General features: G+C 73.6%; 52 protein-coding genes (2 of these 52 only partly in view). 24 read left to right on the top strand and 28 right to left on the bottom strand.

All coding sequences use genetic code 11. The annotated features are described in order from the left end of the window. From HJC40_RS06960 to HJC40_RS06950, 3 genes are all read left to right on the top strand, one after another. Positions 1 to 1563, top strand: partial view of an AAA family ATPase gene (locus tag HJC40_RS06960; protein WP_249999440.1) — the 3' portion only. It extends 1215 nt beyond the left edge of the window; only the last 1563 of its 2778 coding nucleotides appear in the window; the start codon falls outside the window, past its left edge; its stop codon occupies positions 1561 to 1563. Between the two features lie 78 nt (positions 1564 to 1641). Then, positions 1642 to 2487: an alpha/beta fold hydrolase gene (locus tag HJC40_RS06955; RefSeq protein WP_249999244.1), complete on the top strand. Its 846-nt coding sequence runs from the start codon at positions 1642 to 1644 to the stop codon at positions 2485 to 2487. Then, a complete protein-coding gene (locus HJC40_RS06950) occupies positions 2484 to 3278 on the top strand; it encodes an alpha/beta hydrolase (protein ID WP_249999241.1) in 795 nt (264 codons plus the stop codon). Before HJC40_RS06955 ends, HJC40_RS06950 begins: the two co-directional genes overlap by 4 nt. Here HJC40_RS06950 and HJC40_RS06945 read toward each other — a convergent pair. From HJC40_RS06945 to HJC40_RS06915, 7 genes are all read right to left on the bottom strand, one after another. After that, entirely contained in the window at positions 3275 to 4933 is a 1659-nt protein-coding gene (locus HJC40_RS06945) for an ATP-binding protein (RefSeq protein WP_249999239.1), read from the bottom strand. The genes HJC40_RS06950 and HJC40_RS06945 overlap by 4 nt on opposite strands. Positions 4934 to 5029: 96 nt before the next feature. Then, on the bottom strand, positions 5030 to 5971 hold the full coding sequence (locus HJC40_RS06940; protein WP_249999237.1) for a hypothetical protein: 942 nt from the start codon (positions 5969 to 5971) through the stop codon (positions 5030 to 5032). Beyond that, complete coding sequence (locus tag HJC40_RS06935; RefSeq protein ID WP_249999235.1) at positions 5968 to 6459, bottom strand: hypothetical protein; 492 nt, start codon at positions 6457 to 6459, stop codon at positions 5968 to 5970. Before HJC40_RS06935 ends, HJC40_RS06940 begins: the two co-directional genes overlap by 4 nt. A gap of 3 nt (positions 6460 to 6462) precedes the next feature. Then, on the bottom strand, positions 6463 to 7683 hold the full coding sequence (locus HJC40_RS06930; RefSeq protein WP_249999232.1) for a macrolide family glycosyltransferase: 1221 nt from the start codon (positions 7681 to 7683) through the stop codon (positions 6463 to 6465). Next, positions 7680 to 8543, bottom strand: a complete 864-nt coding sequence (locus tag HJC40_RS06925; protein ID WP_249999230.1) for a patatin-like phospholipase family protein — start codon at positions 8541 to 8543, stop codon at positions 7680 to 7682. The genes HJC40_RS06930 and HJC40_RS06925 overlap by 4 nt, the downstream gene beginning before the upstream one ends. A gap of 39 nt (positions 8544 to 8582) precedes the next feature. Further along, positions 8583 to 11327 carry a helix-turn-helix transcriptional regulator gene (locus tag HJC40_RS06920; protein WP_249999228.1) on the bottom strand — a complete coding sequence of 915 codons (2745 nt, stop codon included), beginning with the start codon at positions 11325 to 11327 and terminating at the stop codon, positions 8583 to 8585. A gap of 70 nt (positions 11328 to 11397) precedes the next feature. Continuing rightward, on the bottom strand, positions 11398 to 12030 hold the full coding sequence (locus HJC40_RS06915) for a sigma factor (RefSeq protein WP_249999226.1): 633 nt from the start codon (positions 12028 to 12030) through the stop codon (positions 11398 to 11400). 248 nt (positions 12031 to 12278) lie between these two features. Here HJC40_RS06915 and HJC40_RS06910 point away from each other — a divergent pair, with 248 nt between their 5' ends. The 4 genes from HJC40_RS06910 to HJC40_RS06895 all read left to right on the top strand — a co-directional run bounded on the left by HJC40_RS06910 (position 12279) and on the right by HJC40_RS06895 (position 17324). Further along, complete coding sequence (locus HJC40_RS06910; RefSeq protein WP_249999223.1) at positions 12279 to 13163, top strand: helix-turn-helix transcriptional regulator; 885 nt, start codon at positions 12279 to 12281, stop codon at positions 13161 to 13163. Positions 13164 to 13438: 275 nt separating this feature from the next. Next, the gene (locus HJC40_RS06905; protein WP_249999221.1) at positions 13439 to 14731 is read left to right on the top strand and encodes a cytochrome P450; all 1293 of its coding nucleotides are present in this window, start codon (positions 13439 to 13441) and stop codon (positions 14729 to 14731) included. Continuing rightward, complete coding sequence (locus HJC40_RS06900) at positions 14728 to 16077, top strand: carotenoid oxygenase family protein (protein ID WP_249999219.1); 1350 nt, start codon at positions 14728 to 14730, stop codon at positions 16075 to 16077. The genes HJC40_RS06905 and HJC40_RS06900 overlap by 4 nt, the downstream gene beginning before the upstream one ends. After that, a complete protein-coding gene (locus tag HJC40_RS06895) occupies positions 16074 to 17324 on the top strand; it encodes a cytochrome P450 (RefSeq protein ID WP_249999216.1) in 1251 nt (416 codons plus the stop codon). Before HJC40_RS06900 ends, HJC40_RS06895 begins: the two co-directional genes overlap by 4 nt. Before the next feature lie 27 nt (positions 17325 to 17351). Here HJC40_RS06895 and HJC40_RS06890 read toward each other — a convergent pair whose 3' ends face one another. The 8 genes from HJC40_RS06890 to HJC40_RS06855 form a co-directional block, all read right to left on the bottom strand. After that, entirely contained in the window at positions 17352 to 18395 is a 1044-nt protein-coding gene (locus tag HJC40_RS06890; RefSeq protein ID WP_249999438.1) for an NAD(P)-dependent alcohol dehydrogenase, read from the bottom strand. A 62-nt stretch (positions 18396 to 18457) separates the two neighbouring features. Next, positions 18458 to 19120, bottom strand: coding sequence for an SDR family oxidoreductase (locus tag HJC40_RS06885; protein ID WP_249999214.1), 663 nt, complete (start codon positions 19118 to 19120; stop codon positions 18458 to 18460). Positions 19121 to 19633: 513 nt separating this feature from the next. Further along, the gene (locus HJC40_RS06880) at positions 19634 to 20899 is read right to left on the bottom strand and encodes a prolyl oligopeptidase family serine peptidase (RefSeq protein WP_249999212.1); all 1266 of its coding nucleotides are present in this window, start codon (positions 20897 to 20899) and stop codon (positions 19634 to 19636) included. Positions 20900 to 20994: 95 nt separating this feature from the next. Beyond that, positions 20995 to 24279 (bottom strand): bifunctional lysylphosphatidylglycerol synthetase/lysine--tRNA ligase LysX, encoded by a 3285-nt coding sequence (gene lysX / locus HJC40_RS06875; RefSeq protein WP_249999209.1) that lies wholly within the window; start codon positions 24277 to 24279, stop codon positions 20995 to 20997. Next, positions 24276 to 25133, bottom strand: coding sequence for a hypothetical protein (locus HJC40_RS06870; RefSeq protein WP_249999207.1), 858 nt, complete (start codon positions 25131 to 25133; stop codon positions 24276 to 24278). The genes lysX and HJC40_RS06870 overlap by 4 nt, the downstream gene beginning before the upstream one ends. A gap of 10 nt (positions 25134 to 25143) precedes the next feature. Beyond that, the gene (locus HJC40_RS06865) at positions 25144 to 25656 is read right to left on the bottom strand and encodes a hypothetical protein (protein ID WP_249999205.1); all 513 of its coding nucleotides are present in this window, start codon (positions 25654 to 25656) and stop codon (positions 25144 to 25146) included. Then, a complete protein-coding gene (locus HJC40_RS06860) occupies positions 25653 to 26306 on the bottom strand; it encodes a response regulator transcription factor (protein ID WP_249999203.1) in 654 nt (217 codons plus the stop codon). The genes HJC40_RS06865 and HJC40_RS06860 overlap by 4 nt, the downstream gene beginning before the upstream one ends. Next, positions 26303 to 27388: a sensor histidine kinase gene (locus HJC40_RS06855; protein ID WP_249999200.1), complete on the bottom strand. Its 1086-nt coding sequence runs from the start codon at positions 27386 to 27388 to the stop codon at positions 26303 to 26305. The genes HJC40_RS06860 and HJC40_RS06855 overlap by 4 nt, the downstream gene beginning before the upstream one ends. An 81-nt stretch (positions 27389 to 27469) precedes the next feature. Here HJC40_RS06855 and HJC40_RS06850 point away from each other — a divergent pair, with 81 nt between their 5' ends. The 4 genes from HJC40_RS06850 to HJC40_RS06835 all read left to right on the top strand — a co-directional run bounded on the left by HJC40_RS06850 (position 27470) and on the right by HJC40_RS06835 (position 33146). Beyond that, on the top strand, positions 27470 to 28447 hold the full coding sequence (locus HJC40_RS06850; RefSeq protein ID WP_249999198.1) for a DUF418 domain-containing protein: 978 nt from the start codon (positions 27470 to 27472) through the stop codon (positions 28445 to 28447). A 30-nt stretch (positions 28448 to 28477) separates the two neighbouring features. Continuing rightward, positions 28478 to 30052 carry a sensor domain-containing diguanylate cyclase gene (locus HJC40_RS06845; RefSeq protein ID WP_249999196.1) on the top strand — a complete coding sequence of 525 codons (1575 nt, stop codon included), beginning with the start codon at positions 28478 to 28480 and terminating at the stop codon, positions 30050 to 30052. Between the two features lie 34 nt (positions 30053 to 30086). Next, positions 30087 to 30278, top strand: coding sequence for a hypothetical protein (locus tag HJC40_RS06840; protein WP_249999194.1), 192 nt, complete (start codon positions 30087 to 30089; stop codon positions 30276 to 30278). Positions 30279 to 30398: 120 nt separating this feature from the next. Beyond that, entirely contained in the window at positions 30399 to 33146 is a 2748-nt protein-coding gene (locus tag HJC40_RS06835; protein ID WP_249999192.1) for an AAA family ATPase, read from the top strand. 12 nt (positions 33147 to 33158) lie between these two features. Here HJC40_RS06835 and HJC40_RS06830 read toward each other — a convergent pair whose 3' ends face one another. Beyond that, positions 33159 to 34745 carry a cyclic nucleotide-binding domain-containing thioredoxin-disulfide reductase gene (locus HJC40_RS06830; protein WP_249999190.1) on the bottom strand — a complete coding sequence of 529 codons (1587 nt, stop codon included), beginning with the start codon at positions 34743 to 34745 and terminating at the stop codon, positions 33159 to 33161. A 151-nt stretch (positions 34746 to 34896) separates the two neighbouring features. Here HJC40_RS06830 and HJC40_RS06825 point away from each other — a divergent pair, with 151 nt between their 5' ends. The 6 genes from HJC40_RS06825 to HJC40_RS06800 all read left to right on the top strand — a co-directional run bounded on the left by HJC40_RS06825 (position 34897) and on the right by HJC40_RS06800 (position 41497). Beyond that, positions 34897 to 35871 (top strand): LacI family DNA-binding transcriptional regulator, encoded by a 975-nt coding sequence (locus HJC40_RS06825; RefSeq protein ID WP_249999187.1) that lies wholly within the window; start codon positions 34897 to 34899, stop codon positions 35869 to 35871. A gap of 14 nt (positions 35872 to 35885) precedes the next feature. Further along, positions 35886 to 37091 carry an extracellular solute-binding protein gene (locus tag HJC40_RS06820; RefSeq protein ID WP_249999185.1) on the top strand — a complete coding sequence of 402 codons (1206 nt, stop codon included), beginning with the start codon at positions 35886 to 35888 and terminating at the stop codon, positions 37089 to 37091. After that, positions 37088 to 38143 carry an ABC transporter ATP-binding protein gene (locus HJC40_RS06815; RefSeq protein WP_249999182.1) on the top strand — a complete coding sequence of 352 codons (1056 nt, stop codon included), beginning with the start codon at positions 37088 to 37090 and terminating at the stop codon, positions 38141 to 38143. The genes HJC40_RS06820 and HJC40_RS06815 overlap by 4 nt, the downstream gene beginning before the upstream one ends. Beyond that, positions 38140 to 39018 carry a carbohydrate ABC transporter permease gene (locus HJC40_RS06810; protein ID WP_249999180.1) on the top strand — a complete coding sequence of 293 codons (879 nt, stop codon included), beginning with the start codon at positions 38140 to 38142 and terminating at the stop codon, positions 39016 to 39018. Before HJC40_RS06815 ends, HJC40_RS06810 begins: the two co-directional genes overlap by 4 nt. Beyond that, a complete protein-coding gene (locus HJC40_RS06805; RefSeq protein WP_249999178.1) occupies positions 39015 to 39851 on the top strand; it encodes an ABC transporter permease in 837 nt (278 codons plus the stop codon). The genes HJC40_RS06810 and HJC40_RS06805 overlap by 4 nt, the downstream gene beginning before the upstream one ends. A 170-nt stretch (positions 39852 to 40021) precedes the next feature. Beyond that, a complete protein-coding gene (locus HJC40_RS06800) occupies positions 40022 to 41497 on the top strand; it encodes an amidohydrolase family protein (protein WP_249999175.1) in 1476 nt (491 codons plus the stop codon). Positions 41498 to 41658: 161 nt separating this feature from the next. Here HJC40_RS06800 and HJC40_RS06795 read toward each other — a convergent pair whose 3' ends face one another. Then, a complete protein-coding gene (locus HJC40_RS06795; RefSeq protein WP_249999173.1) occupies positions 41659 to 42090 on the bottom strand; it encodes a hypothetical protein in 432 nt (143 codons plus the stop codon). Positions 42091 to 42320: 230 nt separating this feature from the next. Here HJC40_RS06795 and HJC40_RS06790 point away from each other — a divergent pair, with 230 nt between their 5' ends. The 3 genes from HJC40_RS06790 to HJC40_RS06780 all read left to right on the top strand — a co-directional run bounded on the left by HJC40_RS06790 (position 42321) and on the right by HJC40_RS06780 (position 44726). After that, positions 42321 to 43322: a M48 family metallopeptidase gene (locus HJC40_RS06790; protein ID WP_249999171.1), complete on the top strand. Its 1002-nt coding sequence runs from the start codon at positions 42321 to 42323 to the stop codon at positions 43320 to 43322. Between the two features lie 14 nt (positions 43323 to 43336). Next, positions 43337 to 44212, top strand: coding sequence for an arylamine N-acetyltransferase (locus HJC40_RS06785; RefSeq protein WP_249999168.1), 876 nt, complete (start codon positions 43337 to 43339; stop codon positions 44210 to 44212). Positions 44213 to 44342: 130 nt separating this feature from the next. Next, entirely contained in the window at positions 44343 to 44726 is a 384-nt protein-coding gene (locus tag HJC40_RS06780) for a nuclear transport factor 2 family protein (protein ID WP_249999166.1), read from the top strand. Positions 44727 to 44845: 119 nt separating this feature from the next. On the opposite strand, the gene HJC40_RS06775 is transcribed toward HJC40_RS06780, so the two are convergent. The 9 genes from HJC40_RS06775 to HJC40_RS06735 form a co-directional block, all read right to left on the bottom strand. Further along, the gene (locus tag HJC40_RS06775; RefSeq protein WP_249999164.1) at positions 44846 to 45280 is read right to left on the bottom strand and encodes an integrase; all 435 of its coding nucleotides are present in this window, start codon (positions 45278 to 45280) and stop codon (positions 44846 to 44848) included. Positions 45281 to 45451: 171 nt separating this feature from the next. Further along, positions 45452 to 46717, bottom strand: coding sequence for a sodium:proton antiporter (locus tag HJC40_RS06770; RefSeq protein ID WP_249999161.1), 1266 nt, complete (start codon positions 46715 to 46717; stop codon positions 45452 to 45454). Between the two features lie 123 nt (positions 46718 to 46840). Continuing rightward, positions 46841 to 47848, bottom strand: a complete 1008-nt coding sequence (locus HJC40_RS06765) for a sensor histidine kinase KdpD (protein WP_249999158.1) — start codon at positions 47846 to 47848, stop codon at positions 46841 to 46843. Continuing rightward, positions 47845 to 48570: a response regulator transcription factor gene (locus tag HJC40_RS06760; protein ID WP_374271179.1), complete on the bottom strand. Its 726-nt coding sequence runs from the start codon at positions 48568 to 48570 to the stop codon at positions 47845 to 47847. Before HJC40_RS06760 ends, HJC40_RS06765 begins: the two co-directional genes overlap by 4 nt. Beyond that, a complete protein-coding gene (locus HJC40_RS06755; protein ID WP_249999154.1) occupies positions 48560 to 48997 on the bottom strand; it encodes a hypothetical protein in 438 nt (145 codons plus the stop codon). The genes HJC40_RS06760 and HJC40_RS06755 overlap by 11 nt, the downstream gene beginning before the upstream one ends. Next, a complete protein-coding gene (locus HJC40_RS06750; RefSeq protein ID WP_249999152.1) occupies positions 48994 to 50217 on the bottom strand; it encodes a molybdopterin-dependent oxidoreductase in 1224 nt (407 codons plus the stop codon). Before HJC40_RS06750 ends, HJC40_RS06755 begins: the two co-directional genes overlap by 4 nt. Beyond that, the gene (locus HJC40_RS45145; protein ID WP_308200850.1) at positions 50190 to 50828 is read right to left on the bottom strand and encodes a class I SAM-dependent methyltransferase; all 639 of its coding nucleotides are present in this window, start codon (positions 50826 to 50828) and stop codon (positions 50190 to 50192) included. Before HJC40_RS45145 ends, HJC40_RS06750 begins: the two co-directional genes overlap by 28 nt. Then, positions 50825 to 51487: a DUF2064 domain-containing protein gene (locus tag HJC40_RS06740; RefSeq protein ID WP_249999150.1), complete on the bottom strand. Its 663-nt coding sequence runs from the start codon at positions 51485 to 51487 to the stop codon at positions 50825 to 50827. Before HJC40_RS06740 ends, HJC40_RS45145 begins: the two co-directional genes overlap by 4 nt. Then, positions 51484 to 52140, bottom strand: a complete 657-nt coding sequence (locus HJC40_RS06735) for a glycosyltransferase family 2 protein (protein ID WP_249999148.1) — start codon at positions 52138 to 52140, stop codon at positions 51484 to 51486. The genes HJC40_RS06740 and HJC40_RS06735 overlap by 4 nt, the downstream gene beginning before the upstream one ends. A gap of 154 nt (positions 52141 to 52294) precedes the next feature. Here HJC40_RS06735 and HJC40_RS06730 point away from each other — a divergent pair, with 154 nt between their 5' ends. Both HJC40_RS06730 and HJC40_RS06725 read left to right on the top strand, forming a co-directional pair. After that, positions 52295 to 53344 (top strand): NAD-dependent epimerase/dehydratase family protein, encoded by a 1050-nt coding sequence (locus HJC40_RS06730; protein ID WP_249999146.1) that lies wholly within the window; start codon positions 52295 to 52297, stop codon positions 53342 to 53344. Next, the gene (locus tag HJC40_RS06725) at positions 53341 to 54663 is read left to right on the top strand and encodes a hypothetical protein (protein ID WP_249999145.1); all 1323 of its coding nucleotides are present in this window, start codon (positions 53341 to 53343) and stop codon (positions 54661 to 54663) included. The genes HJC40_RS06730 and HJC40_RS06725 overlap by 4 nt, the downstream gene beginning before the upstream one ends. Before the next feature lie 12 nt (positions 54664 to 54675). On the opposite strand, the gene HJC40_RS06720 is transcribed toward HJC40_RS06725, so the two are convergent. Next, complete coding sequence (locus HJC40_RS06720) at positions 54676 to 55056, bottom strand: nuclear transport factor 2 family protein (RefSeq protein WP_249999143.1); 381 nt, start codon at positions 55054 to 55056, stop codon at positions 54676 to 54678. A gap of 85 nt (positions 55057 to 55141) precedes the next feature. Here HJC40_RS06720 and HJC40_RS06715 point away from each other — a divergent pair, with 85 nt between their 5' ends. Beyond that, positions 55142 to 55909 carry a helix-turn-helix transcriptional regulator gene (locus HJC40_RS06715; protein WP_249999141.1) on the top strand — a complete coding sequence of 256 codons (768 nt, stop codon included), beginning with the start codon at positions 55142 to 55144 and terminating at the stop codon, positions 55907 to 55909. Position 55910: 1 nt separating this feature from the next. Next, positions 55911 to 56666: a hypothetical protein gene (locus tag HJC40_RS06710; protein WP_249999138.1), complete on the top strand. Its 756-nt coding sequence runs from the start codon at positions 55911 to 55913 to the stop codon at positions 56664 to 56666. Between the two features lie 19 nt (positions 56667 to 56685). On the opposite strand, the gene HJC40_RS06705 is transcribed toward HJC40_RS06710, so the two are convergent. After that, positions 56686 to 57079, bottom strand: partial view of a hypothetical protein gene (locus HJC40_RS06705; RefSeq protein WP_249999136.1) — the final stretch only. The gene runs 515 nt beyond the window's last position; only the last 394 of its 909 coding nucleotides appear in the window; its start codon lies beyond the right edge, outside the window — the gene reads right to left on this strand; its stop codon occupies positions 56686 to 56688.

Here is a 57079-nt window from a genome sequence, read left to right as displayed (position 1 = left end):
CTGGCATCGCAGGCGCACGACCGGAAGGCCGCCGTGCGGCTGATCGCGCGGGTCGACCCGCGGCAGGGGGACGTGCTCGACCGCGGGCGGCTGGCCGTCGTCCGCGACCTCGTCGAGCCGGGCGACGTCCGGGACGTCGCGCGCATCGACGAGCTGTGCGGCCACGCGCTGGACGCCCAGGCGGCCGGCGACACCGGCCTGGCCGCGATGCTGTGCTGGCGGGCCGCCTCGCGGTGCTGGTGGGCCGGTCTGCCGGCCGAGGTGGGGGCGCGGATCACGACCGTGACCGACAAGCTCGGTTTGGCCGTGGACGACCCGCGCGCGCTGGCGATCGCGGCCTACGCCCAGCCGGACGCGTTCGGCCCGGACGTGCTGCGCCGGCTGCCCGCGGTGGCTCCCGGTCCCGGCGATGTGGACGGGCTGCACTACCTCGGTGGGGCGGCGCTGATCCTGGGCGACTTCGTGCAGGCCTCCGCGATCATGACGACCGTGGCCGCCGGCTATCGCGCCCAGGGACGGGCCGCGCTTCTCGCCCGTACGCTGTCGTCCGCCGGTTTCATCCGGCTGTGGCTGGGCCGGTGGCCGGCCGTCCGCGCCGACACCGAGGAGGCCGAGGCGCTCGCCGAGGAGACCGGTGAGCAGTTCTGGGTGGTGGCCGCCCGGGCCAGCCGGGCGCTGCACGAGGCCATGGCCGGGAACAGCGCCGAGGCCACGCGGCTGGCCGACGCCGTGCTGGCCGGCCCGCTGGTGACCGGCGTGCGGTTCGCCGCCGAGGCTGCCCAGCACGCGCGGGGCGTCGCCGCCAACGCCGAGGGACGCCACGAGGAGGCGCTCGCGATCCTCCTGCGCGTCTTCGACCCGGCCGACTCCACGCACCACCTCGACATGTCGGGCTGGGCCCTGCCCGATCTGGCCGACGCGGCCGTCCGCTCGGGCCGCCGGCCGGACGTCCGCGCCATCATCGGGCAGGCCGCGGAACGCGCGGCGCGGTTGCCGTCGCCGATGCTGCACCGGTCGCTCGCGTACGCGAAAGCCGTGCTCGCCTCCGACGACGAGGCCGGACCGGCCTTCGAGGCGGCCTTCGCGCTCGACCACACCGACTGGCCGGTCCACCGGGCCCGGCTGTCCCTCGCCTACGGGACCTGGCTGCGCCGCCGCAAGCGGATCCTCGAGTCGCGGCCGCCCCTGCGCGCCGCCCGGGACGGTTTCGACGAGCTCGGCGCGCACGTGTGGGGGCGGCTGGCCCGCGAGGAGCTGCGCGCGTCGGGCGAGGAGAGCACCGGCCGCGCGGTGCGCTCGGGGGAACGGCTGACGGCCCAGGAGCTGCAGACGGCGATGCTCGCGGCGGCCGGGCTGAGCAACCGCGAGATCGGCCAGCGGCTGTTCCTGTCGCACCGGACGGTCAGCTCCCACCTCTACCGCATCTATCCCAAGCTCGGGATCAGCGGCCGTTCCCAGCTGCGGGCGGCTCTGGCGCCTGTCCCGGAGCAGCCGCCGGGCCGCGGTGCGGCCCAGGGCCGCCCGCCGGGACAGGGGCCGGCGTGGCCGGACAGCGTCGACTGACGCCGTCAACTTACGGATTCCCACGCCACCGCCAAGCGGCAGGTTGATCGGCACACCACTCGTCACGAAGGAGCCCCGATGTCATTCACCCGTCGAACCCTGCTGGCCGGGTCGGCCGCGGCCGCCACCCTGGCCGGTCTGCCGGCCGGCGCGGCCCAGGCCGGCGCGGCCCAGGCCGGCGCGGCCCAGGCCGGCGCGGCCCAGGCCGGCGCGCCGCACCGCAAGAAGCCGACGATCGTCCTGGTCCACGGCGCGTTCGCCGACGCCTCGGGCTGGGCCGGCGTCGCCCGCATCCTGCAGCGCGACGGCTACCCGGTGCTCGCGCCGGCCAACCCGCTGCGCAGCGTCGCCGGCGACGCGGCCTACCTGAGCAGCATCCTGGCCACCCTCACCGGACCGGTCGTGCTCGTCGCCCACTCGTACGGCGGGGTGGTCATCACCAACGCCGCCACCGGCAACCCGAACGTCAAGGCGCTGGTCTACGTGGCGGCCTTCGCGCCCGATCAGGGCGAGACCGTGCAGGGGCTGCAGCTCAAGTACCCGGGCACCAAGCTCGGCGAGGACGCGCTGGACTTCCGCCCGTACCCGGGCAGCATCGACGGCTATGTGAAGACGGACCGGTTCCGGGAAATCTTCGCGGCCGACCTGCCCAAGGCCACCACCGACTTCATGGCGGCGTCGCAGCGGCCCGGCGACGTGCACACCCTGGGTGAGCCGTCCGGCGCGCCCGCCTGGAAGACCATCCCGTCGGCCTACCTGGTCGCCCGGGACGACAACCTCATCCCGGCGGCCGCCCAGCGCTTCATGGCCCGCCGGGCCCGGTCGCGCACCACCGAGGTCGACGCCTCGCACGTCGCGATGATCTCCCAGCCCCGGGTCACGGCGGCTGTCATCACCTCCGTTTCCGGCAAGGAGCCCGCATGAGCACGATCGTCCTGGTCCACGGCCTCTGGGTCACCCCGCGGTCCTGGGAGCACTGGGTCACGTACTACGAAGGCCAGGGGCACACCGTGATCACCCCGGCCTATCCGGGCTTCGAGGCCGAGGTCGAGGCGTTGCGCGCCGACCCGGCGCCGATCGCGGCCGTCACCGTGCCCGAGACCGTCGCCCACCTGGAGAAGGTCATCGCCGCGCAGCCGGAGAAGCCGATCATCATGGGGCACTCGTTCGGCGGCACGCTCACGCAGCTGCTGCTCGACCGCGGGCACGGCGCCGCCGGGGTGGTCATCGACTCGGCGCCGCCCGAAGGCATCCGGGTCAACCCGCCGTCGCAGATCAAGTCGCTGTTCCCGATCCTCAACAACCCGGCCAAGCGTCACCAGGCCGCCGGGTTCACGCCGGAGCAGTGGCACTACGCGTTCACCAACACGCTGTCCGAGCAGGATTCGCGGGCGGCCTACGACCGGTACGCCATCCCGGCGCCGGGCAGCTGGGTCTGGGCCTACGGCCTGCTGGCCAACTTCACGCCGGGCAAGCAGGAGACCTGGGTCGACTTCCACAACGAGGACCGCGCGCCGCTGCTGTTCCTGGCCGGCGGGGCCGACCACATCATGCCGCCCTCGGTGAACAAGTCGAACGCCCAGCACTACAAGGCGGCGACCACCGTCACCGAGTACCACGAGTTCCCCGGCCGTTCGCACTGGACGTGCGCGGAGCCGGGCTGGGAGCAGGTCGCCGACAAGGCCCTGGAGTGGGCCCTCACCCACGCCCGCTAAACGGGGCTCGTCCCGGTCCCGGCCGGGATCGTGTCGTCCTCGGCCGGGGCCGGGATCGTCCCGGCGTCGGCCGGGGCGGGGATCGTCTCGTCGTGGGGCGGGATCGTCTCGTCGTGGGGCGGGATCGTCTCGTCGTCGGGCGGGGCCGGGATCGTGAACCAGATCGACGCGCCCTGCTCGACGTCGAGGTCGAGCCAGATGCGGCCGCCGTGGTACTCAACGATCTTCTTGACGATCGCCAGGCCGATGCCGGTTCCCTCGTACGCGTCGCGCGGGTGCAGCCGCTGGAAGATGACGAAGACCTTGTCGGCGAACTCGCGCTCGATGCCGATGCCGTTGTCCCGGACGTTGATCTTCCAGTGGTCCGTCTCGCGTTCCGCGGTCACCCGCACCACCGGCGGCACCTCGGGGCGGCGGAACTTCAGCGAGTTGCCGATCAGGTTGACGAACAGGGTGGTGAGCAGCGGCTCCTCGCCCTCCACGACCGGCAGGCCGTCCCAGGTGATCGTCGCCTCCTGGCCGGCGCGGACCTCGAGCTGCGACTTGACCTCGGACAGCACCTCGTCGAGCTCCACGGGCTTGAAGCCGGACGTGAGCCGCCCGATCCGGGAGAACGCGAGCAGGTCGTTGATCAGCCGCTGCATGCGTTCGGCGCCGTCCACCGCGAAGCCGATGTACTGATCGGCCCGCTCGTCCAGCTGGCTCCCGTACCGCCGCTTGAGCAGCTGGCAGAAGCTCGCGACCTTGCGCAACGGCTCCTGCAGGTCGTGCGAGGCGACATAGGCGAACTGCTCGAGGTCACGGTTCGAGCGGGTCAGCTCCTCGGCCTGGGCCTCCAGCCGCTCGTTGGCCGACTGCACCTCGGCCCGGGCCTCGCGCACCAGCGCCAGCTCCCGCACGATCTGCCGGCGCATGCCGTCCACGTCGGTGGCCAGGCTCTGCAGCTCGGGCGAGCCGGCGCTGGCGATCGGCCGCTCGTAGTCGCCGCCGGCCACCTGCCGCACCTGCGCCGCGAGCTCGGTGACGGGCCGCGCGACCAGCCGGTTGAGCAGCAGCAGCAGCACCCCGCCGACCAGGATGACGATGACCGCGGCGGTGATCTCGAGGGCGACCAGGGTCGAGCCGGTCCGGCGGGCGGCCACGGCTGCCTCGTTGCGCAGGTCGAGGATGTCGGCCTGCAGCTGGTCGACCGCGGTGCGCAGGGCGTCGAACTGGGCCGTGCCGATGGTCGCGGCGCCGCCCCTGCTGATGACCGGCTCGGCGACCGACCCGCGCCACTGGGCCGACCGCTCCCGCACCACCGCGATCGACGTCGTGATGGCCGCCGAGCCGCCGGCGGCGTTGAGTCCCTCGATCCGGGCGATCAGGTCACGCTCGGCCGTGAGCCCCTGCTCGTACGGCTGCAGGTTCTCGGGCGACCGGCTGAGCGCATATCCGCGTACGCCGGTCTCCTGATCGAGGTAGGCCGAGTAGAGCTCCTGACCGGCGACCCGCATGGGCCCGGTCTTCTCGAGGATGACGTCGAGGTGGTCGTTGCTGTCCACCGCGGTCACGGCGGCCAGCGCGCCGATCCCGGCGAGCAGGATCCCGGCGACGACGAACAGCGCCGCGACACGTCGGCGCAGCGTCCAGGACCTCAGCCGTACGCGGCTCATCGGTTCTCCTCGGGGCAGGGGGCACCGAAGTATGCCCCACCGCGCCGGCGGCCTCGTCGTCAGACGGCAGGTTCCGGCCGCCCGCGGGTCGGAGGCTCAGGGTGCCGGGTCCTCCCTTGTCAGGGCCGTGCGGTAACGCGCGCGGATCAGCGCGATGACCGTGTCCGCGGTACGGCCGAGATAGGTGCGGCCGTCGGGCAGCCGGGCCTCCGGGCTGATGTAGCTGCGGGGGCCGACATGGGTGGCCGGGTCGAGCCGGTGGACGGTGACCTTGCCGGCGTCACGCGCCCGGTTCCAAGCGCTCCGGCGGGCCCGGCGCCACCGTGGGGGGAAGATCCGGGTGCTGACCCGCTCGATCCAGTCCTCGGAACTGGTGATCAGGTCGAGATGCTGGGCGTGGGTGATGTCGTTGGCGCCGTTGTGGAAACCGCCGATGGTGATCAGCAGCAGCGGGCACCGCAACTCGGTCCACAGGCCGTCGACCGCGCCCAGGGCGAGCTGGGCGCCGCCGCTGTAGCTCAGCAGCACCACCGGCACGCCGCTGCCCGGTCGATAGCCGCTCTGCCGCAGGTGGGCGGCGATCTGGGAGCCGACGGCCCGGTTGTAGTGCGGGCGGTAGCGCCGGTCGGCGGCGATGAAGATCTGCATGACGTTGTGCAGGAACAGCGCCAGTCCGGCCCGTCGGCGCAGCCAGGCCCAGATCCGCCGGTCGGCCAGCGGGTCGGCCAGCGGCGAGTACGGCAGCACCTGGCCCAGCACCCGCAGTTCCGGCGCGGCGTCGATCAGGGCCTGCACCAGCCGGCCGCCGTCGCGGGTGTCCCGGAAACGGCGCTTGCCGATGCCGTCCAGATAGACCAGATAGGCGTCCGGTGGGCGGTCCGGTTCCGCGCCCCGGGCGTACGGCATCCCGGCCGGCAGCGTGCTGCCGGGGGTCCGCCAGCCGGCGGTGAAGGCGAGCAGCTCGTGCCGGGCGAGAAGGCCCTCGACCAGCAGGACCGAACCGAAGGCGGCCAGGAGCAACAGTCCGAATCCGGTCATGTCAGCGCCTCCCGGACCCGGGTCGCGTGCAGCCGGATGACCAGGCGGCGGACAGCCTCGACCGCGCCGGCCAGCCCGATCCCGGCCACCGCCACGCAGCCGGCCGCGAACCACGAGCCGGTCCCGGCCGACGTGGCCACCGCCCCGGTCAGGCCGGCGCCCACCCCGATCAGCAGCACGCCGTGCAGTGCGGGCCCGAGCAGGGGGAAGGCGAGGACAGCGGCCAGCAGCAGCGGGGCGGCCAGTTCGGCCGTCCAGACCGGCGCGCCCTCATCGCCGGACGGCCCCGGCCGCACCAGCCCGGCCAGGGCCCACGCCGACAACGGCCAGAGCGCGAACACCGCGCCGTCGATCAGGGTGCCGGTCGTGAGCAACCCGATCGTCGCGCGGCGGGACGCGCCGGACCGTCCCGCCACCACGGGCAGGACCCGCCCGGCGGCCTCCGACAACCCCGCGAACAGCAGCAGGACGATCACGGCGGCGGACACCGGTCACTCCCGCGGGGCGGTGTCGGCCGGGACCGGCCGCCCGGCCGGCTCGAGGCCCAGGTGGCGCTCGAGGTCGTCGGCGGCGCGCCGATAGCCGCCGGCCTCGTGCTGGGCGGTTCGCACGGCCCCCGCGGCGTCCCGGAATCCCGGCTCGTCGAGCAGCCGCCGGGCCAGGGCGCGGACGGTGTCCTCGCGGACGTCCGCGGTGCGCAGCGAGAGGCCGGCGCCCAGCCCGACGACGCGCGAGGCGACCAGCGGCTGATCGGCGCCCTGGGGCACGACGAGCATCGGCACCCCGGCGTTCAGAGCCTCGTTCGTCCCGTTCATGCCGCCGTGGGTGACGAACAGCGCCGCCCGGGCCAGCACCTCCAGCTGCGGCACGGACCGGCGGGCGAGCACACCGGCGGGCAGCGGGCCGAGCTGGGCCGGATCGGTGTGCCCGGTCGCGATGACGACCGTGCCGCCCAGCGGGGCCAGCGCGGCGGCGAAGGTCCGCAGCAACCGGGGGTCGGCGTCGAACACAGTGCCCAGGGACGCGTACAGGATCGGGCCGGTCAGCTCGCCGACCGGGAAGGACGGGTCGGCCGGGCGGGCGCCGATGCTCGGGCCGACGAACCGGTAGGACCGGTCGAAGCCGCCGGCGTCGATCTGGAACGCCCGGGAGGTGTAGACCAGGTTGAGCGGTTCGCGAAGGTTGCCGAGGTCGGTGAGGGGCAGCCCGTGGGTGCGGTATCGGCGCTGCAGCTCCCAGCGCGCCCGCAGATAGCCGATCGCGGCGCCGGGACGTCGCAGGGCCTCGGCCAGCAGCTCGCGCGAGACCCGGGTGGGGCTGGGCGCCCGCCGGTTGAACGCGAAGGTCGTGAACGACGACACCGCCGGCACGCCGAGCTCCCGCGCGGCGATGAGACCCCACGGGCAGGCGGAGTCGTGGACGATCAGATCCGGACGCGCCCGTCGCAGGTCGGCCAGCACGGCCGGGAGGATCGCCACGGCGGTACGGGCGAGCCCGCTCAGCAGGGTGAGCGGGGTCGGCGGGTCGGGCAGCGGCTGGTCACCACCCGGGTACAGCCGCACCGTGGCGCCGGCCGCGCCGACCTTCGCCGCGAAGGCCGGCGAGGTGTGGTACGAGACGGCGTGTCCACGACGGACCAGCTCGGCGACGATCGGCAGCGTCGGGTTGACCCGCCCGTGCATGGCGATGTTGAGGAACGCGATCGTGCTCATCGTTCGACCTCCGATAGTTGCTCTTCAGCCCGGTAGAGTCCGGGCCCGTCGATGTCCAGCTCGTCGAGGAAGCGCCCCGCGGCCGCGGCCGTGCTGCTGATCAGCCGCCGGGTCTGGCCCAGATCCCAGGGGGCGGGCCAGGTCTCGATGCCGGTCGGCAGCACGACGGTCGGGATGTGCCGGGAGACCTCGCGCAGATCGCGCTCGATCTGGTGACGGAACATCAGCGTCCCGGCGCGGGCCGCGATGGCGCCGGCCCGCCGGCGCGGCACGGCCGCCGGCAGCGGGCCGCTTTCCGGTCCGATCGACAGCGCCAGCACGCTGGCCGCGCCTGCCTGCCAGGCCGCCAGCACCGGGACGTAGGCAACCACCCCGCCGTCGACCAGTGTCCGGCCGTCCCGGACGACCGGCGGCAGCACGCCCGGGATGGCCGCGCTGGCCAGCAGCGCGGACACGAGATCACCCCGGTCGAGCGGCGCGACCGCGCCGTCGGCGAGGTCCATGGCGACCGCGGTGAACGGGATCGGCAGCTGCTCGATCAGCGGTGGGAGCGCCGCCCCGGCGATCAGCCGGCGCAGGCCACGGTCGGCGAAGACGCTGGCCCGCGACGAGAGATACCCGAACGGGAACACGTCGCGGCGACGCAGCCCCGTCCACACCCGCTCGAGCCACGGCGCCGCGTCGTCGGGGTGGGCGGCCGCGATCGCGCCGGTGAGGGCGCCCACCGAGGTCCCGACGATCAGGTCGGGGATGAATCCGCGCCGCTCCAGCGCGTAGCCGGCGCCGACGTGGGCCGCGCCCAGCACGCCCCCGCCACCCACCGCCACGGCCACCGGCCGGGGAAGACTGATCGGGCTCATACCAGCGGGACCGGACGCCGGCCCGATCTGTGACGCGGCTCAGGTGCCGGCCGGCGGGCGGAGCTGCTTGCGGGAGGTGATGCCCAGCTTGGCGAAGACCTTGCGCAGGTGCCACTCGACGGTGTGCTGGCTCAGGAAGAGCTGGGCGCCGATCTCGGCGTTGGTCAGCCCGCTGCCGGCGAGCCCGGCGATGTGGGCCTCCTGCACGGTCAGGGTGTCGCTGGAACGCCCGGCCGGTCCGGCGACCACCTCGCCGGCCGCCGCGAGCTCCCGGCGGGCCCGGTCGGCGAACGCGCCGGCGCCGGCCGCGATGAGCATGTCGTGGGCTGTCCGCAGATGGCCGCGGGCATCCCGGCGCCGGCCTTCGCGGCGCAGCCACTCGCCGTACAGGAGGTGGGCCCGGGCCAGCTCCGACCGGAACCGGCACCGGCCCAGATGCTCGATCGCCTGCCGATAGCAGGTCTCCGCCGCCGTTCCGGTCTCGAGCTGTGCGTTGCTGCGGGCCAGCACGCCGAGCGCCCACTCCGTCCCGGCGGCGCGGGCCGCCCCGGCGAGCCGGTCCAGCGCGCCGGCCGCGAGGTCGCGGCGGTCGCTGCGCAGCGCCGCCTCGATCAGCTCGGCCAGTGACCAGTAGATGACGGCCGACTCGATGGCGTGCTCGGTGGCGACGCCGGCCGCGAGCGAGGCGTCCTGGTAACGGCCGAGCCCGTTGAACAACAACGCTTTGGCATAGTGGATGACCAGGACGGCGCTGTCCTCGCCGCGCGCCACCGCGTCGCTCAGGCTGCCCTCGATCAGCGGACCGGCGACAGCCTCGTCGCCGTGCCAGGCCGCCAGCATCAGGGCCCCGTAGGGCGCCAGCGCCACCCCGGTGGCCTGTCCGACCGCCTGGATCTCGGCGACCACGGCGGCGGCGGCCGCACGGTCGCCCGAGAACAGATGCATGCTGACGAGCGAGTTGAGGGTCAGCGGCAGCACGCTGAGGTCGCCCAGCGAGCGAGCCAGGCGTACGTGCCGCAGGTTGAGGACCGACCAGCTCTCGTCGTCCCACATGTCGGCCGCGGTGATCACGGCCAGCCACAGCCAGGGCTGGCCGGCCGCCTCGTCCGAGTCGTCGGCGCGGAAGGCCCGCAAAGCCGCACCGGTCAGGGGCACCGCGGCCTGATATCCGTCGGTGAACAGCACGGCCAGGCTGTCCAGCAGCAGGTCACCGGGCCGGGGCCGCACCGGGGCGGGGGCCGCCCGCACCGCCCGGGCCACGTCGGCCGCGCCGACACCGTCGGCCAGCCCGCCCGCCAGCAGAGCCGCTCCCAGCGCGTCCCGGTAGGTGTCGCGGGCGAGACCGGCGTCCAGCGGCTCGAGCCGGTGGGCGGCCTCCAGGAGCAGGCGTGGGGCGGTCATGTCGTGCCCGGCGGCGAAGGCGATCTGGGCGCGCATCAGATTCACCCGGGCCTGGTGCAGCTCGTCGTCCAGGTCCTCGGCCGTGAGCAGGAGCTTGGAGGCGACCTCGAAGGCACCGCAGCGCAGTTCCGCCTCGGCCGCGGCCAGCGCCCGGGTCGCCCGGGCCACCGGGTCACCGGTGAGGTCGCTCGCGCGGCGCAGGAACTCGGCGGCGGCGGCGATCCCGCCGCGGCGCTGGGCTCGTACCGCCGAGCGGACCAGCTCGGCGGCGATCTCCTCGTCGGCGTCCTCGGCCGCGTGCGCCCGGTGCCAGACCCGCCGGTCCGGATCGGTCCGCTGGTCGGTCGCCTCGGCCAGGACCCGGTGGGCCTCGCGCTGGTCGGCCGGGGTGGCGGTCCGGTAGACCGCCGTCCGCACCAGCGGGTGCCGGAAACGTACCCGCGAACCGAGCTCGATCAGCCCGGCTGCCTCGGCCGGCGCCGCCGCGCTCAGCGGAACCTCGAGCAGCCGGATCGCCCGGCGCAGCAGCGCCGTGTCCCCGAGCGGTTCGGCCGCGGCCGTGAGCAGCAGTTTCCGCGTCGCTGGGGGAAGCGTCAGCAGGCGTTGAGCGAAGCTTCTCTCGATCTTGCCGGCCAGGGGCTGGGCATCCGGGCGCCCGAACCCGCCGGCCAGCTCGGCCGCCGTCAGACCGCGGGGCAGCTCGAGCAGGGCCAGCGGGTTCCCCCGGGTCTCGGCCACGATCCGGTCCCGCACCTGCTCATCGAGCCGCCCCGGAACGGCCGAGTCGAGCAGGGCGCGAGCGTCGTCGCTGCTCAGGCCGCCGACCGTCAGTTCGGGCAGTCCCCGCCAGGGCCGCCCGGCAGCCGGTTCGCGGATCGCGAACACCACGCCGACGCGCTCGGCGAGCAACCGCCGAGCGACGAAGGTCAGCGTCTGGATCGACGTCTCGTCCAGCCATTGCGCGTCGTCGATCAGGCACAGCAGCGGCCTGTCCTCCGACACCGCGGCCAGCAGGCTGAGCACGGCCACCCCGAGCAGCAACCGATCGGGCGGGGCGCCGGCGCTGTGGCCGAACACGACGCCCAGCGCCTCGCGTTGTGGAGCGGGCAGACGGCCCCGGACGTCGAGCATGGGCCCGCACAACTGATGCAGGCCCGCGAACGGCAGCTCCACCTCGGACTCGACACCCGCCGCCCGGGCCACCCGGCAGCCGCCCGAGCGGGCGACGACGTGGTGCAGCAGGGCCGACTTGCCGATGCCGGCCTCGCCGCGGATCAGCAGGGCCCGCCCACGACCGGAACGCACGTCGGCGACGAGCCGATCGAGGAGATCGCACTCCGCGCGGCGGCCACGGAACTCAGGTACCGCGGCGCCGCTGGTCATGACTCAGCCCTCCCCCGGTCCGAGGCTAGAGCCGTTCACCGGAACGCGATAGGGCGAGCACTCGCCGCACTCACCCCCCGCGCGGCCCATTTCCGGATAGGCCCGGCAAAGGGGTCAAGCTTGTGACCAGAAGCTCCTCCAGTTCACCGAGTTCGCCGGTCTGCGCGGCGGCCCGGAAGGTGCGGACCAGGCGCCGGTGCGTGGCCACGTCGATCGGCCGGTCCGGTCCGCCGGCCAGGTTGCGATGCGCGCGGCACCCCAGCTGCCGCGCCTGCCCGACATTCAGGTGCAGCACCTCCGAGATCCGCCGGTAGGGGTAGCCGAACGCGGTGCGGAGCAGATACGTCGCCCGTTCGGCCGGCGTCAGCCTCCGCAGCATCAGCCCGATCGCCGCGTCGACCGCCTCGTGCCACTCGGCCGAGGTCGCCGGGCCGGGGCACTGATCGACCGTCTCGGGCAACCACGAGCCGGCCGGTCGTTCGTGCCGCACCCGGGCCGAGAGGGCGACGTTGATGGCCAGCCGGCGCACGGTCACGGCCAGGAAAGCCGCCGGATCGACGACACCCGAGCGGTCGCTGCGCTCCCATCGCAGCCACGCCTCCTGCACGACGTCCTCGGCCTCACCCGTGTCCTTCAGCACGCCCAGCGCCACCGCGTACAACCGCGGCCGCGCGGCGACGAACTCCCCCAGATCGGTGGTCACGGTCCCGCCTCCGTTCCCTCGGCGCATCCGGTGATGCACTGCCATCACCGTCGCGCGGGGGACCGGTGCGCCGGACCACGGGAAGACCGTGGTCCGCCCGTGGTCCTCCCGGTGCCGGCCCCCGCCGCGGGCCACGGGTCCGAGCCACGAGGGCGACCGCTCAGCCCGCGCGCCGCCGCGGGAGGCCTGACGAGGGGTGTACCAGCAGTGTGTTCCACCGGGCCCGGGGGCGTCGTACCGTCGAGGTCGTGGACAACCGAGCCGAGGTGCGCGACTTCCTCACCACCCGCCGCGCGAAGATCACGCCGGAGCGGGCCGGCCTGCCGAGCACCGGGCAGCGCCGGGTGCCGGGGTTGCGCCGCAGCGAGGTCGCCTCGCTGGCCGGGATGAGCGTCGAGTATTACGCCAAGCTCGAGCGGGGCACGCTGGCCGGGGTCTCGGCCGGGGTGCTCGACGCCATCGCCCGCGCGCTGCAGCTCGACGAGGCCGAGCGGGCCCACCTGCTCCGGCTGGCCGAGGTGGCCAACGGCAGCAGCGCGCTGCTGCGACCCAGCCGGCGGCCCCGGCCGTGGACCGTGCGGCCCAGCCTGCAGTGGTCGCTGGATGCGATTCACACCCCGGCCATCGTGGTCAACAACCGGCACGACCTGGTCGCCGCCAACCACCTCGGGCGGGCCATGCACAGCGAGCTCTACGCCGACCCCACGGTCGTGCCGAACTTCGGACGGTTCACGTTCCTGGACAGCGCCGCCCGCCGGTTCTACCCCGACTGGAACCGGTTCGCCGACATGTTCGTGGCCAACCTGCGCACCGCGGCGGGCAAGGACCCGCATGACAAGGGCATCCACGACCTGGTCGGCGAGCTGTCCACCCGCAGCGACGAGTTCCGCCGCCGCTGGGGCGCCCACAACGTCCGCACCCACGGCTCCGGCACCAAGCAGTTCCACCACCACGTGGTCGGCGAGCTGACCCTGGCCTACGAGAGCCTGGACCTGCGGGCCGAGGCCGACCTCACGCTGACGATCTATGCGGCCGAGCCCGGGTCGCCGACCGCGCAGGCGCTCGCCCTCCTCGCCTCGTGGGCGGCCACGACCACGCCGGTCACGGCCGGGGCCACCACGCGTCCCGCCTGATCGCCTCGACGGTGGTCAGTCACAACCCGGCGCGAGCTCCTTCCCGTTGACGTTCATCGCCTTGTGCGGCTCCCGACTCCGGCGGCAGCGGCGCGACGTCCGAAAGGACAGTCGTTTCGCCGACCTTCGGGGCATCGTCACCGAGCGCATTGGACGATCCCCCCGGGAAGCGGACATTCTCGGCCGTGACGCCCGCCGGGACGCACCGCTGTCAACGGTCGACGGCGGTGAGTGGTCGACGGCTCGGCCGATCGCGCCCGGTGAGGAGACATGTCGTGAGAACGACCCCGCGGATCTCGGCGGCAGGGGCCTTCGGGCAGTTCCGGCGCGATCCTCTCGCCCTGTTCGGGCGGATCGCCGAGCAGCCCGACGGCATCGCGCTGAGTTCGGTGGCCGGACGGCGCATGGTGTTCATCACCCATCCCGACCAGGTGGCCCGGGTGCTGCGGGACAATCACCGTCAGTACAGCAAGGACGCGCCCGTCTATCGCGCCGCCCGCCCGTTCCTCGGGGACGGGCTGACCGTCGCCGCCGGTGGGGACGACTGGCTGAGACGCCGGCGGCTCGTGCAGCCGGCCTTTCACCGCGACACCCTCGGCGCCGCCGCGGCCATCACCGAGGACTGCGTCGCCGACCTGGTGACGGCCTGGAGCGGGCCGGCCGGCCGGGGCGAGGTCGTGGACGTGGCGCCGGCGATGACCGACCTGACCATGCGGATCGCCTGCCGGCACCTCTTCGGGATGGACCTGACCGAGGGTGCCGCCGAGGTCGCCGCCGACCTGCGGCTCGTGTGCGACTTCGTGGTGCGGTTCCTGGCCCGGCCGTTTCCGCCACCGGCCGTGCCGACGCGCCGCAACCGCGAGTTCCGGGCCGCGATGGGACGCATCCGGGCCTTCATCGGCGAGCTCGTCGCGCATCCGGCGACCGACCTGGTCGCGGCGCTGCACGCCGAGGCCCGGGACGGCGGTTCCACGCCCGAGCAGGTGGGTGACGAGTTGCTCGGCCTCTTCTTCGCCGGCCACGAGACCCTCGCCCACACGCTGACGTGGTGCTGGTCACTGCTGGTCCGGCATCCGGAGGCGGCCGCACGCCTGCACGAGGAGGTGGCGCGGGCGCCGGCCGGGCCGGGCGACCTGCCCTGGACCAGGGCGGTGGTGGACGAGGCGATGCGGCTGTACCCGGTCGTCTGGATCATGATGCGGCGCGCCGTCGGGGACGACGAGATCGACGGCCATGCGGTGCGCGCCGGCGACCTGATCGCCTGGAGCCCGTACGTCGGCAACCGTCATCCCCGGGTGTGGCGCCGGCCCACCGAGTTCCGGCCGGAGCGCTGGCTGTCCGCCGAGGACCATGGGCCGGACTGGGCCCGGCACTCGGTGGCGCCGTTCGGCCTGGGCCCGCGGGCCTGCCTCGGCTCGGGCGCCGCGGTGATGCAGGCCTGCCTGACTCTGGCCACGCTGGCCCGGGCGTACCACCTGGAAGCCGTCGGAGACCGGGCGCCGAGACCCGAGCCGTCCCTCACCCTGCACGCGGCCGGTGGGCTCCCGGTCCGGCTGCGGAGCCGATGAGCCGATATCTGACCGGGGGCTTCCGTACTCTGCGCGGCGAGCACACCGAGACGGCCCTCACGGTCGACGGCCACCTGCCCGGTGAACTGGACGGTCTGTTCACCCAGATCGGTCCCGCGCCGGCCGGTCCGCCGCGGATGGCCCGGGACGGCCACTACCCGTGGTTCATGCAGGACGGGCTGCTGTGCGGGGTCCGCCTGCGCGGCGGGCGGGCGATGTGGTTCCGCAACCGCTGGATCCGGTCACGCCGGGCCGCCCGGTCCCTCGGCGTGAGCCCGGCGACCGGTCCCCGGCATTTCCCCTACGACTCGGTGAACACCAACGTCATCGCCCACCACGGTCTGCTGCTGGCCCTGGTCGAGTCGGGCTGCCTGCCGGTCGAGCTCAGCGCGACGCTGGAGTCGCGGCGCTACACCGATCTGGGCGGGCAGCTCCCGCGGGGCTTCGCCGCGCATCCGAAGATCGACGTGTCCACCGGTGAGCTGCACCTGCTGGCCTACTCCCCCTTGCGGACCTGGGCCGAGTACATCGTCCTCACGGCGACCGGTCAGGTGTCCCGGATGGACCGGGTCGATCTGGACGGGCGGCCGCTGCTGCACGACATCGCCCTCACGCCCGGCCACGTGGTCTTCTTCGACACCCCCGTACGGTTCCATCTCGGCGCGGGGATGGCCGGCGGCTTCCCGTACCGCTGGCGCGACTCCCACCAGGCCCGCATCGGTGTGCTCCCGCGCGGCGGCGGCCCGGCCCGATGGGTGGCCGTCGACCCGTGTTTCCTCTACCACCTGGTCGGCGCCGAGGAGACGACCGGCGGCGGACTGATCGTGCGCGGCCTCCGGTACGAGCGGCTGTTCGACCGGCGGGGCGGGGACCCGCTGGCCGGCCCGGCGACGTTGTGGGAGTGGCGGGTCGAGCCCGGACGCGACTTCGCCCCGGCCCGGCAGCTCGACGACCAGCCGCAGGAACTGCCGCGGGCCGACCCGCGCCGGCAGGGGCTGCCGAGCCGCTACTACTACGCGGTCACCAACGATCCCGGCAACGACAAGTACGGGCTGCTCAAGTACGACCTCCACAGGAACTCCGCGGAGCACCGGCGCCTGGACACCGACCAGGTCCCGGGCGAGACGGTGTTCGTGCCGGCCGCCGGTTCGACCGCCGAGGACCACGGGTGGCTGGTGCATTTCCGGTACGACGCCACGCGCGACGCCAGCGATCTGGTCGTCCGGGACGCCCGTGACCTGGACGGCCGGCCGGTCGCCGTCGTCCGCCTCCCGGTCCGGGTGCCGGTCGGGGCCCACAGCAGCTGGATCACCGCCGCCGAGCTGCCCGGCCCGGAGATCTCATGAGCGGGTTCCGTACATTTCTGACTTTCGTCCGAGGCGTCCAGCGCCGCCGGCTGACGTTCGCGCGCGACGGCTATCTGCGGGGTGACCTCAACGCGCGCCTGCACCTGGCGGCCGGCCGCGACGACCCGTACCCGCTCTACGACCGCATCCGGGCGGCCGGGCCCCTCGTGCTCACCCGGTCCGGCGACTGGGTCACCGCCGACCACCGGGTCTGTTCCACCGTGCTCCGGGACCGCGCGTTCGGCGTACGGCCGAGCAAGCTCACCGTGGACGATGCCCTCGCCGACCAGTTCGAGGTGTCGTTCCTGGGCCTGGACCCGCCCGACCACACGCGGCTGCGTCGTCTCGTCCAGCCGGCCCTGGGCCCGGCACAGGTGGCCGGGTACGCGCCGCTGATCGCGCGCACCGCCGACCGGCTGCTCGACCAGGCCGGGCCGGCCGACCCGATCGACCTCATGGCCACCATCGCCCAGCCGCTGCCGATGGCCGTGATGATGGAGATGTTCGGCATCCCGGCCGACCGCCGGGCCGCGTTCGGCCGCAGCGCCGCCGTGGTCGGCAGCGCGATCGACGGCATCCACTCGCTGACGCACGCGGCCCGGTTGCGCGACGCCTCCCTGGAGCTGGAGCGGCTGTTCACCGACCTGTTCGCGCTGCGCCGGCGCGAACCCGGCGACGATCTGGTCAGCCGCCTGGTCACGCAGTCCCCCGACCGCATCGCGCCGGCCGAACTGCTGCCGCTGTGCAATCTGCTGCTGGTCGCCGGGTTCGAGACCACGGTCAACCTGATCGGCAACGCGGTGCTGGCCCTGATGTCCCACCCCGCCTGCTGGGCGGCGCTCTGCGCCCACCCGGACCGGGTGGAGGCCATGATCGACGAGACCCTGCGGTACGACCCCCCGGTGCAGCGGGCCGGGCGGCTCGCGCTGGCGGACACCGAAGTGGCCGGCCGGCGGATCAAAGCGGGCCAGTACGTCTTCCTGCTGCTCGGCGGGGCCAACCGCGACCCGGCGGTCTACCCGGACGCGGCGCGCTTCGATCCCGGACGGTCGTCGACGACACCGCACCTCGCGTTCGCGAGCGGCATCCACTACTGCGTCGGACAGCCGCTGGCCCGCCTGGAAGCCACCACCGTGCTGCGCCGGCTGGCCGAACGGCTGCCCGGTCTGCGTCTCGCCCGGCCGGTGCGGCGCCGCAGCTCCGGAATGGTCCGCGGACCTCGCGAGCTCTGGGTCCGCCGCGGCTGAGTGCCGGTTCACCGCCGGCCACGGAGGTCACCGCAGAGTGTCGATGTCGATGACGAAGCGGTATCGCACGTCGGACCTCAGGACCCGCTCGTACGCCTCGTCGACCTCGTCGGCGCCGATCACCTCGACCTCGGGGGCGATGCCGCGCTCGGCGCAGAAATCCAGCATCTCCTGGGTCTCGGCGATGCCGCCGATGCTGGAGCCGGCGAACGAGCGCCGGTTGCCGAAGAGCGCGAACACCGGCACCGGCAGCGGCTCCGGCGGGGCGCCGACGCTCACCAGCGTGCCGTCCAGACGCAGCAGGCGCAGGTAGGCCGCGATGTCGATCGGCGCGCTGACCGTGTTGACGATCAGATCGAACGAGTTCCGCAGTGCCTCGAAGGTCGCCGTGTCCCCGGTCGCGTGATAGCTCTGAGCGCCGAACGCCAGGCCGTCGTCCTTCTTGCCCAGCGTCTGCGACAGCACCGTCACCTCGGCCCCCATCGCCACGGCGATCTTCACCGCCAGGTGGCCGAGGCCGCCCAGACCGACCACGGCGACCTTGCGGCCGGGCCCGGCCTTCCAGTGCGCCAGCGGCGAGTACGTGGTGATGCCGGCACACAGCAGCGGCGCCGCCGCCTCGTACGGGATGGACTCGGGCACCCGCAGCACGAAGTCCTCGTCGACCACGATGTGGGTCGAGTAGCCGCCCTGTGTGACGGTCCCGTCGCGGTCGATGCTCCCGTAGGTCCCGGTGTTGCCGTTCTCGCAGTACTGCTCCTGCCCGGCGCGGCAGTTGGCGCACTCCCGGCACGAGTTGACCATGCAACCGACACCGACCCGGTCGCCCACGGCATGCCGCGAGACCTCGGGGCCGACCTCGGCGACCAGCCCGACGATCTCGTGCCCGACGGTGAGCGGGTAGGCGACGTCGCCCCACTCCCCGCGCACGGTGTGGATGTCGGAGTGGCAGATGCCGGCGTAGCGGATCTCGATCAGGATGTCGCGCGGCCCGAGGTCGCGCCGCTCGACGGTGGTGCGGACGAGCGGGCCGGTGGCCGAGGTCGCAGCGACGGCGTTGACGGTAAGAATGGCGTCCTCCAGCTCAGGAGAGAAACGGGCGGTCGGATTGTCCGAGGACGAGCGTGGCATCCCTACGGCAGGGGCTCGGCAAAAACGCGGAACTCACCCCGGCCGGTGTGCATGTCCCACAGGCGGCCGGCCAGGACGTCCGGGTCGTGGGTCGGGTGGCCGGGCGTGATGGCGCCGGGCACGATGAGCTGACCGACGTGGATGCCGTCGGAAGCCAGCGTGTCGTGCAGCATCGCGGCATAGGCGCCCTCGCCGGCGAACGCGATGGACGTCCCGGCGACCCTGGGGTTGGGCCGGGCGCCGCTGCCCCCGTTGACGAAGAGAACCGAACCGCGGCCGAGCTCCCGCATTCCCGGCAGGACCCGGCGCACGGCGGTCACCGGGCCCAGGATCGAGAACTCGACGGCGGCCAGCAGGTCGTCGGTGGTGGTCTCGAGCAGCGGCCGCAGGAAGTCCTGGTGCGGCAGCGGGCTGTACTGCAGGACCTCGACCGGGCCGAGATCCTCAGCCGCCCGGTCGAGCGCGGCCGTCAGGGCCCCGGTGTCGCGCACGTCCGCCGCGTACCCGCGCGCGGTGTGCCCCTGGGCGGTCAGGTCCGCGGCGAGTCCGTCCAGCTTCTGCTGGTCGCGCGCGACCAGGGCGATGCCGAAGCCCTCCGCGCCGAACCGGCGCGCGACGGCGGCGCCGAGCCCCGGCCCGGCTCCGATGATGGCGATCGTGGTCATGGGTCCAGCACACCCGTTTCTCTCGGCGCGAGGAAGTCATCGTCGTGAGGTGTACCCCCGGTACACCCCTGCGGTAGTTGCTTGGACTGCTCATACTCCCCTCACCTGCCGGCTGGGTCCGTTGCGGGGCAGGTTCCGCCAGGACCCGCGTGGCGCCGAACGTGGCAGATCCGGATGTCAGCCGCCGCGATATGGCGTCGCAGCTTCAACCATGGGACGGAATCAGGACGACAGCGTGGCGGATCAACTGAGGCAGGCGACGCCGGCCCCTCGTCTCCGCATGCCCTATCGTTGATCACCAGGCCTGCCCAACGCGCGGGATGCCGGGTAACCGCGCGTCACTGAACCCAAGGATGGCCGCACCGTTCGAGCCGGGCCAGGCTCCCGCGCGATGTCGACGGTCGCCGGCGCGCCGGTTCGGGGCTCAGGAGCCTCGAACCGGGCGACCGGCTTGCCGGTGGCGCGGGTGACCGGCACACCGGATGACCGCCCTGCCTCGGCGGGTGTGTGACGTCAGTTTCGCTGCCGGGCCATCCACTGCCAGACGTGGGTGCCGTTGATGCTCGGGTCGTTGCGGGCGACGTAGATCCAGGACCAGTGCCCGGGGAACCGGTGGCCGTTCCAGGTCACGTTGTCGTAGAGGGACAGCAGCGACCCGGGGATCAGGTCGTTCGCGTGGATCGTGTTGGGCTCGGGCGGGACGGTGTCGTCGTCGCGCGAGGTCACCAGCCACGTCGGGGTGTCGATGGCCCGCAGTTCGGCGTCGGTGATCTGGCGAGCGCCGCCGGGCTGCAGCGACTCGACCACGGCGCAGATCGGCACCGAGGACGCGAACAGGTCGGGGTACTCCACCGTCATCTTGAGGCTCATGTAGCCGCCGTTGCTGCATCCGACGACCGAGATCCGGTCCCGGTCGATCGGGTGCCGCCGGGCGACGTCGCGGATGATCCGCTCGATCTGCGAGGCGAAACGGTCGCCGTCCTCGAGCCAGAAGGACTGGCTCTGCGGCGCCACCACGTACGCGCCGTCGAAGATCCGCTGGGCTTCGGGGGTGGCGAAACCGAGGGCGCCGCGGTTGGCCCGCAGCGTGGTCTCGTTGTCGTAGTAGTTGTCCGGCAGGGAGGCGCCCTCGCCCCCGCCGTGCAGCCAGACGACCAGGGGACGCCGGCCCCGGCCGGAGTGGCGGCGGGACGGCGAGTACAGCCGGTACTTCATCCCGGAGGCGGAGACGTGGTAGCCGAACGCGTCGACCTCGGGGTTCGACAGCCGGCCCTGGGTGAATCCGGTGATGGTGACCGGGCGGCCCCGGACGACCAGCGGGCTGGTCTGGGTGATCGTGTAGACCAGGTTGAGGCGGACATTGCGGCCCCGGCTCGCGATGTAGCCGAGCGTGCCGCCGCCGGTCACGCCCTCGGCGTACGCGAGCTCGAGCACGATGTTGCCGTCGCGGTCGAGCCGGGCCGCGGTGACCGCGCGGTCGAGGTCGTACTCGCTGAAGATCTGGTCGCCGGCCGCGATGGGGATCGGGCTGGTCGCCTTGGCGTGCACGGTGAAGGTGCCGGGGGTCAGGCTCGCGGGGTCGATCCGGCCGAGCCGCCCGGTGTCCAGCGTGAGCGAGACGACCTGCTCCCCGCCGTCGAGGGTCACGGCGTCGAGGGTGAAGCGCACCCGGGTGGCGGAGTGACCGCCGGCCAGAGCGGCCGCGCCCGGCAGGCTGAGTCCGACGGCGGCTCCCGCGCCGGCGGCCAGGACGGAGCGACGGCTGATCGGCGTGGCCATGTGGCCTCCCTGTTTCGTACCCGTTACCGATGACACAGTGATGTCGGTCTATCACAGGCGGATCACCGAGCGGAAGGGCCGGGCACCGGGCGCGGTCAGGCCGGGCGGACGATCGGGAACAGGATGGTGTCCCGGATGCTCAGGCCGGTCAGGTTCATGACCAGGCGGTCGATGCCCATCCCCATCCCCCCGGTGGGCGGCATGCCGTACTCCAGAGCGGTCAGGAAATCCTCGTCGACCTGCATCGCCTCGGGGTCGCCGGCCGCCGCCAGCAGGGACTGGGCGACCAGCCGCTCGCGCTGGTCGATCGGGTCGATGAGCTCGGAGTACGCGGTGCCCTGCTCGGACCCGAAGATGACCAGATCCCACTTCTCGGCCAGCCGCGGGTCGGCGCGGTGCTGCCGGGTCAGCGGGGCGTTGTCCTTCGGGAAGTCGGTGTAGAAGACCGGCGTCGTGGTCGAGCCCTCGCACAGCTCGCCGTAGATCTCCTCCAGCGCGAGACCCCAGCCGGCGCCGTCGGGCAGCACCAGGCCGATCCGGCCGGCGTGGACCAGCAGCGTGCTCAGCGGGGTGTCGGCCGTGATCTCCTCGCCCAGCTTCTCGGACACGGCCATGGTCAGGGGCTTGACCGGCCAGTCACCCGAGAGGTCGTACTCGGTGATCCGGCCGTCGGCGCCGGCCCGGCGGGCGACCGGCGCGCCGTGGATCGCGACCGCGGCCTCCTGGATGATCTCCTGGGTGAGCACGCGCATGGTGTTGTAGTCGCCGTACGTCTCGTACACCTCGAGCGACGTGAACTCCGGGTTGTGCTTGAAATCGGCCCCCTCGTTGCGGAACTGGCGGCCCACCTCGAACACCTTCTCCAGACCGCCGACCAGCAGCCGCTTGAGGTGCAGCTCGGTCGCGATCCGCAGGTACATGTCCAGGTCGTAGGCGTTGATGTGGGTCTCGAAGGGCCGGGCGTTGGCGCCGCCGTGCACCTGTTGCAGGACCGGCGTCTCCACCTCGGCGAAGCCGCGCTGGTGCAGCGAGTCGCGCACGCTGCGGACGACCGCCGAGCGCTTGTACGCGATGTCGCGGGCGTCCGGGCGGACGATCAGGTCGACGTAGCGGAACCGGATGCGCGCCTCGGCGTCGGTGAGCCCACGGTGCTTGTCGGGCAGCGGGCGCAGCGATTTGCTGGTGAGGCGCAGGTCGGAGGCCGCGACCGTCAGCTCGCCCTTGTGCGTGGTCATCACCTCGCCGGTGACGCCGATGTGGTCGCCGAGGTCGATGTCGTCGCGCCAGAGCTCGTACGTCCCGGCCGGCACGTCGTCACCGGTGATCATGATCTGCAGGTCGCCGCTGCCGTCGCGCAGCGTGGCGAAGCCGAGCCCGCCCAGGTCGCGCTTCAGCAGCACCCGGCCGACCACCGACACCTCCTTGCCGGAACGGGTGTCGGGCGGCAGCTCGCCGGCCTCGGCGCGCACCTGCGCGAGCGTATGGGTGCGCGGGTGCCCGGCCGGGTACGGGTCGATCCCGCGCTCCCGCAGGCGGCGCACCTTGTCCCGGCGTACCCGGACCTGCTCGGGCAGTCTCATCGACGACAACGCCCGGGCCAGCGCGTCCGCCGGCGCCGGGATCAGCGCGCGCACCGCGGCGGCGTAGTCCTCCCCGGCCCGGTCGAGACCCCCGGCGTCGCCACGACGGCGCAACCGGCTGAGCCGGGGCGCCGTGAGGAAGCCCTCGGCGCTGCCGGCCGCCGTCCCCACCCGGGGCAGGTCGGAGGTGTACTCGAAACAGAGGAACCGGGGCTCCCAGTCGGGCAGGTACTTGGCGTTGGCGCGGTAGAGCGACTCGAGCTGCCAGGTGCGGCTGGCCAGCACCAGCGACTGGCGCCACAACCGGGCGATCGGACCGGCGCCGATCTGCGCGCCCCGCTCGAACGCCTCCCGGAACATGGCGAAGTTGAGCGAGACCGGCCCGGCCCGGCCGGCCAGCGCGGCGACCATGAACTCGACCAGCCCGTTGTCGGCGGCCGGGTCGCGGCGCATCAGATCGAGCGAGAGCCCGGTCGGCCCCCACGGCACGAAGCTCAGGAAACCCCGCAGCCGTCCCTGGCCGTCGCGGGCCTGGACCATCACGCAGTCGTCGTCGAGCGGGTCGCCGAGCCGTCCGAGCGCCATCGAGAAGCCGCGCTCGTCACCGCCGTCGCCCCGCCACCGGGCCGCGTCCGCGCTCATCGTCGCGAAGTCGCCGGCCGTCAGGTCGCCGTGCCGGCAGACCAGCGTCGTGTAGCCCCGCCGCTGCAGCCGCGCCACCGACTGCCGGACGGCCTTCATGCCCGGCTTGTTCAGCGAGAAGGCCCGCAGGTCGAGGATGGCCTCGTCGCCGATCTCGTACGCACTCAGACCCGCGTCGGCGTAGGCGGTGGCACCCTCCCGGCCGGCGCCCATGACCGCCAGCGACCACCCACCCGAGCGCGCGAGCCGCCGCCAGGCGTCGATCGCGGCCGGCCAGCGCGCCGGGTCGCCGAGCGGGTTGCCGCTGGCCAGCGAGACCGAGCCGACCACCCGGTACGACACACCGGCGGTCGCCGTGGCCGGGTCGCCGGTGTCCCAGACGACCGCCTTGTCGCGCCGGGTCGCGAAGTAGCCGAGCGAGTCGTGGTCGCCGGAGTCGCGCAGCAGCGTGCGCACCCGGGCCTCGTCCGCGGCGTCGAGGGGGTGGCTGGTGCGCGGCGGCCGGAACAGCACGTGCGCCGAGGTCAGCACCACCGTCGCCCCGACCAGCCCGGTCACCGCGTGGGCCCACCAGGGCGAGGTGACCAGCGGGCCCGCCGACGGCCGGCCGAGGTCGCCCAGCATCGAGTCGAAGACGTGCAGCGCCGCCGCCGGGAGACCCGGTGACGTGCCGAAGGCCCGGACGAGCACGGTGCCGATCGCCAGCACGGCCACTCCCCCACCCAGGAAGCACGCGACGGCGGCGACCACGCTGCCCGCGACCTGGCGCGACGAGAACTGGTCGCGGGCCCGGATCGCCAGCACCGTCACGCCACCCATCAGCACCAGCCCGCCGACCTGGGTCACCCGTACGCCGGAGAACAGCGAGACCACCCGCCCGACCTCGGGCAGCACGAGCCACCAGACCAGCAGCAGCCACCACGCCGCCCGCAGCCGCCGGCGCAACGCCACACCGAGCACGAGCAGCAGCGCGGCGTACGTGAAGCCCGGCACGACCGGGATGGTGAGCGCCGAGACGACGTCCATCGGCTCGGCGAAGTAGCGCCGCCAGGACGGCACGACGGTCACCAGGATGCCCAGCCCGGCGAAGGCGAACATCGCCAGCGCGAACCGGTCGGGCCAGCGGTCGTCGTGCGGGCGGGAGGCCTGCTCGGTCATGCGCGCGCTCCTTCGAGAGCAGAGGCTTCGGGCTCGATCTCACCGTGGCGGGCCAGGCTGACGGCGCCGGACACGGCGATCAGGAAGCCCGCGGCGGCCACCCAGCCCCAGCCGGGCCGGGGGCGGTCGCCCAGCAGGAACAGGCCGACCGCGGCCGGCGCGACGGTCTCGAGCACGACCAGCGGCGCGGTCGCCAGGGTCACCGAGCCCCGCTGCATCGCGGTGGAGTAGGCCAGCAGAGCGACCGCGCCCCCGAGGAGCAGCCCGTACGCGGCCGGGTCGGTCAGCACCCCACCGACCGTCAGGGGGGCCGGCAGCACGCGGGTCGCGACGGCCACGACGCCGTAGCCCAGCCCGGCGACCGCGCCCAGGGCGGCCGCGCCGGGCGCACCGGGCAGCCGGGCCAGCGGAAAGGCCAGGACGACGAGGAGGACGGCCGCCGCGAGGACTCCCCAGGTGATCGGGCCGGCCACCTCGACCGGTCGGTCCTCGGCCGCCGACAGGCCGACCAGCACCAGACCGGCGATGACGACGGCGATGCCGATCCGGTCGCCGCGCCGCAGCCGCATCTTGAGCACCAGGGCGCCGAGCACGGCGGTGACCGCGAGAAAGCTCGCCACGACGGACTGCACCACGAACAGCGGCAGCGTGCGCAGGGCGACGAGCGAGAGCAGGAAGGCCAGGCCGTCGACGGCCAGGCCGAGCAGGTAGCGCCAGGACCGGGCCAGCCGCACCAGCAGCCGCGGATCGAGACCGTCGGCGGCGGCTGTCCCGCGGACGGCGAGCGCCTGCAGCACCGACGCGATGCCGTAGCAGAGAGCGGACCCGAGCGCGCCGACGAGCCCGAGCCCCATGCGGCCGACCCTAGTCCGGGGGCCCGCCCGGCGACAGGGTGTCGTAACTCGCAGTCAGACCCCGGTACGCCTCGATCATCAGCAGCGCCGCCAGCGGCAACTCGATCACGACGGCGGACGCCAGAGCCCACCACAGGCCGGCCCGACCGGTGGTGATCAGATCGAACCCGGCGTCGCAGACCAGCAGCACGCCGAGGGCGAAGCCGACCAGGACGGCCAGTCGTCGCCGCAGGATGGTGAGGACCGCGGTCGCCGTGAACATCGCCAGCAGCACGAGGTCGAAAACCACCCACGCGAGCCGCCAGTTGTGCGCCACGAACTCGTCGGGCAGGGTCGCCGCGAGGTAGGTGATCCACGGCACCAGCAGCACCGCGGCGACGACCAGGACCGTCAGGTGCAGCTCGTCCCGTCCGAAGCGGCGCGGCCCGGCCGGCGCCGGTGAGGACGACGCGGCCGCGAGCCGGCGCATCAGGTCGCGGCGCTGCCCGTCGGGCATCGCGGCGATGTCGTCGTCGCTGATCACCCTCTGATCGTCCCACCGGGCCACGGCTCGGCCTGCTGGGCCAGCAAACCGGCCTGGGTACGGTTCTCGCAGCCGAGCTTGACCAGCAGCCGGGACACATATCCCTTCACCGTCGCCTCGGAGAGGTTGAGGCGACGGGCGATGCGCAGGTTGGAGTCTCCGTCGGCCAGGCCCGCCAGGACCTCGGCCTCACGCTCGGTCAACCGGCCGATGCGCTCGCGTACCCGCTGGTGGTCGCCCGCCACCCCGACCAGGCGCTGCGCGGCCACCGGCGACAGGACCGTGCCGCCGCGGGCCGCGGCCCGCACCAGGTCGACGAGAGTCTCCGGCGCGGTCGACTTCACCAGGAACCCGGCCGCCCCGGCCCGCAGCGCCCGCAGCACGTACTCGTCGTGGTCGAACGTCGTCAGCACGACCAGGCGCGGTGGATCGGGTAAGCCGGCGATCCGCTCGATCGCGGTCAGCCCGTCCACGCCGGGCATGCGCAGATCCATCAGCACCAGATCGGGCCGCAGCCGGACCACCGCCTCGACCGCCTCGGCCCCGTCGTAGGCCTCGCCGACCACCTCGATGTCGCCGGCCGTGCCGAGGATCGTGCGCAGGTGGGCACAGACCAGGCGCTCGTCGTCGACCAGCAGCACCCGGATCACGGACGGCCCGTCGGCACGTACGCCGGAAGGCGCGCGCTCACCCGGAAACCACCGCCGGAGGCCGGCCCGGCTTCCAGCGACCCACCCACCATCTCGACACGGTGGCGGAGACCGGTCAGCCCGCTACCGCCGACCGGCAGATCACGGGTTGCGCCGGTCGACCGCCCGTTCACCACTTCCACACTGATCCCCTCGTCGGCGAACGTCACCGTGACCGAGGTCGCGGCACCCGGCGCGTGCTTGTGGACATTCGTCAGCGCCTCCTGCACTATCCGGACGACCGTCCGCCGTACCACCGGGGAGGGGCGGCTCTGGTCGCCCGTCGCCACGAACCGTACCGGCAACCCGACCGACCGGGAGTCCTCGACCAGCCGGGAGACGTCTCCGTCGAGGTCGCCGGGCTGGTCGCTCACGCGAGCCGGGTCCCCGCCGTCGCGCAGCACCCCGACGAGGTCGCGCAGTTCGGTGAGCGCCTGCACGCCGGCGATCCGCAGCTCCTCGGCCGACTTGCGGGTCGGGTCGTCGGGCGCGGTCAGCCGCAGCGCGCCGGCCTGCAGCACCATCAGGTTGAGCCGGTGGGTGACCACGTCGTGCATCTCGCCGGCCAGCCGCACCCGCTCGTCGGCGCGCGCCTGCCCGACCGCTCGCAGGGTCGCCTCGGCCGCCAGCCTCACTCGGGCCCGGGCGTAGAGGCCCAGCAGCGACGAGCAGAGGATCACCAGGGGCGCGGAGAAGGGATCGGCGATCTCCCAGGCACGGGCCCCGATCAAGAAGGTGACCGCCAGCAGGCCGACCGCGGCCCACGGACGCCACCGGGCGCGGTCCCCGGTGAAGGCCACCAGCGCGTACGGGGCGAAGACCGTCGCCCACACCGGCACGAACACATTGAGCAACGACAGGACACCGGCCGTCAGGTAGGGCCACCGGCGCCGGACCAGGAGCGCGCCGGCCCCCGCGACCTGCGCGGCGACGGAGAGCCCGGTCGAACGATGAGCGGCCAGGTCCACAGCGATCCCCGCACCCGCCGCCGTCAGGCCGAGCGCGGCGTCGATCGCTGTGTCGAGGAGCCGGCGACGGCGCATGCCCTGGAGCATACGAAAGTAGGTGGCGGACGCGACCCACGGCGCTATCGAGGGGATCGTCGCCTGCGGAAGGCTCGATCCATGGCACGCCGCATCCACGAACTGGACGCCCTGCGCGGTCTCGCGCTGGCCGGCATCACCGAGTTCAACATCGTCCAGATGACCGGCTTCTCCCGCCCCGGCGGGCCGGCGTCCGAGCACCCGGGGGCGTACGTCTGGGAGGCGCTCTTCGTCCAGCGGCCGTTCCCGATCTTCTCCTTCCTGTTCGGCATCAGCTTCGCCCTGTTCCTGCGCACGGCGGGTGATCGCACCGACCGGCCGCGGCTGGTCCTGCTGCGCCGGCTGCTGTGGCTGGGCGTCTTCGCCGCCCTGCACACCCTTCTGCAGCCCGGCGAGGTTCTGAAGTTCTACGCCGCGTTCGGCATCGTCGTGCTGCTGCCCGCCTCGTATCTCTCCCGGCGGTGGGTGCTCGGGCTGGGCATAGTGCTGACCCTCGCCGCCGGTCTCACCTTCAACGGTCTGTTCATCATTCCGGGACTGTTCCTGCTGGGTCTGGCGGCCGCTCGGTACGACCTCCCGGACACGCTCGACCGGCGCACCCGCCAGCTCGGCATCGCGTTCGCCGTGGCCGTCGCGCTCGCCGCGGTGATGCTGTGGCTGCAGTGGCGCGCGGGGGTCGGCCCGACCGCGAACTACCGCATCCTCCCGGCCGGTACCGTCTGCGCCTTCCTCTTCACCGTGGCGTTCCTGCTTCTCCTGCGGACGCCCTTGCGCCGGCCGCTCGGCGCGGTGCTCGGCCCGATGGGGCGGATGGCTCTCACCAACTACATCCTGGCGTCGGTGCTGATCCTGCTGGCCGATCGCGTCCTCGACCTCGGCGGCGCGTCCGGCTTCACCCCGATCGTCGGGACCGGAGTCGCGATCGCGGCGGTCCAGGCCGCGCTCAGCATCGTCTGGCTCCGCCGCTTCCGCTACGGCCCGCTCGAATGGGCCTGGCGCTGCCTGACCTGGTGGCAGCTGGTCCCGCTGCGCGCCGCCGACCGGCCGGCGCACGTTTAGGGGCGGGGCTTTCGTGCCGATCAGTCAGGTGTGCGCAGGAGACGGGGCTGGACCGGCCTCATGGTGGCCGCCGTGCTGGTCACCGGCGGCGCGGTCACCGCGGCGGCGTACGACGTGGTCGAGCGGGGTGAGGACCGCTACGCCGGCCAGGTGATGGACCGCTACGCCGCCGATCTGTCGGCCGCGGTCAGCGACCGCACCAGCCGCTACAGCGAGACCGTGGGCGATCTGGCCGCCGCCGTGGGCGCCCAGTCCGACCTGCGCGCCGCGGACTTCGCCCGGATGACCGCCACGCTCGACACCGCCCGGCTGCCCGGGGCGGCCGGCGTCTCCTTCGTCGTGCCGGCCACCGCCGAGCAGGTCGCCGGTCTGCAGCGCTACTGGCGCGACCACGGCGCGTCCGGGCTGACCCTGCAACCGGCGAAGGGCGCGGTGACGCACGACTTCGTGGTCTTCGAGCACACGTTCGACAGCGTCAATGACGTCGCCGGCATCGATCTGACCCAGCGCCCGCAGGTCACCGAGGCCCTGCGGACGGCCCGGGCGAGCGGCCGGCCCGCGATCAGCCCGGCCTTCCGGCTCATCCGCGACCGGGGGCTCGACCCGGGGGCCCGGCAGACGTCCGTCGCCTTCGCCGCGCCGGTCTTCGCCGGGCTCGGCTCGGCCGCGCCCGACCGGTTCCAGGGCTGGATCGTGCTGCCCGTCCGCGGGCAGGACTTCCTGGCCCAGACCCTGCTCGACCGTGGGCAGGGCGCCGTCCAGGCCGGGCTGATCGACGCCGGCACCGTCCTCGCCTCGGTCTCACCGGGCCGCCGAGTGCCCGGTGAGGGGCTGATGCGGCAACGCGGCCTCAGCGTCGGTCAGCGCCACTGGGAGCTCTCGCTGTGGCCCACGACCCGGCTGCTGAACGCCACCGACCGCGGCATGAGCCGGTTCAGCCTGGCCGCGGGCGTGGCGCTGACCCTGCTGCTGTGCCTCATGACGGCCGTGCTCAACGGCAGCCGCAACCGGGCCCTGCACCAGGTCGACCAGGCCACCACCGCGCTGCGCCACGACATCGCCCGGCGCGAGGACGTCGAGGCCCGCCTGCGCGAGCGCGAACACGAGCTGCGCCACCTCGCGTTCCACGACCCGCTGACCGGGCTGGCCAACCGGATGCTGTTCCACGACCGGCTGACCCACGCCGTGGCCACGCACGCCCGCACCGGCCGGCCGCTCGCCGTGCTGTTCCTCGACCTCGACGGCTTCAAGCTGGTCAACGACCGGCTCGGTCACCAGGCCGGCGACACCGTCCTGCGGACCGTGGCCGAGCGGCTGCGGCTCAGCGTGCGCACCGCCGACACCGTGGCCCGGTTCGGCGGCGACGAGTTCGCGGTCATCCTCGAGGACGTCACCAGCGCCGCCGACGCCCAGGCCGTCGCCGAGCGCATCATCACCGGCGTCCAGGCGCCGATCGACGTCACCGGCACGCCGGCGCACGTCTCCACCAGCATCGGGATAGCCGTCAGCCGGGCCGGGCTCACCGCCGACGACCTGATCCGGCAGGCCGACACCGCCATGTACGCGGCCAAGACCGCGGGCAAGAACCGCTACGTGGCCTCCTGATTGCCGGCCCGCCCGGCCGGGTACTTCGACGGCTGTGAAACTCTGGAACATCCCCGTCTGGGCCTGGGTCGCCGGCGTGGCGATCGGCTGCGTGATCGGCCTGCTCCTGTTCGACGGTGTCATCGTCGCCCTCATCTTCGGCGTCTCGATCGGGACAGTCTTCGCGATCGCGTTCAGCACCGGCTCCGGCAGCCGCGCGAAGGACAAGCCCCCCGCCGACGAGTGACCCGCGCCAGGACAGTTGACAAGATCCGGCCCATGGACTGCAATATATTGCATGTCGAAGCCGGTACGCCGCCCAGCACGCGGGGCACCGGTCCGGGCCGCGACGGCGATCGACTGAACGATGGAGCTCTTCGGACGCGAGACCGAGCTCGACCGCATAGCGAGTTTCCTGGAGTCGGCCCGCGACGGTGGTGACGTCCGGCTGGTCCGCGGCGAGCCCGGCGTCGGGAAGTCGGCGCTGATCGTCGCCATGGCCGACCTGGCGGACCGGGCCGGCATGCTGGTGCTGCGCGCCTCGGGTTCGGAGTTCGAGGCCGACGTCAGCTATTCGGTGCTCAACCAGTTGCTGCTGCCGCTGCACGCCGAGATGATGCGGCTGCCGCCCGGCCTGCGCGACGCGCTGATCGTTGCGCTCGGCTTCGGCCCCGGCCCGCCGGCCGCGCCGCTGCTCGTCTGCAACGCCGCGCTGGCGCTGGTGACAACCGTCGCCCGGACCGCGCCGGTGTTGCTCGTGGTCGACGACGTGCAGTGGATCGACCGGCCGAGCGCCGTGGTGCTGAGCTTCGTGGCCCGCCGGGTCGCGGGCTCCCCGGTCGGGGTGGTGGCGACGTCCCGTACGGGCACCGACAGTTTCCTCGATCCGCGGGGCCTCACCGAGGTGGTCATCCGGCCGCTCAGCCGGGAGGCGTCGGGCCGCCTGGTCGACACCCGCTCCCCCGGCCTGCCGCCGCCCGTGCGCCGGCGGCTGCTCGACCTCGCCCAGGGCAACCCGCTGGCGCTGACCGAGCTGCCCGCCACACTCGTGGGCACCGAGGAACCGGGGCCGGGCCAGGCCGGCGTGGTGCCGCTGAGCGATCGGTTGCAGGCGCTGTTCGCCCAGCGGACAGCCGATCTGCCACCGGCCACGCGCCGGGTGCTGCTGATCGCCACGTTCGAGGGCACCGGCGACATCCGCGTGCTGCGCGCGATGGCCCGCCTCGAGGATCTCGCCCCGGCCGAGCGGGCCCGGCTGGTGCGGGTGGACGACGCGACGGCGATCCTGTCCTTCCGTCATCCGCTGATCCGGTCGGCTCTGGTCGCGATGTCCACCCACGAGGAACGCCGCGACGCCCACCTGGCCATCGCGGCGGCGCTGACCGGCGATCCCGAGCGGCGGGCCTGGCATCTGGCCGCCGCGGTGAGCGGGCCCGACGAGGCGGTCGCGGCCCATCTCGACGACGCCGCGCACCGGATGCTGCTCCGCGGTGACGTGCTGGGCGCGGTGACCTCGCTGGTGCGGGCGGCCGACCTGAGCGCCACCACGGAGGCCCGGGTCCGGCGGCTGGCCGAGGCGGCGTACATCGGCGCGGAGTCCGGCGATGCCGGGACCGACCCGACGACCCTGCTGGCCGACGCGCGGGCCGCGCCCCTGGACCCGTCGGGATCGCTGCACGTGGCCAACGCGGCCGCCTTCCTCATGCTCAACGGCGACGGTGACGTGCACACCGCCCACCGGCTCCTGGCCGGCGCGATCGAGACCGGCCGGCACGGCTGGCGGGCCGACGACCCGGCCCTCGTCGAGGCGCTGCACACCCTGATCCTGCTGTCCTGGTATGCGGGCACCCCGGCGCACTGGGCCGTGTTCCACCGGGCGATGGAGCGGCTCACCCCGGCGCCGCCCGACATCCTGTCGGTGCTGAGCAAGACCTTCCCCGACCCGGTACGCACGGGCGCCTCCGCCCGGGCCGAGAGCGACGTCCTGCTGGCCGGGATGGCCCACGAGGACGACCCGAGCCGCGTCGTCCGGGCCGGCACCGCGTCGGTCTATCTGGACCGGCTGGCCGACCTCCGGGAGCCCTCGTGGCGGGTGGTCCACCAGGGCCGCGACGGCGGGTCGCCGCGCCGGCACCTGGGCGCGCTGATGCACCTCTGCCTCGACGACTACCTGACCGGCCGATGGGACGAGGCCGAGGAGCTCGCGCGGGAGGGACAGCGGGTCTGCGACACCGCCGGCGTGCAGTTCTTCGCGTGGTACTTCCGCTACAACCGGGCGGTCATCGCGGCCGGACGCGGCCGGGCCGACGAGGCGGGCGCCCTGGCCGACGAGATCACTCACTGGGCCCTGCCCCGCGGGGTGGCCGGCGCGGCCGCCTTCGCCCACCATCCCCGCGCGCTCGCCGCCGCGGCCGCGGGCGACTTCGAGGCCGCCTACCAGCACGCCACCGCGATGAGCCCGGCCGGGGTGCTGGCCCCGTACCTGCCGCACAGCACCTGGGTGATGCTCGACCTGGTCGAGGCGGCGCTGCGCACCGGGCGGACGGCCGAGGCCCGGGCCCACGCCGAGGCCATGCGCTCGGCCGGGGTGGCCCGGCTGTCCCCGCGGATGGCCCTGCTGCAGGCCGGCGTGGACGCTCTCGCGTTCGGCGACGACCGGGCGAGCGCGCGGCTGGAAGCCACGCTGCGGGAGCCGTCCGCGCGCCCCTGGCTGTTCGAGGCGTCCCGGATCCGGCTCGCCTTCGCCGAGAAGCTGCGCCGCCACAAGGCGCTCGCCGACGCCCGGCGGCATCTGCTGGACGCGCGTACGGGCTTCGCCTCGATGGGGGCCGAGCCGTGGCTGGCCCGCACCGTCCAGGAGCTGCGGGCCGCCGGGCACCGGCCGGCGGGCGCCGCGGAGCAGGCCGGCGCGTCCGCCCCGGCCGCCCTGACCGCCCAGGAGTACGAGATCGCCGAGCTGGCCGCGGGCGGGCTGAGCAACAAGCAGATCGCCGAGCGCCTCTATCTGTCGCCCCGGACCGTCGGCGCCCACCTGTACCGGATCTTTCCCAAGCTGGGGATCTCGTCGCGGGCGAGCCTGCGCGACGCGCTGACCGGTGGCAGCCGTACTCCCTGATCGCCCCGGGCGTCAGCGCGGCTCCAGGAAGCGGTGCACCGAGCGGATCACCGACGACCCCTCCCCCACCGCGGCCGCCACCCGCTTCATCGAACCCTGGCGGACGTCGCCGGCCGCGAACACCCCGTCCAGCGAGGTCTCGTAGGGCAGGCGGGGCCGGGTGGTCCGCACCTCGACGTCGGTGAGCACGAAACCGTCGTCGTCGCGGCGCACCGCGGCCGGCAGCCAGTCGGTGGCCGGGCGGGCGCCGATGAAACAGAACAGCGCACGGGCGTCGACCTCGCGCGTCTCGTCCGTCCGGCTGTCCCGCAGCTCGACCACGTCGAGGTGCTCGCGGCCGCGGACGGCGCCGATGACGGTGCGGGCGGCGACGTCGATGCGGTCGTGGCCCTCGACGCGGTCGATCAGGTATTGCGACATCGACTCGGCGAGCGAGTCCCGCCGGATGACGATGGTGACCCGGCTGCAGCGGCGGGCCAGATAGACGGCCGCCTGCCCGGCCGAGTTGCCGCCGCCGAGCACGACCGCCTCGGCGCCCGCACACAGCTCGGCCTCGAGCTCCGTCGCGGCGTAGTAGATGCCCGCTCCCTCGAGCCGGTCCCACCCGTCGAGCGGCAGGCGGCGGTACTCCGCGCCGGCGGCGACCACGATCGTCCGGGCGCGGGCCCGCCCGCCGTCGGTGAGCGTCACCGCGAAGCCGTCGTCCGACTCCTCGATCGCGGCCACCCGGCACGGGCTGACCAGCCGGGCGCCGAACCGCTGGGCCTGGAACGTCGCCCGGGTGGTCAGCTCGGCCCCGGAGATGCCGCCCGGGAAGCCGAGGTAGTTCTCGATCCGCGAGCTGGTCCCGGCCTGCCCGCCCGGCGCGGTCGCGTCGAAGACCACCACGCGCAGCCCCTCGGAGGCGCCGTAGACCGCGGTGGCCAGCCCGGCCGGGCCGGCGCCGACCACGGCCACGTCGTAGGGCAGGTCGTCGTCCGGGGCCAGGGTCAGTCCCAGGGCCTCGGCCAGCCTTCCCGGCGTGGCCCGCCGCAGCACGCGGTCCGGGGTGACCGCCACGGGCAGGTCGTCGCGCGTCGCGATGGGGTCGGCGGCCGCCTCGAAGTCGACGAACCGGTACGGCACCGAATTGCGGTTGAGGAACGTGCGCAGGGCCAGCGTCCCCTCCGACACCGGCAGGCCGACGATCTCGATGGTGCCGTGGTCGGCGCTGTCCGCCAGCCGGAGCTTGCGCCGGGCGATCATGCCGTTGACCAGCAGGTCGGCCAGCTCCGTCTCCCGTTCCAGCAGGGTCCGCAGCCGCTCGCCCGGTATCGTGATCACCCGGCCCGCGACCGTCGCCCGCGCCGTCACGTACGGCCGCTGCCCGGTCAGCAGGTTGAGCTCGCCGACGAACGTCCCCGGCCCGAACCGCGCGAACTCGACGTCGTGCCCCTGCGCCTCGTCCCGGACCTCGATCTCCCCCGTCAGCACCACGACCAGCGGGTTGTGCTCGTCGGCGGGCGAATAGACGACCTCTCCGGCGGTCACTTCCCGCTGCTGACCGTACGTGCCAAGGACCGCCAGCTGTTCGTCGGTGAGGACCGGGTACGCGTTCACGCGTCCAGCATGCCGCGATCAAGCAGCAACCGCGCTCCGAACCCGGCCGTGACGCGGAATGAAAAGGTTTTCAGACCGGAATCCGCTCCTAGCGCAGAGATCATGGTCGATGTCTTGACAGCGGTTTGCAACGGATTTCAGACTGGCCCGCGTGGCAGTGACCATCAGAGAGGTCGCCCGCGTGGCCGGTGTCTCGGCGGCCACGGTGACCCGAGCGCTGTCCACGCCGGACGTCGTCCGGCCGGCCACCCGCGACCGGGTCCGCGAGGTCGCCGCCAGCCTCGGCTACCACCCCAACCGCGCCGCCCGCGGGCTGATCACCGGGCGCACCGGCAACCTCGGCCTGCTCGTGCCCGACCTGGCCAACCCGTTCTTCCCGAGCATCGTCAAGGGCGTGCAGGGCCGCGCGCACGAGGCCGACCACGCGGTCTTCCTGGCCGACACCGACGAGGACCCGGCGGCCGAGGCCGGCCTGGTGCGCAAGCTGGCCAAGCAGGTCGACGGCATCGTGCTGTGCTCCCCCCGGATGGCCGAGCCGGAGCTGCGGGCGCTGGCCGCCGAGGTCCCGACGGTGCTGGTCTACCGCCGCGTCCCCGGCCTGCCGTCGGTGACCGCCGAGTTCCTCGACGGCATGCGCCAGGCGGTGAGCCACCTGATCGCCCTCGGGCACCGGCGGATCGCCTACGTCGCCGGGCCGCGCACCTCGTGGGCCAACCGGGAACGGGTCCGGTCGCTGCGCGCGGTCACCCGGCGGACCGGGGTCGAGCTGGTCGAGATGGGCACCGTCGCCCCGCAGTTCCACGGCGGCGTGTCGGTGGCCGACCGGGTGCTGGCCGCCGCCGTCACCGCGGTGATCGCCTACAACGACCTGGTCGCGCTCGGCCTGCTGCACCGGCTGGCCGCCCGCGGCGTCGCGGTGCCGGACGACCTGAGCGTGCTCGGCTTCGACGACATCCCGCTGGCCGAGATGGTCCATCCCGCGCTCACCACCGTCGCCCTGCCCAAGGAGGAGGCCGGCCAGGCCGGCGTGGACCTCCTGCTGCACCTGCTGGACAGCCGGAAGGCCGTCCGGCGTGATCTGCCGACCCAACTGATGGTGCGGGGTTCCACCGGCCCCGCCCGCTGACGAAGGGCACCGCCATGGCTCGTACGAGAATCGCGCTCGCAGCCGCCGCCACCCTGCTGATCGGCGCCTGCGGGGCGCCCGACAGTCCGGACAGCGGCGGCGGCGCCACCGCCGGGCCGGTGCCCGACAAGCCGGACCGCGCCGTCACGCTCAACGTCCTCGACGTGGCCGGGAACCTCCAGCTGACCCAGCCGATGATCGACGACTTCGCGGCCCGCAACAAGGACCAGATCGAGAAGGTCACCTATTCCAAGGCCACCGCGCCCGAGCTGGTCGGCAAGGTGAAGGCCCAGCAGGGCGCCGGCCGGGTCGACATCGACCTCGTGCTGACCGGCGTCGACGGCCTGGCCGCGGGGATCGACCAGGGACTGTGGACGGCGCTGCTGCCCGCTTCGGCATCGCGGCTGCCGGGCATGAACGACTACCTGCCCGGGGCGGCAGCCATGCAGAAGCTGGCCGGCGACCACGGCGTCACGGTCACCTACTACCCGTCCGGGCCGCTGATCGAATACCTGCCCGCCACGGTGGCCGACCCGCCGAAGACGGCCGAGGCGCTTCTGGCGTACGCGAAAGCCAACCCGGGAACCGTGCAGTACGCCCGCCCCTCCAACTCCGGGCCCGGCCGCACGTTCCTCATGGGCCTGCCCTACCTGCTCGGCGACAGCGACCCCAAGGACCCGGTGAACGGGTGGTCGAAGACCTGGGCCTATCTGGCCGAGCTCGACAAGTACGTGACCCTCTACCCGTCCAGCACGTCGGAGACCATGAAGAACCTGGCCAACGGCTCGGCGAAGATCATCGCCACCACGACGGGCTGGGACATCAATCCGCGGGTGCTCGGCACCGTGCCCAAGGAGGCCCGGGTCGGCACGCTCGAGGGCTTCCACTGGGTCACCGACGCGCACTACGCGGTCATCCCGCGCGGTGTGCCAGTGGCCAAGCAGGCCGCCGTCCTCAACCTGCTCCGGGACATGCTCACGCCGCAGCAGCAGGCCAAGGCGTACGACCAGGGCTACTTCTATCCCGGACCGGCGGTCAAGGACGTGACCTTGAGCATGGCGCCGGCCGAAAGTCAGCAGGCGCTCGCCGAGTACGGCCGGCCCGAATACGACCAGCTGATCGCCGGCAACCCGGTCGAGGTGCCGCTGGACGCCAAGGCGCTGGTGACCGCGTTCGACCGGTGGGACAGGGAGATCGGCGGCGCGAAGGTGAAGAAGTGACCGGCTTCGACGAGCTGCGCCTCGACGGCGTCCGGCGGCGCTTCGGTGACCGGGACGCCCTCGCCGGGCTGAGCCTGACCATCCGCCGGGGTGAGTTCCTGGCGCTGCTCGGCCCGTCCGGGTGCGGCAAGTCCACCGCGCTGAACTGCCTGGCCGGGCTGCTGCCGCTGTCGGAGGGCAGCATCTGGCAGGACGGCGCACGGCTCGACACGCTGCCCCCGGAGCGGCGCGGGTTCGGCATGGTGTTCCAGAACTACGCGCTCTTCCCGCATCTCTCGGTGCGCCGCAACATCGCCTTCGGCCTGCAGATGCGCCGGCTGCCCCGCGACGAGGTGCGCCGCCGCACCGAGGAGGCGATCCGGCTCGTCCGGCTCGAGGAGCACGCCGCGAAGCTGCCCGGCCAGCTCTCCGGCGGCCAGCAGCAGCGCGTGGCCATCGCCCGCGCGGTGGTGCTGGAGCCGTCCCTCGTGCTGATGGACGAGCCGTTGTCCAACCTGGACGCGAAACTGCGGCTCGAGATGCGTACGGAGATCCGGCGGCTGCACCAGACCCTCGGCCTCACCACGGTGTACGTGACCCACGACCAGGAGGAGGCTCTGTCCCTCGCGGACCGGCTGGTGGTGCTGCGCGACGGCCGGGTCGAGCAGATCGGCACGCCGCAGGACCTGCACGAGCGCCCGGCCAACCGGCACGTGGCCGACTTCATGGGCTACCGCAACCTGCTGCCCATGAAGGTGAAGGCCGTCCACGGCGCCGTCGTGGCCGTGGAGGGGGTGGGCCTGACGCTGGAGGGCACCGCGGTGGGCCCGCTCGCCCCCGGCGACGACGTGGTGGTGGGCATCCGGCCCGAGGATCTGCACGTCGGCGAGCAGGGCACCCCCGTCACGGTCGAGGTCGTGGAGTATCAGGGGCGTGAGCTGGCCGTCGAGGCCCGCACGTCCGGCGGGGCGGCCGTGCACCTGCGGGCGGCCGCCCGTCCCACCCCGGGCGACCAGGTCACGGTGACCGCGGCGCCCGCACGGGTGCTGATCTTCCCGGCGGCCGCCCCGTGACCCGCGTCGCGCTGCGGCACCGGCTGGCCGAGCGGGGCGTCGACCGGCACCTGTGGCTGCTCCTGCCCGGCCTGGCCTGCGTGCTGGCGCTGTTCGTCTACCCCTTCGCGTACGGGATCGGGCTGTCCTTCCAACCGGCCGAGGGCGGGGTCTTCGGCGCCTACCGCGCGTTCTTCGCCGACGCCTACCAGCGGGACACCATCACCACCACGCTCGGGCTGTCGCTGCCGGCGGCGATCCTCAACGTGGCCGCGTCGGTGCCGATCGCCTACCGGATGCGCGGCCGGTTCCGCGGCAAGCGCCTGCTCACCACGGTCCTGGTCGTGCCGATCACGCTGGGCACCGTGCTGACCGCCGAGGGACTGCTCAACTATCTGGGCCCGGCCGGCTGGTTCAACCGGGCGTTGCTGTCGATCGGGCTGATCGACGAGCCGGTGCGGCTGACCAACAACTACTGGGGTGTGTTCTTCTCACTGGTCATCACCGGGTTCCCGTTCGCGTTCCTGCTCATCCTGTCCTACCTCTCGGGCATCGACCCCACGCTCGAACGCGCCGCCGCCACCCTGGGCGCGGGCGGGTGGCAGCGCTTCCGGCGGATCACCCTGCCGCTGCTGGCGCCCGGGCTGGCCACCACGTTCTGCCTGACGTTCGTGCTCGCCTTCAGCGTGTTCCCCTCGGCGGTGCTGGTCGGCGACCCGGCCGGCTCCACCCGGGTCATCTCCATCGCCGCCTACCACGCGGCCTACGAGGTCTACGACTATTCGCTGGGCAGCGCCATCGCCGTGGTGATGGGCGTGGTCGAACTGGCCGTGGTCGCCGTCGTGCTCGGCCTGCGCTCGCTGCTCTACACCGGTTCGACGGGAGGAAAGGGATGAGCCGCGCCCGGATCGTGGCGTCACCGGCCGCCTGGCTGATCTGGGGCGCGGTGGCGTTCTTCCTGATCAGCCTGGCCGGCGTGATCACCTCGGTGGTCGTCAACTCGTTCGGCCTGCGGTGGTTCGACACGTGGCTGCCGCAGGGCTGGACGACCCGCTGGTACTCCACCGCGTGGACCGAGTTCGGCCTGTTCGACGTGCTGGTGGTGACCCTGGAGGTCGCGGTCCTGGTCGTCGCCGTCTCGGTCCTGGTCGGCGTCCCCGCGTCGTACGTCCTGGCCCGGCGCTCCTTCCCCGGCCGCCGCCTGGTCTACCTGCTGTTCCTGCTCCCGATCCTGATGCCGCCGATCACGTACGGCATCCCGCTGGCCACGGTCCTCTACAAGTACGGCTTCGCCGGTCACCTGGCCGGCGTGGTGCTGGCCAACCTCGTCCCGTCCATCCCGTTCGTGATCCTCACGATGACCCCGTTCATCGAACAGATCGACCCCACGGTCGAGAGAGCGGCCCGCATGTGCGGCGCCCGCACCCACCAGATCTTCGCCAGGATCCTGGCGCCGTTGCTGATCCCCGGCATCCTGGCCGCCTCGATCCTGGTGCTGGTCCGCACGGTCGGCATGTTCGAGCTGACCTTCCTCACCGCCGGCCCGGACTCGCAGACGCTGGTGGTGGCGCTCTACTACTCCATGTCGGCAGCCGGCATCCGGGCCCAGCAGTCGGTCGACGCGATGGCCGTCCTCTACACCACGTCCATGCTGGTCCTGCTGGTCATCGCACTGCGCTTCGTCAACCCGACCCAACTCGTGGCCCGGGTCAAGGAGGAGCCCGACTGACCGCTGTGCTCCACGGCACACGACGCCAGCTGATCTCGCCCTTGCCTCTCACGTCAGTGTCAGCTTTTAGGGTCGCTCTTGTTCATCCGAACCAACGATGGAGATCAGCGATGAGTGCAAGGTTCTCCCGACGCCGGCTTCTCGGTGCCGGTCTCGGAGTCGGCGCGGGAATGGCGATCGGGACCCTGAAGGGCTCCCCGGCCGACGCCACCGGCCCAGCCGGGGGCTCCGGCTCCACTGTGGCGATCACCGGGACCACAGTGATCGACCCGGCCGGGGACAAGCCGCTGCGCGACGTCACGGTCGTGGTGCGCGGCGACCGGATCGCCGCCGTCGGCACCGCACGCGAGGTGCACGTGCCGGCCGATGCCGAGGTGGTCGACGGGCGCGGCAAGTTCGTCATCCCGGGTCTGACCGACTCCCATGTCCACGGCAGCGGCCAGGAACAGATCGACCTGCCGTTGTTCCTGGCCAACGGCGTCACGACGGTACGCGACATGAACGGCCAAGCGTTCCTCTACCAATGGCGGGACCGGATCGCCGCCGGCACGCTACGCGGTCCTCGCTACACCGTCGCCAGCAGCATCCTCGACGGCAGCCCGGCCCTGCTCGCGGGGGCGGGCGCACCGTACGTCGAAGTCGCGAATGCTCAGCAGGCCCGGGCGGCCGTGCGCGCGGCCGTCGCCGGCGGAGCCGACTTCATCAAGGTCTACGTCCGGCTCAGCCCGGAGGCCTACTACGCGATCGCCGATGAGTCGCGCAGGCTCGGCGTCGCCTTCGTCGGCCACACCCCGGACGCGATCCCCCTGGCCGAGGCGAGCGCGGCCGGTCAGCGCAGCTTCGAGCACCTCTTCACGGGCTGGTTCGACACCTCGAGTGCGGAGACCGAGATCCGCCGCCGGCTCGCGACCATCCGCAGCGGCGACTTCAACAGCTACTTCAACCGGACCCACCCGCTGGAGGTCCTGGCCGCCCGGACGTTCGACCCGGCGCGGGCCCGGAAAGTGTTCCGCGGTCTGGCGGCCGACGGCTCGCACCAGGTGCCCACGCTGGTCCAGCACCGCGTCTTCGACCTGCCCGAGTCGACCACGTCGGACAGCGACCGGCTGCGCTACCTGCCGGCGGCCACCCGGACCAGCTGGCAGGACCAGCTCGAGCAGGTCTATCTGGCCGGGCGTACGGCCAAGGACGCGGCCGAGCACCGGGAACTGTTCCGTGCCCGTCTGCACTGGCTGGGCGCCGCCCATCGAGCCGGGGTGCCGATCCTCGCCGGCACCGACACCGGAACGCCCTACATCTACCCCGGTTTCAGCCTGCACGACGAGCTGCGGAACCTGGTCGCGGCCGGCTTCACCCGGATGCAGGCCCTCCGGGCGGCGACCAGAACACCGGCCCGGTTCCTCGGTCTGCGCGACGCCGGCACCGTCCGGCGCAACGCGATCGCCGACCTGGTCGTCCTCGACGCCGATCCGCTCGCCGACATCCGCAACACCCAGCGGGTACACGCGGTGGTCGTGCGGGGCGAGCTGATCAGCGCGGAACGCCGGGAGGACATGCTCAGCGACGTCGAGGCCGCGGCGGCGAGCGGGACCCTCGCGGCGCGGGTGGCCGGTTGCGCCTGCACACCGGTCCTTCAGGCCGCCTGATCCCGATCCCGCGCCTCGTCGCCCACCGGCGGCCGGGCGCGGGACCAGGACGGACCCCTGTCCGGAGCGCGCCGGGCCGGCAGCTGATCGTCGGCAAGGCCGAGGGCGGCACACCCAGTGCCGCCACCCCGGACAGCTACTGAGCGCCTACGGCACTACCGTCACACTCCTGAAGCGCCCGCGTCCGTCAGCGTCGGCCGCAAGCCGCGATAACGGTTGAGGCGACGCCGGTTGACCACGTCCCGCGCCGTCAGGCCGGTCCAGAGCAGAACGAGGGCGGACTGCTGCAGGACCCGGTCGGGCGTGTGCGGGCCGACGATGAGCAGGTAGACCGAGACGGCCAGCATCGTCCCGTAGAAGTAGATCGACCAGCGGAACGCGTTCTCGGACCGCAGCGTGCGGCGGGCCAGGCGGTCGACTTCCGGGTCGTCGGTCTCGCCGACGCGGATGGCTCGGGCCACGGCCCGGCGGGTCTCCGCGCTCACGCCGCGCACCGGCGACAGCCCGACCGCACCGCGACGCACCTGCACGACGACCAGAACGACGCCGCACAGAACAAGCGCGATGCCGGCCAGCACCAGGAACGTACTCAAGTGACCACCCCTCGTCGACCCGCGCCATTACCCGCTCGGCCGCGATCCCATGCGGTCGGGCCCTCACCCGGACGGGCCCACGCGGAAACACTGCCAAGCGCCGTGCGGAGATCGGCCGGCACGCCGGGTTCCGCTCGGATCGGCTGCTCGCCGAGTCGGCCGCGGTCGAGCCGGTCGGTCGCGGCGGTCACCGCTTCCTCGTCGCCATCTCCGCGGTCATCATGGTCGTGATGGTGACGGCGATCGTCGCCGGGGTGTGGCTGATCGTCGTCGGAGGTCCGTTCTGGCCGATCGTCTCCGGTCTGTTCCTGCTGGCTTTCGCGGCCCTGCTCCGCCCGCGCTTCGACCGCCTGAAGCCGTTGCTCAAGAACAGTTACCGGGTCGAGCCGGCCGACGCGCCGACCCTGCACGCGATCATCGGCCGCATCGCCGAACGGCTGGACACGCCGCGGCCGGACGTCGTGCTGATCACCTTCGGGTGGAGCGCGGGCGTCGTGACCGTCGGGCCCCGGCCGCGGCGGGTCCTGTTCCTCGGGGTGCGGCTGCTGCTCGCCCTGCGGCCGCAGGAGGTGGTGGCGCTGCTCGGTCACGAACTCGGTCACCTCCGGTACGCCGACACGCGTCGCGTCCTGCTCACCGCGCCGGCCCGGAACACGTTCGGCCGCCTGTCCGAGCTGATCCGGCCGCCGAGCGTGTCGCCCTGGGAGCTCGGGCCGAGCATCCAGCTCGCCGGCCTGCTGATCTGGCAGCTGACCGGCGGCGTGCTCTCCTGGCTGCTGTTCGCCACGCACCTGGCGATCAATGCGGTGTCCGCCCGCGATCAGCGCACCGTCGAGCTGCGAGCCGACGACCTGGCCGCCCGGGCCGCCGGGACCGCCGCCGTGCTCCGCCTGCTCGACGTGACCGCCGCGATCCCGAGCCCGGCCGGATACGTGCAGCGCCACGTGCCGAAGGGTGAGGCCGCGACGCGGTGGCGCCGCATGCTGCAGTCGGTGCAGGAACGGGAATCGGCGGGGGCGGCGGCTCGGCGGCAGCTCTCCATCCGTACGGAAGCCTCGTTCTTCGCCTCACACCCCGCGCCCGGGCGGCGCCATCAGTGGCTGACCACCCGCCCGGCTCACGGCGCGGCGGTGAGCGTCGGCGAGGCGGAGGCCGCCATCCTGGAGCAGGAGCTCAAGCCGTACGCCGAGGCGCTGCACCGCACGATGCTGAAAGAGATCGTCCACGACTGAGAAGGGCCCCGCCCGTGACTCGCGCGATCGACATCCCCGGTTATCTCCGGCGGCTCGGCATCGACCCTGCCGCACACGGATCACCAAGCGTCGAGAATCTGCGCGCGCTGCATCGGGCCCACGCCGAACGCGTCCCTTACGAGTGTCTGGAAATCTGGCTCGGGCGGCCCACCACCGTCGACCCGCTGGAGTCGGCGGACCGGATCCTGCGGGGCCGGGGCGGCTACTGCTATCACCTCAACGGGGCCTTCTCGGCGCTGCTGCGGGCGCTGGGATACCGGGTCGGCCGCCACGTCGGCGGGGTGCAGCCGACAGCCGGGCGGCCCGCCGGGGCGACCGGGAACCATCTGGTGCTGACCGTGTCGGAGCTGCCCGCGCCCGGCGCGCCGCACGGCCGGTGGCTGGTCGACCTGGGGATGGGCGACGGCCTGCATGAGCCCCTACCGCTGGTCGAGGGCGAGTATCGGCAGGGGCCGTTCCGGTACGCCCTGCGTCCCTCGACCGCCGAGCCGGGTGGATGGCGGTTCGACCACGACCCGCGCGGCGGCTTCCTCGGCCTGGACTTCCGGGGCGAGGCCACGGGGATGCCGGCGTTCGCCGACCAGCACCGGCATCTGTCCACCTCGCCCGAGTCCGGTTTCGTGCGAACCGCCACGGTGCAGCGTCGCGACGCCACAGGCGCCGATGTCCTGCGCGGGCTGACGTTGACGCGGGTGGGCGAGACGACCAGCAGCACCGTGCTCGACGACCGGCAGGACTACTTCAACGCGCTCGACGACCTTTTCGGGCTGCCCCTCGACGACGTGACGCCCCCCGAACGCGCCGATCTGTGGCGGCGCCTGGTGATCGCCCACGAGCAGTGGATCAACGTGAACAGAGGATCAACCTGACCCGGCGGCGACCAGCTCGCGTCCCTGGTCGTGACGGCCGCGCTCGGCCCGGGACTGCGCCTGTCCGAGCGGGCGGCCCGGAGCGCCGCCTGAGCCGTTTCTGTCGGGGGTGCGCGATAGCGTCCGCCGCATGGTTGACACCCCCGCGACCCGGCAGGCAGCGATCGCGTACGTCGACAGTCTCGAGCATCGTGACTGGCCCCGGCTGACCAGCCTGCTGACCGACGACGTGATCTACGAGATGCCGCAGACGCGCGAGCGGATCCGCGGCCGGTCCGCGTTCGTGCGGTTCAACGAGGAGTATCCGGGCGATTGGCACCTGCGCGTGCGCCGGGTGGTCGCCGACGGCCAGCTCGCCGCGTTGTGGCTGGACGTCCGGGTCGGTGACGACGGACTGGAGGCGTGCGTCTGGCTCGAGGTGGACGAGCACGGCCTGATCGGCCGGATCACTGATCACTGGCCCGAGCCCTACGATCCGCCGCCGGGACGAAAGCACCTGGTCGAACGCTGGTGACCCGGCTGTTCCGGCGAGGCGCCGCCCGGTCGCGGGCGACTGGCCGAGCGCTGGTGAGCCGGCTACTCCGGCGTTGCGCCGCCCGGACGTGGGCACCCGATCGAGCGCCGGTGAGCCGGTTACTCCGGGGCCGCGGCCGGCCGGGCCTCGTGGGCCTTGATCACCCGGGCGGTGGGATCGGCGCCTTCTGCCGTACGGAGCCGGTCGGTCAGCAGGAAACCGGGCAACGCGAACCGGGCCGCGTGCTCGCGCTCCGACAGGACGAAGGTTCCGCCGCGCCGGTCCGGCGGCCAGCCCTGGCCGAGGGCGTAGGTGATGATCGCGCGCACCTCGGCCGTGGTGGGATAGCTGCCGTCGGTCGCGCACGCCCCGGACGGCGCCGGCCAGGCGGTCGACAGCAGATCGGCCTGCAGCGCCCGGCCGGTCTTCCCGGCGCCCCAGGCCCGCAGCCGGACGCACCGGTGACAGTCGCCGCTGCCGCGCACATGGCCGATCTCCGCCCGCCAGGTATAGGTGCGCCCGTCGAGGCGGATCCGCCGCAATCGTGTCCGCACGTCGATCACCCTGGGCCGGATCCTGCCCGATCGGCCGGTCTCGCGCCACGGCATTCGCCGCCGGCCCGGGGCGAGCCGCCGGCCCGGGGCGAGCCGCCGGCCCGGGGCGAGCCGCCGGCCCGGGGCGAGCCGCCGGCCCGGGGCGAGCCGCCGGCCCGGGGCGAGCAACCGTCAGGCCGCGCCGGCCACCGCCTGGTCCTGGCCGGTGCGCTGGTTGGCCCGGTCGAGCCGGCGCATCACCGGGGTGGCGGCCACCCCGTGCAGCACCACCGACACCAGCACGACGAACCCGATCGTGGCCCAGGCCAGGTCGGCGCCGGGGAAGGCGGCCTGGGTCAGCGCGTACGACAGGTAGTAGAAGGAGCCGATCCCGCGGATGCCGAAGGACGCGATCACCCAGTGCTCCGACCGGCGCCCCGGCGCGCCGCGCAGCGACAGGAAGCCCGCCAGCGGTCGCAGGACGAAGATCAGCGCCAGCCCGGCCAGCGCGGCCGGCCAGGTTAGTGGTTCCAGCAGACCGCCGACGACGGCGCCACCGAACAGCAGCAGCAACAGCACGGTCAGCAGCCGCTCGGTCTGCTCGGCGAAATCGTGCAGGACCTGGTGATAGTCGTGCGAACGTTCCGCGGCCCGGATGGCCCGCGCGGCCACGAACACCGCCAGGAACCCGTAGCCCTGCGCGACCTCGACCACTCCGTAGGCCAGGAACGTCGCGGCCAGGGCCAGGAAACCCTCGGAGTGCCGGGCCAGCCGCAACGCCTCGGTCTTGGCCCGGAAGAACAGCTTGCCCAGCAGCTTGCCGACCACCAGGCCGCCGACGATGCCGACCACGACCTTGTAGAGCAGATCCTGCCAGGCCCACTCGCCGACCCAGCCCAGGCCGGCCGCGCCGGCCATCGCGATCGCCGCGTACACGAACGGGAACGCCAGCCCGTCGTTGAGCCCGGCCTCCGAGGTCAGCGCGAACCGCACCTCGTCCTCGGAGTCCTCCTCGTCGGTCGGCTCGCCCACCTGGACGTCCGAGGCCAGCACCGGGTCGGTCGGGGCGAGCGCCGCCCCCAGCAGCAGCGCGGTGGCCGGCACCAGGCCGATCCACCACCAGCCGAGCAGCGCCATCGCGGCGATGGTCAGCGGCATGGCGATGGCCAGCAACCGCCAGGTCGACGCCCAGCCCTTGCGGCTGAACGGACGGTCGATCTTGAGCCCGGCGCCCATCAGCGCGACGATCACGCCGATCTCGGTCAGGTGCTCGGTCACCTTCGGGTGGGCCAGCGGGTCGGCGTCGGGCAGGTCGATCGGCAGCCCGAAGACCAGCATGCCGAGCCCGACGAAGATGATCGGCATCGACAGGGGCCGGTGTTCCAGCAATCGCGGCAGGATGCCGGCCAGAAGCACGCCGACGCCGACCACGCCGAAGATCACATCAGAGATTTGCACCCGTGCAATCTGCCCCTGGCGGCCCTGAACCATGCCGGTCGGGTCCAGATCGTTTGTCCGCCGCCCGGAAGCTGCGCGCCCGTAACCCGTCCCGAAACCGCCGGGAACCGCACGGGCGGCGCCTCAGGCGGCGGGCAGGCGGACCTCGAAGCGGCAGCCCCGGCCCCGGTTGAGCACCTGCACCCGGCCGCCGTGGGCCTCCACCAGCCCCCGGACGATGGCCAGCCCCAGCCCGCCGCCGGCGCCCGTCTCGGGGGTGCGCGACCGCTCGCCGCGGAACGCGACGTCGAACACCCGGTGCAGGTCGTCGTCGGGGATGCCGCCACAGGTGTCCGAGACGGCCAGCCACACGTCGGCCCCCTCGCGGCCGGCGTCGACCTGCACCGTGCCGTCCTCCGGGGTGTATCGCACCGCGTTGACCAGCAGGTTGCTCACCACCCGGGCCAGTTCGCGCTCCCCGGCGCGCACCGGCGGCCAGCCCGACTCGGGAGCCGTCAGCGTGATCCGGCGGCTCGCGGCGAGCGGCGCGACACCGGCCAGCGCGTCGGACACCACCTCGTGCAGGGGGACGACCGTCAGGGCCAGGCGCAGCGCGCCGGCGTTGATGCGGGACAGCTCGAACAGGTCGTCGACCAGCTGGGTCATCCGGTCGGCACCGACGCGGATCCGCCGGTGGTACTCCCCCACGGTGGCCGGGTCGCCGACGACGCCGTCCTCCAGGGCCTCGGCCATCGCCCGCAGGCCGGCCAGCGGCGTCCGCAGGTCGTGCGACACCCAGGCGACCAGCTCACGCCGGCCCGACTCGAGCCGGCGCTCCCGCTCGCGCGCCTCCTGGGCCCACACCGCCGAGGCGGCCAGGCGCCGGCCGAAGATCACTCCCACGGTCAGGCTGACCAGCGCCGACGCGCTCACGGTGACCAGGACGACCCGCAGGTCGTGAGCGGACAGGAACATGGCCCGGGCGACGGCGGCGACCCCCGCGGCGACGGCCGCCACGGTGATCGCGAGCAGCACGACGACGTGGATCAGGATCGAGCGGTGGCGCAGCAGGCGCAGGGCGACGGCGCCGGCCGCCCCGACCACACCCCCCGCGACCAGGGCGTAGAGCCCGATGAGGAGCATGTCGCTCATCCGGCCGTGACCTCCGGCTCGTAGCGGTAGCCGATGCCCCACACGGTGAGGATGCGCCGCGGCGCCGCCGGATCGTGCTCGATCTTCTCGCGCAGCCGGCGGACGTGCACGGTGACCGTCGAGTGGTCGCCGATCTGCCAGCCCCACACCCTCTTGAGCAGGTCGGCCCGCGACCAGGCCCGGCCCGGGTTGCGCAGCAGGAACTCGAGCAGGTCGAACTCGCGCACGGTCAGCGGCACCGGCTCGCCGCCCAGCCGGGCGACCCGGCGCCCGGTGTCGGCCAGGAGCTCCCCGTCGGCCAGCATCGCGGGCGCCGCCGGATCGGGGGCGGACCCGGTGGCCCGGCGCAGCACCGACCGGATGCGCAGCACCAGCTCCCGGGGGGAGAACGGCTTGGTGACGTAGTCGTCGGCGCCCACCTCGAGGCCGAGCACCCGGTCGGCCTCCTCGCCCAGCGCGGTGAGCATGACGACCGGCAGGTCGGGCTGGTCGGCCCGCAGCCGCCGGCACACCTCCAGGCCGTCCAGGCCGGGCATCATGAGATCGAGGACGACCAGGTCGGGCCGCTCGGCGGCGACCGCGGCGAGGGCGGCCGACCCGTCGGCGGCCAGCCGCACCCGGCAGCCGGACTGTTCCAGATAGCGGCGCACCACGTCGCTGACCATGGGGTCGTCGTCGACGACCAGCACCTGATGCTCCATCCCGACCACGCTACCGATCATCGCGGCCGGCGGTTCTTTCGGTTCGCTTACGACTGCGCAGGCCGCGGAAGGCGACCACCAGGATCGTCCCGGCGGCCAGGGCCGCGAGCGTCAGGACCAGGTCGCGCCCGTACGCCAGCGGCAGCACCGACGGGTTGTCCGCGGGCCGCACCGCCACCACCAGCGGCACGGCCACCACCAGCAGGGAGGCGGCCATGAGGGCGGCGGCGCGCACCACCGGCCGGTGCCGCCGGGCGACGAACCGGCCGAGCAGCGCGCCGGCCGCCAGGACGACCGGCATCCAGACGGCGTCGTGGGCGACCAGCACGGCGGCGAGGAACAGCACGACGCCGAACGGCTTCACGCCCGGATCGGTCAGGGCGCCGGCCACGGCGTACGCCATCAGGAGCGCACCGGAACCGACCAGCGCGGCCCGCAGCCGGGTCATGCTTCCTCCCGTACGGTGATCCGGGCGACCCACTTGGTCTGCAGCACTCCCGGCCGGTTGGGCGCGATGAGCCGGGCCGGATAGCCGTGGTCGGGGTGCAGCGGCTCGCCGTGCAGGCGCAGGGCCAGCAGCGTCGACGGGTCCCGGGTGTGCGGCGCGGCCACGGTGGAGGTTCGGTAGCGCCCGCCGCGCTCGAGCGACTCGACCAGCACCGTGGCCCGGTGCGGGTCGCCGCCGGCCAGCCGCACCAGGTCGGCCAGCCGCACGCCGCTCCAACTGCCGTCCGCGCTCCAGCCCTCGACGCAGGTGATCGGCAGGTCGGCGGTGTGCTGCGGCATCGCGTTCAGCGCGGCCAGGTCGAGCTCGACCGGCCCGGCCGGGCCGATCACCGTGAGCCGGTACGCGTCCCCGTCCGTCGCGGCCACGCCGGCGGCCACGGCGGTCTTGTTCACCGGCAGGCCTTGCGGGCCGGTGGTGGGCCGCCGGGGCGCGAACACGGCCAGACCGCTCAGCGGCCGCACGGTCTGCCCGATCGTGGTCAGCGTGATCAGCCCGGCCGCCGCACCCACCCCGGCCAGCAGCCGCCGGCGGTCGGCCCGCACCGGCCGGAGCTCGGGAACGCCACGGCGCAGCGCGTCCCGGACCACCGGCAGCTGCACGCCGACGTGCACCAGCAGGGCGCCGACGGTGAGCCAGGCGACCCAGTAGTGGCCGCTGGTGAAGAAGAACGGCATCGGGGCGTACCAGTGGGCGACGTTGAGGACGCCGCTGACCAGCTGGAAGAGGGACGCGGCGACGAGCACCGCGATCCCCGCGCGCTCGGCCGCGTGGGCGATCGAGCGCACCGGCGGCCAGGTGAACAGCCTCGGAAACACCGACCAGAGCTTGGCGCCGAGCAGCGGCACAGAGGCGAGCCCGGTGGCGACGTGCAGGCCCTGGGTGACGCGGTAGAGGCCGACCGGCCGGGCCGGCCACCAGAACCAGCCGGGCGGGTGCTGGATCAGATGGCTGAGCAGGCCGGTGCCGAAGCAGATCCCGAAGGCGACGGCCAGCGCCAGACCCAGCTGGCTGGTCAGCCGGGCCGACCGCGACCCGGACGGGAAGGAACCGGGCCGCAGCGGTCCCCGCCGCAGGCGTTCCGGTGGCGCGGGCAGCGGAGCCGACAACCACCGGACCAGCCGGCGCGGGGCCGTCACCGGGGCGTCAGGGTGGCGAACCATCGTCCGGCCTCCGTTCGGACGTCGAGGACCAGCATCGCCGCGCGGGCCGCCGGCGCCTCGACGTCGTCGATGGACAGGGCCGCCCACGGCAGCACGGCCCCGGGACCGGCGGTGGTCTGCACGGTGGCCCGGCCCGACCAGCTCGGGCTGCCGGGCGGCGCCAGCTCGACGTGCAGCCGGCCGCCGGGTGCCAGCAGCTGACGGCAGCGGCGGATCAGGCGCGCCGGGTCGCCGCCGATGCCGATGTTGCCGTCGGCCAGCAGCACGTCGCGCCACCGGCCGGCACCGGGCACCGCACCGAAGACGTCCCGGCGCACCGCCGCGGCGCCGCGCCGGCGGGTCAGGCGTACGGCGACCGGGCTCAGGTCGATGCCGAGGGCGGTGTGACCGGCCGCGGCCAGCGCGCCCACCAGCCGGCCCGGGCCACAGCCGACGTCGAGCACCGGCCCGGCGCACCGGTCGAGCAGCATCGCGTCGCCGGGCAGCTCGTCGCGGCACCAGGCGGCCGGGTCGAACTCGTGCAGCCGCCCGAGCGGGTTGCGCACCGCGAACGTCGCGCGCCGGCCGGTGGCCGCCCGCAGCAGCACCTCGTCGAACACCGCGGCGCTCACCGGCCCACCCCGGTGGTGACCGGGACGTTGCCGGCGACCGCGCGAGCGAAGCGGCTGCCGGGCGCACAGCACGCGGCGACCGCGTGGGCGTCCCCGGCGGTGTCGACGTCGCGCAACGAGGGCAGCTGTTCGACCGTCAAGCCGTACGCGCGCAGAGCCGCCAGCGTCAGCGCCCCGGTGACCGAGGTGGAGGTCGGGATGTCCCGGAGCAGCTCGGCCGGCCCGGGCTCGCGCAGTCCGAGCGCCCACCACCCGCCGTCGTCGGCCAGGCCGAGCACGGCGTCCGGGCCGGCCGGCGCGACGAGCAGTCCCAGCGCGGCATCGAGCTGGGCCGCGGTCAGCTGCGGGGTGTCCATGCCGACGAGCACGGTGGCGGCGCCCGCGACCGCCGTGTCCGCGAAGGCGCCGGCCAACCGGTCCCCCAGCGCACCGTCGCGCTGCCGGAGGATCCGCCAGCCGGGCGGCGCCGGGTATCGGCCGTCCAGGACCAGCGAGCGCCGCACCGCCGGCATCGACGACACCGCGTCCATCGTGTCGTCCAGCGCCGCGGCCGCGACGGTGGCCGCCTGCCGCGGTGTGCACGGCGGGCACAGGCGGGTCTTGACCCGTCCCGGCACCGGCGCCTTGGCCAGCACCACGATCTGTCCCCGGTCGCTCATCGGCTCAGCACCGAGCTCATGTCGCGGATCGCCCGCAGGGTTCCCCGCACCGAACCCGACACCTTGGACCGGGTCCCGGCCGCCCGCGGGTGGTAGTCGACGTCCAGCTCGGTCACCCGCCAGCCGGCCCGGCCGGCCGCGATCAGCAGCTCGAGCGGGTAGCCGAAGCGCCGGTCGGTCAGGTTCAGCCCCAGCAGCGCGTCGCGCCGCACCGCCCGCATCGGCCCGATGTCGTGCACCGGCAGACCGGCCCGCCGCCGCAGGCGCCACGCGAGCAGCGCGTTACCGGCCCGGGCGTGCAGCGGCCAGGCGCCGCGGGTGGGCCGCCGCCGCGACGTGGCCAGGTCGGTCGTGCCCGCGCGCACCGGATCGGCGAGCCGCGGCAGCTGCTCCGGGTCGAACGAGCCGTCGGCGTCCATCACGCAGACCACCCCGTCGTCGGGGCGGGAGAACTCCACGCCGGCGTGGACGGCGGCGCCATAGCCCGGTTCGGCCACGGTCACCACGACGGCGCCGTACTCGCGGGCGACCCGGGCCGAGCCGTCGGTCGAGCCGTTGTCCACCACGATCGCCCGGTAGCCGGGCGGCATCCGGGTCAGCAGGCCGGGAAGGGCGGGCGCCTCGTTCCGGCAGGGCAGTACCACGTCGGTCATGCAGCGGACGTTAGAGATGATCACGCCGGGAAGGTCTTACGCGCCGGTGACGAAGTCTTACCGAACGATGACGTGACCGCGTGGTTCTTACGATCCGCTGACGGACGGCCCCGATCCGCGCCCCGGGGGCGGGCGCGGCCCTACCGTCGGCGCCGTGACCCACGTACTCGTGACCGGCGGCGCCGGTTTCATCGGAACCCATGTCGTCCGGAGCCTGCGCGATGCCGGCCACGATGTGACCATTGTGGACGTCGGGCATCCGGCCGCCCACCGCGCGCCGTTGCCGGCGACCGTCGCCGGGGTTCCGGTCGATCGGGTGGACCTGCGCGACCCGACCGCCGTCACCGCGGCGCTGTCCGGCGTCGAGGTGGTCGTGCACCAGGCGGCCATGGTCGGGCTCGGCGTCGACCTCGACGACCTGCCCGAGTACGTGGGCTGCAACGACCTCGGCACCGCCGTGCTGCTGTCGCGGATGGCCCGGGCCGGCGTGTCCCGGCTGGTGCTGGCCAGCTCCATGGTGGTCTACGGCGAGGGCCGGTACGCCTGCTCCCGGCACGGCGCCGTGCGTCCGGGACCGCGGTCGGCCGACGACCTGGCCGGCGGCCGCTTCGAGGCCACCTGCCCGGTCTGCGCGGCCCCGCTGGCCTCCGACCTCGTCACCGAGGACGCGGCCCTCGACCCGCGCAGCGTCTACGCGGCGACCAAGGTCGCGCAGGAACACCTCACCGCCGCGTGGGCCCGGCAGACCGGCGGGTCGGTCACCGCGCTGCGCTACCACAACGTGTACGGCCCGGGGATGCCGCGCGACACCCCGTACAGCGGGGTGGCCGCGATCTTCCGGTCGGCGCTGGCCGCCGGGCGCTCCCCGCGGGTCTTCGAGGACGGCCGGCAGCGCCGCGACTTCGTGCACGTGAGCGACGTCGCCGCCGCCAACCTGGCCGCCGTGGCGGCCACCGGCCGGGGCCCGGGATGGCGGGCCTACAACGTCGCCTCGGGGCGCCCGGCGACGATCGGCGAGATGGCGGCCGAGCTGGCCGCGGCCACCGGCGGGCCGCCGCCGACGGTGACCGGCGAGTTCCGGCTGGGCGACGTCCGGCACGTGGTCGCCTCGCCCGCCCGGGCCGAGGCGGAACTCGGGTTCCGCGCGGCCGTCGGGCTGGCCGAGGGGGTGGCCGGTTTCGCGACCGCGCCGCTGCGCGGATGACGGTCCCGGTTCGCCGGCGGACGGCACGCCCCGACCTGGTGACGGCGGCGGTCGCGCTCGGGCTGTTCGCCGTGGCCGCGGCCGTCGGCGGGGTGCTCTACCTGCTCGGCCATCCGGTGCAGGCCAGCGCGGCCCCGCTGTTCGCGCACTGGCGGCCACACCTCGGGCCGGGCACCCCGGCGGCGGTGCTGGTCGGTGGGCTGGTCTGGTGGCGCGGCCCCGGCCTGGCGGCCCGGCTGTCGTGGGGCCGGTTGTCGGCCGCCGCCTACGCCGCCGCGGTGGCCTGGACGCTGTCGCTGGCCCTGGTCGACGGGTGGTCGCGGGGTGTGGCCGGCCGGCTGTCCACCGGGCCCGAATATCTGAGCGAGGTCGGCGCGATCACCGACATCAGCAGGACACTGCACGAGTTCACCTCGCGGATCCTGGCCGGCAGCCCCGAATCCTGGACCACACACGTGGCCGGGCACCCGCCCGGCGCGCTGCTGGTCTTCGTCGGGCTCGACCGGCTGGGCCTGGCCGGTGGCGGGTGGGCCGGGCTGGTCTGCGTGGCGGCCGGCGCCCTCACCGCCGTCGCCGTGCCTCAGACCCTCCGTCTGCTCGGCGCCGACGAGGCCGCCCGGGTCGCCGTGCCGTTCGCGGTGCTGTTCCCCGGCGCGGTGTGGGTGGGAGTCTCGGCCGACGGGCTTTTCGCGGGTGTCGTGGCGAGCGGCGTGGCCCTGCTCGCGCACGCTCTCACCCGGGGCGCGCGGACGAGCGCGGTCGCCGGTGGGCTCCTGCTCGGCTTCGGCTGCTACCTCTCGTACGGTCTGGTCCTCATGGCCTTCGTCGTCGCCGGAGTGGTCGCCGTCGCGGGCTTCTCGTGGCGGGTCGCCGCCTGGGCCACGGCCGCCGTGGCCGCGGTGGTGCTCGCCTTCACCGCGTCCGGGTTCTGGTGGGTCGAGGGCTACCACCTGCTCACCCAGCGGTACTACCAGGGCATCGCGTCGAGCCGCCCGTACGCGTACTGGGTCTGGGCCAACCTGGCCATCCTGGTCGTCTCGGCCGGACCCGCCGCGGCCGTGATGCTGCGCCGCGCGATCGCCGCGGCGGGCCGGGTCCGCCGGCCCGCCTGGGTGCTGCCGCTCAGCGCCCTGGCGGCGATCGTGGCCGCCGACCTCTCCGGCTACAGCAAGGCCGAGGTCGAACGGATCTGGCTGCCGTTCGCCTGCTGGCTGATCGCCGGGGCCGCCCTGCTGCCGGCCGACCGGCGCCGGTTCTGGCTCGCCGTCCAGGCGCTGGTGGCGCTGGCCGTCAACCACCTGCTGCTGACCACGTGGTGATGCCCGGGGTCGCTACACCTCCCACCACCTCAGATTCGCGGGCGCCTGGGAGACCGGCTCGATGGTCTCCCAGATCTCGGCGATCAGCCCGCCCTCGAGCCGGCAGATGTCGACGACCGCGACCTGCGGACCGGCATCGCCCAGCCGGCGCGCCGAATGCACCATGACGTACTGATCGTCGGCCACCAGATGCCGGACCTCGACACGCATGGCGGCCAGCGGTCCCTGCGCCGCGCGGACATCGGCCAGCCAGGCGGCCTTGGTCCGGCCGGCCGGACCCGGCCGGTGGTGGACGAAGTCCTCGCTCAGGAACGACCCGAGCGTGTCGGTGTCGCCGGTCTCCACCAATCCGGACAGGGCCCGTTGGACGATGCGCTTGTTTGCCTCAGTCATGGCGGCAGTGTTTCCCCGGCCGAGGCCATTGTCGATGAACTGGCATGTCATGGCGTTCCGCCGGCGGATGCGTACGCTTCGGGTCGTGCAGACAGTGGGCGAGCTCCTGCGGCAGTGGCGGCAGAAGCGCGGGATCAGCCAACTGGACCTCGCCATCGCCGCCGACGTCTCGCCCCGTCACGTCAGCCTTGTCGAGACCGGCCGGTCACGGCCCAGCCCCGAGATGATCCTGCGTCTCGCCCACCAGCTCCAGGTGCCGCTGCGCGACCGCAACCGCCTGCTGCTGGCCGGTGGTTTCGCACCCCGATATCCCGAGCGTCCACTGAACGACGACGCGTTGTCGGCGGCGCGTTCGGCCGTCCAGCGGGTGCTGGACGCGCACGAGCCCTACCCGGCGCTGGTCTTCGACCGGCGGTGGAACATCCTGCTCACCAACCGCGCCGTCGACCCGTTCTTCGCCCAGGTGGCGCCCGACCTGCTGCGGCCACCGGTCAACCTGGTGCGACTGGGCCTCGACCCGCGCGGGCTGGCGGCGCTGGTGGTCAACCTGGCCGACGTACGGGCGATGTTCCGCACCCGGATCACCCGCCAGCTGGCCGCCGCCCCGGATCCGGAACTGACCGCACTGTACGAGGAACTGCTGGCGCCCGAAGCCGACGCCGAACCGAGCCGCTCGGTCGCCTCCGACGTGGTCCTGCCGATGGTCGTCCGCGTGGCCGGTCGGGAACTGCGCCTGTTCTCCACCATCACCACGTTCGGTACCCCGATGGACATCACGCTGGACGAGGTGGCCATCGAGTCGTACTACCCGGCCGACGAGGAGACCGCGGCCTACTTCCGGAAAGGGTCCTGATGTGAAAGCGCCACCACACCATCAGGAGTGGCTGGACGCGTGGCCTCAGCGCGTCCGCATCGGACCGGTCGACGAGGGCGGTTACAGCGAGCGGCTGGCCCAGGCCCTCGCCACCGACAATGCCGGCGGAGCAGCCGTTCGCGACGCCATCGTCGGGGGGCTTCGCGCCACCGTGCGAAGCCGCGTCGCAGCCCTGCCCCTCACCTACGTCGCGACCCTCCGCAAAGGCCCCGATCTTGTTCTGGCGTTCGGGACAGCGGCGGACCCGGCCGCCTGGCTCGGTGTCGTGGTCGAGCACAAGCGGCTGGGCAACTCGCACGCCCGTCCGCGGGCCTACTACCAGAAGTGGTGGCCCGCCGGCGACTCCCGCAGCGACGCGGCCACCTATGACTTCACGCGGCGGCGAGAGACGTTCACGTCCCGGGGGCAGGAAGGCATGTGGCAACTGGACGCCGCCCGCTGCTATCCCAGCGACTGGATCCCGGGCGACATCTCGGAGCTCACATTGTGCGGCTGGCTGTTCCTGGACGCCAAGTCACGCCCGGTCGACGAGGCCTACAACCACGGCGCCAGCCTTGACCCCGACGAGGGCGCCGGGCCGCCCCAGACCGCGGCGGACTGGGACGCTCTCGGGTACGACTCGTTGAGCCCGACGCTGATCGCCGCACACGCCGCCTTGGTCGCTGCCGGGGACGACGCCGGCGCCGCAACCCTCGTGCCCTTGCTTTCGGCGATGTACTCGTTCCGGGCCCGGTGAGAAGCCGGACGGCACCGGCCTAGCGGAGCGGAACCGGCTGGCCCTGCTGGACTTCCAGGACGGCCCGCCCGTTCAGCGGCTCGGCCAGCGTGACCGTGGCCGTGCGCGGGAAGCCGACCGTCAAGCACCCGAAGGCCGCACCCGGCGGCACCTCCGGGGTGGGGCCGCTGTAACGGCGTACCTGAACGAGCACCGCCACGGCGGTGTCGGACTCGACCGCCTCGGCGACGTAGTCCTCACCGCACGGCTGGTCGGCGCCCTCCCGCGATCCGGTGAGCGCCACGGTGAGCCGCTTGCCGTCGACCCGGGCCGACTCGGCCACGGCGCCGTCGGGAACGTCGTCGGGACTGCCCGCGGGCGGGTCCACCCGCACCGGCGGGCCACTGTCGAGGGCCATCCGCAGAACGCGCGCC

It is taken from the genome of Actinoplanes sp. M2I2 (assembly GCF_023544445.1).
In the GTDB taxonomy this organism is placed as follows: Bacteria; Actinomycetota; Actinomycetes; order Mycobacteriales; family Micromonosporaceae; genus Actinoplanes.
Note: the sequence above shows the minus strand (reverse complement) of the source record. Positions and strands in the feature narration are given on the sequence as shown.

Excerpts from the sequence above, each read along its gene's own strand:
- HJC40_RS06955 (WP_249999244.1), top strand. The coding sequence starts at position 1,642 with ATGTCATTCACCCGTCGAACCCTGCTGGCCGGGTCGGCCGCGGCCGCC.
- HJC40_RS06950 (WP_249999241.1), top strand. The coding sequence starts at position 2,484 with ATGAGCACGATCGTCCTGGTCCACGGCCTCTGGGTCACCCCGCGGTCC.
- HJC40_RS06945 (WP_249999239.1), bottom strand. The coding sequence starts at position 4,933 with ATGAGCCGCGTACGGCTGAGGTCCTGGACGCTGCGCCGACGTGTCGCG.
- HJC40_RS06940 (WP_249999237.1), bottom strand. The coding sequence starts at position 5,971 with ATGACCGGATTCGGACTGTTGCTCCTGGCCGCCTTCGGTTCGGTCCTG.
- HJC40_RS06930 (WP_249999232.1), bottom strand. The coding sequence starts at position 7,683 with ATGAGCACGATCGCGTTCCTCAACATCGCCATGCACGGGCGGGTCAAC.
- HJC40_RS06925 (WP_249999230.1), bottom strand. The coding sequence starts at position 8,543 with ATGAGCCCGATCAGTCTTCCCCGGCCGGTGGCCGTGGCGGTGGGTGGC.
- HJC40_RS06920 (WP_249999228.1), bottom strand. The coding sequence starts at position 11,327 with ATGACCAGCGGCGCCGCGGTACCTGAGTTCCGTGGCCGCCGCGCGGAG.
- HJC40_RS06900 (WP_249999219.1), top strand. The coding sequence starts at position 14,728 with ATGAGCCGATATCTGACCGGGGGCTTCCGTACTCTGCGCGGCGAGCAC.
- HJC40_RS06895 (WP_249999216.1), top strand. The coding sequence starts at position 16,074 with ATGAGCGGGTTCCGTACATTTCTGACTTTCGTCCGAGGCGTCCAGCGC.
- HJC40_RS06885 (WP_249999214.1), bottom strand. The coding sequence starts at position 19,120 with ATGACCACGATCGCCATCATCGGAGCCGGGCCGGGGCTCGGCGCCGCC.
- HJC40_RS06880 (WP_249999212.1), bottom strand. The coding sequence starts at position 20,899 with ATGGCCACGCCGATCAGCCGTCGCTCCGTCCTGGCCGCCGGCGCGGGA.
- lysX (WP_249999209.1), bottom strand. The coding sequence starts at position 24,279 with ATGACCGAGCAGGCCTCCCGCCCGCACGACGACCGCTGGCCCGACCGG.
- HJC40_RS06870 (WP_249999207.1), bottom strand. The coding sequence starts at position 25,133 with ATGGGGCTCGGGCTCGTCGGCGCGCTCGGGTCCGCTCTCTGCTACGGC.
- HJC40_RS06855 (WP_249999200.1), bottom strand. The coding sequence starts at position 27,388 with ATGCGCCGTCGCCGGCTCCTCGACACAGCGATCGACGCCGCGCTCGGC.
- HJC40_RS06850 (WP_249999198.1), top strand. The coding sequence starts at position 27,470 with ATGGCACGCCGCATCCACGAACTGGACGCCCTGCGCGGTCTCGCGCTG.
- HJC40_RS06835 (WP_249999192.1), top strand. The coding sequence starts at position 30,399 with ATGGAGCTCTTCGGACGCGAGACCGAGCTCGACCGCATAGCGAGTTTC.
- HJC40_RS06820 (WP_249999185.1), top strand. The coding sequence starts at position 35,886 with ATGGCTCGTACGAGAATCGCGCTCGCAGCCGCCGCCACCCTGCTGATC.
- HJC40_RS06805 (WP_249999178.1), top strand. The coding sequence starts at position 39,015 with ATGAGCCGCGCCCGGATCGTGGCGTCACCGGCCGCCTGGCTGATCTGG.
- HJC40_RS06800 (WP_249999175.1), top strand. The coding sequence starts at position 40,022 with ATGGCGATCGGGACCCTGAAGGGCTCCCCGGCCGACGCCACCGGCCCA.
- HJC40_RS06790 (WP_249999171.1), top strand. The coding sequence starts at position 42,321 with ATGGTGACGGCGATCGTCGCCGGGGTGTGGCTGATCGTCGTCGGAGGT.
- HJC40_RS06780 (WP_249999166.1), top strand. The coding sequence starts at position 44,343 with ATGGTTGACACCCCCGCGACCCGGCAGGCAGCGATCGCGTACGTCGAC.
- HJC40_RS06765 (WP_249999158.1), bottom strand. The coding sequence starts at position 47,848 with ATGAGCGACATGCTCCTCATCGGGCTCTACGCCCTGGTCGCGGGGGGT.
- HJC40_RS06760 (WP_374271179.1), bottom strand. The coding sequence starts at position 48,570 with ATGATCGGTAGCGTGGTCGGGATGGAGCATCAGGTGCTGGTCGTCGAC.
- HJC40_RS06755 (WP_249999154.1), bottom strand. The coding sequence starts at position 48,997 with ATGACCCGGCTGCGGGCCGCGCTGGTCGGTTCCGGTGCGCTCCTGATG.
- HJC40_RS06750 (WP_249999152.1), bottom strand. The coding sequence starts at position 50,217 with ATGGTTCGCCACCCTGACGCCCCGGTGACGGCCCCGCGCCGGCTGGTC.
- HJC40_RS06740 (WP_249999150.1), bottom strand. The coding sequence starts at position 51,487 with ATGAGCGACCGGGGACAGATCGTGGTGCTGGCCAAGGCGCCGGTGCCG.
- HJC40_RS06735 (WP_249999148.1), bottom strand. The coding sequence starts at position 52,140 with ATGACCGACGTGGTACTGCCCTGCCGGAACGAGGCGCCCGCCCTTCCC.
- HJC40_RS06725 (WP_249999145.1), top strand. The coding sequence starts at position 53,341 with ATGACGGTCCCGGTTCGCCGGCGGACGGCACGCCCCGACCTGGTGACG.
- HJC40_RS06720 (WP_249999143.1), bottom strand. The coding sequence starts at position 55,056 with ATGACTGAGGCAAACAAGCGCATCGTCCAACGGGCCCTGTCCGGATTG.